General features: G+C 48.4%; 52 protein-coding genes and 3 tRNA genes (2 of these 55 running past the window's edge). 24 read left to right on the top strand and 31 right to left on the bottom strand.

Annotated features, from left to right (window positions below):
• Positions 1–1,194, bottom strand: partial view of a M1 family aminopeptidase gene (locus FIU82_RS00740; protein WP_152440100.1) — the beginning only. It extends 2,391 nt beyond the left edge of the window; only the first 1,194 of its 3,585 coding nucleotides appear in the window; the start codon lies at positions 1,192–1,194; the stop codon falls past the left edge of the window.
• Between the two features lie 8 nt (positions 1,195–1,202).
• Positions 1,203–2,087, bottom strand: a complete 885-nt coding sequence (locus FIU82_RS00735; protein ID WP_022943935.1) for an ABC transporter ATP-binding protein — start codon at positions 2,085–2,087, stop codon at positions 1,203–1,205.
• Between the two features lie 162 nt (positions 2,088–2,249).
• Here FIU82_RS00735 and FIU82_RS00730 point away from each other — a divergent pair, with 162 nt between their 5' ends.
• On the top strand, positions 2,250–2,927 hold the full coding sequence (locus tag FIU82_RS00730; RefSeq protein WP_138547912.1) for a nitroreductase family protein: 678 nt from the start codon (positions 2,250–2,252) through the stop codon (positions 2,925–2,927).
• On the opposite strand, the gene FIU82_RS00725 is transcribed toward FIU82_RS00730, so the two are convergent.
• Genes FIU82_RS00725 through FIU82_RS00715 form a run of 3 tightly spaced genes read right to left on the bottom strand, consistent with a single transcriptional unit; the run spans position 2,922 to position 7,536 of the window.
• On the bottom strand, positions 2,922–3,977 hold the full coding sequence (locus FIU82_RS00725) for an efflux RND transporter periplasmic adaptor subunit (RefSeq protein WP_152440099.1): 1,056 nt from the start codon (positions 3,975–3,977) through the stop codon (positions 2,922–2,924). The genes FIU82_RS00730 and FIU82_RS00725 overlap by 6 nt on opposite strands.
• Positions 3,967–7,236 (bottom strand): efflux RND transporter permease subunit, encoded by a 3,270-nt coding sequence (locus FIU82_RS00720; RefSeq protein WP_152440098.1) that lies wholly within the window; start codon positions 7,234–7,236, stop codon positions 3,967–3,969. The genes FIU82_RS00725 and FIU82_RS00720 overlap by 11 nt, the downstream gene beginning before the upstream one ends.
• Positions 7,237–7,239: 3 nt before the next feature.
• A complete protein-coding gene (locus tag FIU82_RS00715; protein ID WP_022943931.1) occupies positions 7,240–7,536 on the bottom strand; it encodes a helix-turn-helix transcriptional regulator in 297 nt (98 codons plus the stop codon).
• Between the two features lie 136 nt (positions 7,537–7,672).
• Here FIU82_RS00715 and FIU82_RS00710 point away from each other — a divergent pair, with 136 nt between their 5' ends.
• The 3 genes from FIU82_RS00710 to FIU82_RS00700 are packed head-to-tail and all read left to right on the top strand — an operon-like array spanning position 7,673 to position 10,044.
• On the top strand, positions 7,673–7,861 hold the full coding sequence (locus FIU82_RS00710; RefSeq protein ID WP_138510122.1) for a DUF2892 domain-containing protein: 189 nt from the start codon (positions 7,673–7,675) through the stop codon (positions 7,859–7,861).
• A gap of 1 nt (position 7,862) precedes the next feature.
• Positions 7,863–8,207, top strand: a complete 345-nt coding sequence (locus FIU82_RS00705) for a rhodanese-like domain-containing protein (protein ID WP_138510120.1) — start codon at positions 7,863–7,865, stop codon at positions 8,205–8,207.
• A 58-nt stretch (positions 8,208–8,265) separates the two neighbouring features.
• On the top strand, positions 8,266–10,044 hold the full coding sequence (locus FIU82_RS00700) for an alkaline phosphatase (RefSeq protein WP_152440097.1): 1,779 nt from the start codon (positions 8,266–8,268) through the stop codon (positions 10,042–10,044).
• Here FIU82_RS00700 and FIU82_RS00695 read toward each other — a convergent pair.
• Together FIU82_RS00695 and FIU82_RS00690 are read right to left on the bottom strand one after the other, a co-directional pair.
• Positions 10,041–10,586, bottom strand: coding sequence for a PH domain-containing protein (locus tag FIU82_RS00695; RefSeq protein ID WP_022943927.1), 546 nt, complete (start codon positions 10,584–10,586; stop codon positions 10,041–10,043). The two genes, FIU82_RS00700 and FIU82_RS00695, sit on opposite strands and share 4 nt — an antisense overlap.
• Positions 10,579–10,983 carry a DUF3224 domain-containing protein gene (locus FIU82_RS00690; protein ID WP_022943926.1) on the bottom strand — a complete coding sequence of 135 codons (405 nt, stop codon included), beginning with the start codon at positions 10,981–10,983 and terminating at the stop codon, positions 10,579–10,581. Before FIU82_RS00690 ends, FIU82_RS00695 begins: the two co-directional genes overlap by 8 nt.
• Before the next feature lie 139 nt (positions 10,984–11,122).
• Between FIU82_RS00690 and FIU82_RS00685 the strand changes: the two genes are divergently transcribed.
• On the top strand, positions 11,123–12,910 hold the full coding sequence (locus FIU82_RS00685; RefSeq protein WP_138510116.1) for an ABC transporter transmembrane domain-containing protein: 1,788 nt from the start codon (positions 11,123–11,125) through the stop codon (positions 12,908–12,910).
• Here FIU82_RS00685 and FIU82_RS00680 read toward each other — a convergent pair.
• Positions 12,900–13,532: an OmpA family protein gene (locus FIU82_RS00680; protein ID WP_045980297.1), complete on the bottom strand. Its 633-nt coding sequence runs from the start codon at positions 13,530–13,532 to the stop codon at positions 12,900–12,902. The two genes, FIU82_RS00685 and FIU82_RS00680, sit on opposite strands and share 11 nt — an antisense overlap.
• Positions 13,533–13,615: 83 nt before the next feature.
• Positions 13,616–14,314: an ABC transporter substrate-binding protein gene (locus FIU82_RS00675; protein ID WP_238319694.1), complete on the bottom strand. Its 699-nt coding sequence runs from the start codon at positions 14,312–14,314 to the stop codon at positions 13,616–13,618.
• Positions 14,315–14,473: 159 nt separating this feature from the next.
• Here FIU82_RS00675 and chrA point away from each other — a divergent pair, with 159 nt between their 5' ends.
• Positions 14,474–15,613 (top strand): chromate efflux transporter, encoded by a 1,140-nt coding sequence (gene chrA / locus FIU82_RS00670; RefSeq protein WP_138510112.1) that lies wholly within the window; start codon positions 14,474–14,476, stop codon positions 15,611–15,613.
• A gap of 7 nt (positions 15,614–15,620) precedes the next feature.
• Here the strand turns inward: chrA and FIU82_RS00665 are convergent, their stop codons facing one another.
• From FIU82_RS00665 to speA, 4 genes are all read right to left on the bottom strand, one after another.
• A complete protein-coding gene (locus tag FIU82_RS00665) occupies positions 15,621–16,814 on the bottom strand; it encodes a mechanosensitive ion channel family protein (RefSeq protein WP_022943920.1) in 1,194 nt (397 codons plus the stop codon).
• Positions 16,811–17,731, bottom strand: coding sequence for an acyltransferase (locus FIU82_RS00660; RefSeq protein ID WP_022943919.1), 921 nt, complete (start codon positions 17,729–17,731; stop codon positions 16,811–16,813). The genes FIU82_RS00665 and FIU82_RS00660 overlap by 4 nt, the downstream gene beginning before the upstream one ends.
• 2 nt (positions 17,732–17,733) lie before the next feature.
• Positions 17,734–18,627, bottom strand: coding sequence for an acyltransferase (locus FIU82_RS00655; RefSeq protein ID WP_022943918.1), 894 nt, complete (start codon positions 18,625–18,627; stop codon positions 17,734–17,736).
• Positions 18,628–18,723: 96 nt separating this feature from the next.
• Positions 18,724–20,604 carry a biosynthetic arginine decarboxylase gene (gene speA, locus FIU82_RS00650; RefSeq protein WP_138510110.1) on the bottom strand — a complete coding sequence of 627 codons (1,881 nt, stop codon included), beginning with the start codon at positions 20,602–20,604 and terminating at the stop codon, positions 18,724–18,726.
• Between the two features lie 160 nt (positions 20,605–20,764).
• Between speA and speE the strand changes: the two genes are divergently transcribed.
• Positions 20,765–21,625 carry a polyamine aminopropyltransferase gene (gene speE / locus FIU82_RS00645; RefSeq protein ID WP_022943916.1) on the top strand — a complete coding sequence of 287 codons (861 nt, stop codon included), beginning with the start codon at positions 20,765–20,767 and terminating at the stop codon, positions 21,623–21,625.
• A gap of 185 nt (positions 21,626–21,810) precedes the next feature.
• Positions 21,811–23,844 (top strand): glycoside hydrolase family 97 protein, encoded by a 2,034-nt coding sequence (locus FIU82_RS00640; protein ID WP_138510108.1) that lies wholly within the window; start codon positions 21,811–21,813, stop codon positions 23,842–23,844.
• Positions 23,845–23,923: 79 nt separating this feature from the next.
• Here the strand turns inward: FIU82_RS00640 and FIU82_RS00635 are convergent, their stop codons facing one another.
• The 4 genes from FIU82_RS00635 to FIU82_RS00620 all read right to left on the bottom strand — a co-directional run bounded on the left by FIU82_RS00635 (position 23,924) and on the right by FIU82_RS00620 (position 28,121).
• Positions 23,924–24,304: a DUF6768 family protein gene (locus FIU82_RS00635; protein WP_138510106.1), complete on the bottom strand. Its 381-nt coding sequence runs from the start codon at positions 24,302–24,304 to the stop codon at positions 23,924–23,926.
• 11 nt (positions 24,305–24,315) lie between these two features.
• Positions 24,316–24,828 carry an RNA polymerase sigma factor gene (locus tag FIU82_RS00630; protein ID WP_138510104.1) on the bottom strand — a complete coding sequence of 171 codons (513 nt, stop codon included), beginning with the start codon at positions 24,826–24,828 and terminating at the stop codon, positions 24,316–24,318.
• A gap of 404 nt (positions 24,829–25,232) precedes the next feature.
• On the bottom strand, positions 25,233–26,288 hold the full coding sequence (locus tag FIU82_RS00625; RefSeq protein WP_130145031.1) for a potassium channel family protein: 1,056 nt from the start codon (positions 26,286–26,288) through the stop codon (positions 25,233–25,235).
• A 45-nt stretch (positions 26,289–26,333) separates the two neighbouring features.
• Positions 26,334–28,121: a DUF885 family protein gene (locus FIU82_RS00620; protein WP_138510102.1), complete on the bottom strand. Its 1,788-nt coding sequence runs from the start codon at positions 28,119–28,121 to the stop codon at positions 26,334–26,336.
• A gap of 232 nt (positions 28,122–28,353) precedes the next feature.
• On the opposite strand from FIU82_RS00620, the gene FIU82_RS00615 reads away from it, so the two are divergent.
• The 12 genes from FIU82_RS00615 (at position 28,354) to FIU82_RS00560 (ending at position 40,669) form a co-directional block, all read left to right on the top strand.
• Entirely contained in the window at positions 28,354–29,304 is a 951-nt protein-coding gene (locus FIU82_RS00615; RefSeq protein WP_130145027.1) for a diguanylate cyclase, read from the top strand.
• Between the two features lie 90 nt (positions 29,305–29,394).
• Positions 29,395–30,150 carry a bifunctional demethylmenaquinone methyltransferase/2-methoxy-6-polyprenyl-1,4-benzoquinol methylase UbiE gene (ubiE, locus tag FIU82_RS00610; RefSeq protein ID WP_022943908.1) on the top strand — a complete coding sequence of 252 codons (756 nt, stop codon included), beginning with the start codon at positions 29,395–29,397 and terminating at the stop codon, positions 30,148–30,150.
• Positions 30,151–30,159: 9 nt separating this feature from the next.
• Positions 30,160–30,783 (top strand): SCP2 domain-containing protein, encoded by a 624-nt coding sequence (locus FIU82_RS00605; protein ID WP_138510100.1) that lies wholly within the window; start codon positions 30,160–30,162, stop codon positions 30,781–30,783.
• Between the two features lie 11 nt (positions 30,784–30,794).
• Complete coding sequence (ubiB, locus tag FIU82_RS00600) at positions 30,795–32,393, top strand: ubiquinone biosynthesis regulatory protein kinase UbiB (protein ID WP_138510098.1); 1,599 nt, start codon at positions 30,795–30,797, stop codon at positions 32,391–32,393.
• Between the two features lie 70 nt (positions 32,394–32,463).
• Complete coding sequence (gene tatA / locus FIU82_RS00595; RefSeq protein WP_138510096.1) at positions 32,464–32,706, top strand: Sec-independent protein translocase subunit TatA; 243 nt, start codon at positions 32,464–32,466, stop codon at positions 32,704–32,706.
• A gap of 6 nt (positions 32,707–32,712) precedes the next feature.
• A complete protein-coding gene (gene tatB, locus FIU82_RS00590) occupies positions 32,713–33,033 on the top strand; it encodes a Sec-independent protein translocase protein TatB (RefSeq protein ID WP_022943904.1) in 321 nt (106 codons plus the stop codon).
• Positions 33,026–33,766: a twin-arginine translocase subunit TatC gene (gene tatC, locus FIU82_RS00585; protein WP_022943903.1), complete on the top strand. Its 741-nt coding sequence runs from the start codon at positions 33,026–33,028 to the stop codon at positions 33,764–33,766. The genes tatB and tatC overlap by 8 nt, the downstream gene beginning before the upstream one ends.
• Positions 33,763–34,314, top strand: coding sequence for a hypothetical protein (locus tag FIU82_RS00580; protein ID WP_152440096.1), 552 nt, complete (start codon positions 33,763–33,765; stop codon positions 34,312–34,314). The genes tatC and FIU82_RS00580 overlap by 4 nt, the downstream gene beginning before the upstream one ends.
• Before the next feature lie 9 nt (positions 34,315–34,323).
• Complete coding sequence (locus tag FIU82_RS00575) at positions 34,324–35,097, top strand: TatD family hydrolase (RefSeq protein WP_152440095.1); 774 nt, start codon at positions 34,324–34,326, stop codon at positions 35,095–35,097.
• A 2-nt stretch (positions 35,098–35,099) separates the two neighbouring features.
• Positions 35,100–36,887, top strand: coding sequence for a sensor domain-containing diguanylate cyclase (locus FIU82_RS00570; RefSeq protein ID WP_152440094.1), 1,788 nt, complete (start codon positions 35,100–35,102; stop codon positions 36,885–36,887).
• Between the two features lie 9 nt (positions 36,888–36,896).
• The gene (hemB, locus tag FIU82_RS00565; RefSeq protein WP_022943899.1) at positions 36,897–37,907 is read left to right on the top strand and encodes a porphobilinogen synthase; all 1,011 of its coding nucleotides are present in this window, start codon (positions 36,897–36,899) and stop codon (positions 37,905–37,907) included.
• Between the two features lie 128 nt (positions 37,908–38,035).
• Positions 38,036–40,669 carry an ExeM/NucH family extracellular endonuclease gene (locus FIU82_RS00560; RefSeq protein WP_152440093.1) on the top strand — a complete coding sequence of 878 codons (2,634 nt, stop codon included), beginning with the start codon at positions 38,036–38,038 and terminating at the stop codon, positions 40,667–40,669.
• A gap of 6 nt (positions 40,670–40,675) precedes the next feature.
• On the opposite strand, the gene FIU82_RS00555 is transcribed toward FIU82_RS00560, so the two are convergent.
• From FIU82_RS00555 to nudE, 10 genes are all read right to left on the bottom strand, one after another.
• Entirely contained in the window at positions 40,676–41,398 is a 723-nt protein-coding gene (locus tag FIU82_RS00555) for an ABC transporter substrate-binding protein (protein WP_152440092.1), read from the bottom strand.
• Between the two features lie 82 nt (positions 41,399–41,480).
• On the bottom strand, positions 41,481–42,227 hold the full coding sequence (locus tag FIU82_RS00550; RefSeq protein ID WP_138510082.1) for a hypothetical protein: 747 nt from the start codon (positions 42,225–42,227) through the stop codon (positions 41,481–41,483).
• A 56-nt stretch (positions 42,228–42,283) separates the two neighbouring features.
• The gene (locus FIU82_RS00545; protein WP_022943895.1) at positions 42,284–44,071 is read right to left on the bottom strand and encodes an alkaline phosphatase; all 1,788 of its coding nucleotides are present in this window, start codon (positions 44,069–44,071) and stop codon (positions 42,284–42,286) included.
• Positions 44,072–44,083: 12 nt separating this feature from the next.
• The gene (locus tag FIU82_RS00540) at positions 44,084–45,682 is read right to left on the bottom strand and encodes an alkaline phosphatase (RefSeq protein WP_138589119.1); all 1,599 of its coding nucleotides are present in this window, start codon (positions 45,680–45,682) and stop codon (positions 44,084–44,086) included.
• A gap of 232 nt (positions 45,683–45,914) precedes the next feature.
• Positions 45,915–48,002, bottom strand: a complete 2,088-nt coding sequence (gene fusA / locus FIU82_RS00535; protein WP_045980256.1) for an elongation factor G — start codon at positions 48,000–48,002, stop codon at positions 45,915–45,917.
• Between the two features lie 467 nt (positions 48,003–48,469).
• Positions 48,470–48,546: transfer RNA gene (locus FIU82_RS00530), tRNA-Met, on the bottom strand.
• Positions 48,547–48,577: 31 nt separating this feature from the next.
• Positions 48,578–48,654: transfer RNA gene (locus FIU82_RS00525), tRNA-Met, on the bottom strand.
• 35 nt (positions 48,655–48,689) lie between these two features.
• Positions 48,690–48,766 (bottom strand) — tRNA-Met (locus tag FIU82_RS00520).
• Between the two features lie 125 nt (positions 48,767–48,891).
• Entirely contained in the window at positions 48,892–49,695 is an 804-nt protein-coding gene (gene cysQ / locus FIU82_RS00515; protein WP_045980294.1) for a 3'(2'),5'-bisphosphate nucleotidase CysQ, read from the bottom strand.
• A 34-nt stretch (positions 49,696–49,729) separates the two neighbouring features.
• A complete protein-coding gene (gene nudE / locus FIU82_RS00510; protein WP_152440091.1) occupies positions 49,730–50,284 on the bottom strand; it encodes an ADP compounds hydrolase NudE in 555 nt (184 codons plus the stop codon).
• A 60-nt stretch (positions 50,285–50,344) separates the two neighbouring features.
• On the opposite strand from nudE, the gene yrfG reads away from it, so the two are divergent.
• The gene (gene yrfG / locus FIU82_RS00505) at positions 50,345–50,998 is read left to right on the top strand and encodes a GMP/IMP nucleotidase (RefSeq protein WP_138510072.1); all 654 of its coding nucleotides are present in this window, start codon (positions 50,345–50,347) and stop codon (positions 50,996–50,998) included.
• On the opposite strand, the gene FIU82_RS00500 is transcribed toward yrfG, so the two are convergent.
• The gene (locus tag FIU82_RS00500) at positions 50,995–51,615 is read right to left on the bottom strand and encodes a dUTP diphosphatase (protein ID WP_045980253.1); all 621 of its coding nucleotides are present in this window, start codon (positions 51,613–51,615) and stop codon (positions 50,995–50,997) included. The genes yrfG and FIU82_RS00500 overlap by 4 nt on opposite strands.
• 112 nt (positions 51,616–51,727) lie before the next feature.
• On the opposite strand from FIU82_RS00500, the gene FIU82_RS00495 reads away from it, so the two are divergent.
• The gene (locus FIU82_RS00495) at positions 51,728–52,372 is read left to right on the top strand and encodes a peroxiredoxin-like family protein (RefSeq protein WP_022946266.1); all 645 of its coding nucleotides are present in this window, start codon (positions 51,728–51,730) and stop codon (positions 52,370–52,372) included.
• A gap of 28 nt (positions 52,373–52,400) precedes the next feature.
• On the opposite strand, the gene FIU82_RS00490 is transcribed toward FIU82_RS00495, so the two are convergent.
• The 3 genes from FIU82_RS00490 to FIU82_RS00480 all read right to left on the bottom strand — a co-directional run bounded on the left by FIU82_RS00490 (position 52,401) and on the right by FIU82_RS00480 (position 55,756).
• Complete coding sequence (locus FIU82_RS00490) at positions 52,401–52,904, bottom strand: hypothetical protein (protein WP_022946265.1); 504 nt, start codon at positions 52,902–52,904, stop codon at positions 52,401–52,403.
• A 175-nt stretch (positions 52,905–53,079) separates the two neighbouring features.
• Positions 53,080–55,410 (bottom strand): fatty acid cis/trans isomerase, encoded by a 2,331-nt coding sequence (locus FIU82_RS00485; protein WP_152440090.1) that lies wholly within the window; start codon positions 55,408–55,410, stop codon positions 53,080–53,082.
• Positions 55,403–55,756 (bottom strand): hypothetical protein, encoded by a 354-nt coding sequence (locus tag FIU82_RS00480; protein ID WP_045980250.1) that lies wholly within the window; start codon positions 55,754–55,756, stop codon positions 55,403–55,405. Before FIU82_RS00480 ends, FIU82_RS00485 begins: the two co-directional genes overlap by 8 nt.
• A gap of 122 nt (positions 55,757–55,878) precedes the next feature.
• On the opposite strand from FIU82_RS00480, the gene FIU82_RS00475 reads away from it, so the two are divergent.
• Complete coding sequence (locus tag FIU82_RS00475) at positions 55,879–56,466, top strand: LemA family protein (RefSeq protein WP_022946262.1); 588 nt, start codon at positions 55,879–55,881, stop codon at positions 56,464–56,466.
• A gap of 2 nt (positions 56,467–56,468) precedes the next feature.
• A protein-coding gene (locus FIU82_RS00470; RefSeq protein WP_152440089.1) for a M48 family metalloprotease crosses the window boundary here: on the top strand, positions 56,469–57,671 show its 5' portion. Its footprint extends 642 nt past the window's final position; 1,203 of the gene's 1,845 nt are visible here — the first part of the coding sequence; the start codon lies at positions 56,469–56,471; the stop codon falls past the right edge of the window.

Here is a 57,671-nt window from a genome sequence, read left to right as displayed (position 1 = left end):
ATGTGCTGGGTAAGAATCGATAATATCGCCAAACTTTGAGTTGCGTTCGCGCCATACCACTTCAGCAGAGTAGTACACCAACACAATGACCATCAACACGCCCATGGCCCCTTGAATAAGCGGAACCATAGTTTGTGTCAGCGGCCAGTTGGATACGCCATAGCTGACCCCTGGTGCGAGTAGCGGAGCAATCAGCATAAACAGCGTGATGGTCGCTAAAATCAAAAACGCTGGGCTCATTAATACCTGAGCAAACTCAAAACGGGTGCGCATCATAAACTGACTGCGGGTATTAATGCTCTGTACTCGCACCGAGATATTGTTGGCTAATGCTTGTTGCGCGCGCTTACGCATTGATTGCGATACACCTGGGCGCTTTTTATCTTTACCTTGGCTCTGATAACCACTTTTGAGTCCTAGCAGCGCAAACACGACTCCTGCGACAGCGAGCCATAGCACGCGGTTATACAGCAGGTAGCTGGAAAAAGGTAATAACAGTTCATTCTTCTCAACCGTGGTCCAATAACGCGTTACATCTGCAAATGCACCATAACCAAAGGGATCTAATAATGCCGCCCACACCCGTACCGACGGCTCTTCAAAATACACCGAAAGGGTCGAATAAGTGAGAAATAGAATCACGGCGGCAATATATACAGCCATCATGGTACGAAAACGCAGCGCCGCTACATGACAAAACACCGCAATCACAAACAAGGTGGGCAAAGCGAGAACCAGATAAGGCTGCAGGTAGTGAGATAAATGCTGCTCGCCCAGCAGCTCGGCTGGCGACCAACCAAGCATGACGCCAAAAGCGCTCCCCGCAAACACACCTAAAGGTACAAACAGCATTACCACCGCAGTCACCACAAAAGAGCCTAAAAAGTGACCCAAGGTGTAAGCCTGCTTATTAAAGGGCTTGGTGTACACCAGCTCTAGCATGTTTTCAGTATCGTTGCGTAAGCTGGATGAAGCGACAAAGTTCACCACCGCAAAAAGCACGAAATTCAACGCCACAACTTGCACAAACGCATTCACAAATGGGCCGTTGAGATGCACGTTAGAACCCCACAACGGGAGGTTATCGCTCATGGTCATGGCAAACGAAAGTAGGAAAAACAATAAACTACAAACGTAAAAAGATGGCTGGCGCAAAAAATAGCGCAGCTCAAAGGTGAGCATTTTAAGTAACATATGCCCTCCTACGCCTGTGCCGCTGCACGTTGCTGGTATAAAGTCGAGAAATACACGTCTTCTAAGTTACTGGGCACGGCCTCAAATCCTTCCGGCGGCGCATCGGCAAATACATGCAAAATAGTATTGCCAGCAAACAAGCGTTTAGAAATCACCGGTAGGTGCTGCTCAAGCTCTAACGCCTGCTGCTGATTGGCCACTTCTTTACGCCAAATCTGGCCATTAAGCTGATGGGTCAAATCGATAGGGTTGCCTTGCAAGAGAATTTCACCACCCGCTAGCACCGCCATGTTAGGGCATAGCTCACTGACATCATCAACGATGTGCGTTGATAAGATCACCACTTTTTGCTCACCCAAACTAACTAATAGGTTGTGAAAGCGATTCCGCTCTTCAGGGTCTAAGCCCGCAGTCGGCTCATCGACTATCAGTAGGTCAGGGTCGCCAAGCAGCGCTTGAGCAATGCCAAAGCGTTGGCGCATGCCTCCTGAAAAACCACTCACTGCTTTCAGTTTATGCTCATACAAATTGGTGTGTGCAAGTAGGCCATCGACCACTTCTTTACGCTCTTTGGCGTTGTCTAAACCTTTTAATATCGCCATATGATCGAGCAAATCTGCTGCACTAACTCGGGGATAGACGCCAAAATCTTGTGGCAGATAACCCAGGCGGCGGCGCACTTCCTGCGGCTGTTTAAATACATCCAGTCCATCAAATTCGATGGTGCCGCTATCCGCTGTTTGTAAGGTTGCAATGGTGCGCATCAATGATGATTTTCCGGCACCGTTCGGCCCAAGGAGCCCAAACATGCCTTTAGGGATTGTTAAATTCACTCCTTTGAGCGCTTGCACGCCATTGCCATATGTTTTGGTAAGGCCTTGAATCGAAAGCACGGGGTATTCCTTTTTATATTTATTATTAGTGCCTAGGGTTATACCACAGGGGAAAGCGGGTACAAAGATGAACGCGACGTTAATATGTAAGTAAATATGATGTAGACAGAAATACCATTCGGACCTAGGCTAAAATCACCACCACCATTGAGCGAGTACACTATGCAGCCCCACCAACATACCCCGTTAACCGACTTTATTGAGTACCCTGCCGCGCAAATGCTGACGCGTGCGCAGGAGTTTTTAGACACCGCCAAACGTCGCCACAGTATTCGTAGTTTTAGCGACCGTGCGGTTGATAAACGCATTATCGAAACCTGCATTCAGGCGGCAGGCACAGCGCCGAGTGGAGCTAACCACCAACCCTGGCACTTTGTCGCTATCAATTCCGAAGCCGTAAAAAAGCAAATTCGCGAGCAAGCAGAGCAGTTAGAGCGCTCGTTTTATGAGGGCCGCGCTGGGCAGCAGTGGCTAGATGCACTCAAACCTTTGGGCACCGATGCGCAAAAGCCATATTTACAACATGCGCCTTGGTTAATCGCGGTATTTAGCCAGAAAAAAGGCGGTTTACACACCGATGAGCAGCAACCCAATTATTATGTTCACGAGTCTGTTGGGCTCGCCACAGGCTTTTTAATTCAAGGCTTACATCGCGCCGGGCTAGCCACCCTCACGCACACTCCCAAGCCGATGAGCTTCCTGAGCGAAATTTGCGGCCGTAACAAAGACAATGAACGTCCCTATATGCTTATCGTGGTCGGCTACCCAAGTGACGATGCCACGGTGCCCAACCACGCTTTACAGAAAAAATCGCTGACTGAGATAGCAACATTTTTATAGCGCTGCGGGCTGCGCTTCGGTGGCTATTATCTCACCGGGGCTCAGCCCTGAAAGCACCTCGACCTGCTTATCAACAACTTGCCCCAAACGAACATAGCGGCGCTGCAATTGCCCTTGCTTTACCACCATGACCATGTCCAGCTGACCGTGTTGGTGCACCCACTCGCGGGCCACCAGCACTCCTTGGCGTGAAGACGCTGGCAGCTCCAACTGCGCATACAAGCCTGGCAGCAGCTTCGCACTTTGTGGCGCCGCAAAGCGCATCAACAGTGAGCGCGAACCACTGTCCGCTGCGGGGACCACCTCCACCAACGGCACGTCTGCGTGTAGCGCCAACGAAGCAATTGAAACTCGTCGCTGTGTGCCAATATCCAAGGTTAATGCCTGGCCTTCACGTACCGCAAACTCAAGCTGTAGTTGCTGCGGGTTGTAAATGGCCAGTAGCGCCTGCCCTGGGCTCGCGGTATCACCCGGCTCAGCGAAACGCTCGACCACGCGTCCAGCAATAGGTGCTTTAATGGTGGCGTACTGTAAGGCAATCTGCGCTTGTTGCAACGCTTGCTGGGCCTGCTCAACACTGGCTTTGAGGTTGTCATGGTTGGCGGTAGCTACATCAATATCGTTTTGCGAAATCAACCCTTGTGCAAATAGCTCGTTAGCACGGCGAAGCTGTTTACTGGCCTGCGTCAATGACGCTTGCAATGCATTTACTTGCGCTTGGGCTTGCTGCACTTGGCTTTGTAGCGCCTGTTTATCAAGCTCAATCACCACTTGTCCTTGCTTTACGGTGTCGCCTGCTCGCACTAAAAAGCGCTCAATCTGTGCTAATACCCGTGCTGAAACTTGGGTATTTTGCTTGGCAATAACCTGTCCTGGCACCACTTCTGCCACATTTATGGCACTAAGCTCAACCTGATGGGTGGCGCCTCGGTATGATTGTTCATCGGTTTTAACTCCTGGCGCAATATGCTGAGTAAGCACCCCAGAAAACCACACTATTACGGCGGCTAAAATAGCTATGACGAGCGCCGCTGTTAACTTAGTTCGCATTGTTTGCTTCCTCTTTTGCAAAGACCAGGTAATACACCAAAGGCACGACCAGCAAAGTGAATAGGGTTGAGGCGAGAATGCCGAAAATAATCGCGATTGCGAGACCGCTAAAGACGGGATCAAAAATGATCATTATATTGCCCAGCAGGGTGGTCCCAGCGGTTAACAGCACTGGTCGCATACGTACCTGCACAGCGTTAATAAGCGCCGTTTTAATGGCTTCACCTTGGCGTCGTGATTGTTCAATAAACTCCACGAGGATCAGTGAATTACGTATGACGATACCGGCCAGGGCAATCATGCCAATCATCGCCGTGGCGGTAAATAACACCGGCTCCGGCGCGCCGGCAATAGCGCGCTCACCCAATTGATTCAGTAACCAAAAGCCGGGCATAATCCCAATAATGGTAAGCGGAATGGCCGACATAATAATTAATGCCAAGCTCATGGATTTTGTTTGCACCCGCAACAACACTAAAATGGCCGCCAACGCAAAGGCAAAGGCAATGCCCATATCGCGAAACACATCAATTGTGATGCGCCACTCCCCTTCGCCGCTAAAAGATACATCAATCCCCTCGCCAAGGTGCCATGCTTGAGTGCCACCCGAATCAACAAAAGTACGCTGCTGCCAAGGGGTGTTTTGCAATTCTGCCACGCCCTTATCGGCACTGACATCGGCAATCACTTCCGCCGGGGTACGGCCATTGAGCTCAGCCATAACATAGATAACCCGTTGTAAGTCTTTGCGCACAATGGGCTGGGGTCGCGCTAATGAGTTAAACTCGCCCAACTCGGACAGCGCCACCATAGGCTGAGGAGCGCTAGATAAACCAAGCTCCGAGCTACTTTGGCTAATATTGCGCTGACCTTTCACCTGCAGGGCGCCAACATGTGTTTGCGTACGGTGGCGATATGGCAGCGTCACCTCGATAGGCAGCGGGTTGATTTCATCATCAACATAAAGTTGACCGACCTGCTGACCTTTTAATGCCACCCTTAGCGCCGTGGCGATATCGGCGCTGGCTACCGCCGACAGTGCCGCTTTGCTGGTGTTGGTAACAAAGCGCAGCTGTGTTTGCGCGGCGGCCATGGAGCTGTCAACTTCAACAACATGGGGCTCTTGGCGCAGCCGCGCCATCACTTGGCGTGCGGCCTCACGGTGCTGTTGCGCATCAATAAACGGTTTGGCATAGACCTCGGCGACCAAAGTACTCAGCACCGGAGGCCCGGGCGGCACCTCAATCATTTTAATAGTGATCCCGTCTTGATTAAATTCGGCCAGCTTATCACGCAGCCGTAACACCACGGCATGGGACTGATGCTGGCGTTGCGATTTATCGTGTAGTAATACTCGTAACTCCCCCTGATGCTCGCCAACGCGGCGGTAATAACCTCGCACCATGCCATTAAAGTCCATACTCGAGGGCTGGCCGACGTACGCGGCAATGGCCTTGACCTCATTAAGCTGCCACACCTTGTGCTGAACCTGACGAGTCAATGCCGCCGTATGCTCCAATGCCGTCCCCTCGGGCATATCGATAAGCACCTGCACCTCGCTTTTATTATCGTAGGGCAGTAACTTCAGCGGCACGGCACGCATCACCGGCAAGCTGGCGCTGAATACAAATAACGCTAAAACCGTATACAGCACCCATTTAGCTCTGCGTGGTTGGCTAAGGATATAACCCAGCAATTGCGTGTATTTCTGCATCGCTTTGCTTGGCTCCCTGAGCGCCAGACCTTGCTCTGGCTTGAGGATACGCATAGCTAGCCATGGCGTTACGAAAAATGCCACCAGCGTCGATAGCGCGACACTGATTGGCACGTTAAACGCCATGGGTGCCATATAGGGGCCCATCATTCCGGTAATAAAGGCAAGTGGAAAGAAGGCAACCATAATGGTCAATGTTGACATCAACAGCGGCGTGCGGATTTCGCTGATGGCAGCGACGATGTTATCTTTTCGATCACCAGAGCGATTAAGGTAACGACTGATATTGTCTATGCCGGTGATTGGGTCATCGACTAATAGCCCCAAGGCTAAAATAAGCGCGAACAAGGTGACGCGGTTAATGGTGTAACCAAAAGTCCAATCTAGGGTGAGGGTGAGGCCATAGCAAATAGGCAAGGCCAAGGCGATCACGATCGCTGGACGCCACCCTAGAAACACGCCGATAAAGAGCACCACGGTAATAATGGCGAAAGCCAGGCTGGCGCCGAGGTTATTGACTTTGTCATTCGCTGTTTGGCCATAATCGCGTAGCGTCACCACTTTGACTTCCGGCGGCAACAGCTGTTGTTGCAACCGCGCCATTTCACGATGCACCGCATCGGCAACCGCCACCGCATTACTACCCCCTTGCTTTGCCACGCTCAAGGTCACTAAGGGCAGCTGCTGGTGATCGCCGTGTTGTAACCACTGGTAATGACTGGGCTCACTGGGGCCGACGGTGATCTCGGCGACGCTATCTAAGCGCACTGCCTGACCATTGACAACATTAACCACTAACTCACTGAGCTGCGCTTGGTCACGTAAGGCATCACCGGCCTGAACATGCACCCGCCATGAGCCTTGAGCATCGTTGACTCGACCCACTTCATGCAGCTGATTGGAGACCTCCAGCGCATAGAGAGCATCTTGTACCGTGGTTTGATGGGCATTGAGCGCGCTGATATCGAGATAAATATAGGCGCTGCGTTTACGCCCAGCGACCACCTTTACCTCGCTCGTATCCGCCAAGCGTTGTAAATTGGTGGCTAACTCCTGCGCCATGCGGGTGAGGTCATAATCGTTATAGAGCTGCGGTGCCTCGCTGTATAAGCCCAACATCACAATGGCCACATCATCGACCGATATGGGCTTAATCTGCCACTGCTTAACCACCTGAGGCATGGTGTCTTGATAGGCATATAATTTTGCATAAGTGTCTATCAAAGCTTGCTCGCGGGAGTGGCCCACCTCGAAACGCAGTGTGGTCACTAATTGCTCATTAGCCGTGGTGGAATAGATGTGTTCAACCCCTGGAATTTGCGCCAGCAGCTTCTCTAGTTTGATGGTCACCAGCCGTTCGACTTGTGGCGCTTCAATACCGGGCACGGCCACCGTGATATCAAGCATAGGCACGGTGATCTGTGGCTCTTCCTCACGCGGGGTATAGCTTAAGGCCAAAGCGCCAAGCACCAAGGCCACAATGAAAACCACCAGCGCAAAAGGGCCGTTCAAACTCGCTTTTACTGTTTTATCCAAGGCGTTCACAGCCTACTCCTGACAAAATAGCGTGTATAAAGTCTGCAAAATGGCCTTAGCGTTATCATCACACAACTGGTAGTAAATGGTCTGACTCTCACGCCGCGTGGTCACCATGTTTTCGTTACGCAATACAGCGAGGTGCTGTGATAATGCCGACTGACTTAACGGCACTGCATCATTGAGCTGAGATACGCTGAGTTCACCCTGCTGCAAACTGCATAGGATCATTAGACGGTTTTTATTTGCCAGAATCTTCAGCAGGCTTTGTGCCTGCTCAGCGCTGTCGGCTATTTTACTGAAATCCACGTGTCGCTCTTGTTGTGAACTGAGAATGGCAGAAGTATAGAAAGGAATATTAGCCTTGTCTAATATTAATTGTTGCTAATTTAGATTTTCCTAATATACTGAATGTAGTCTCTCATCTCTAACAAGGTGTATTGCTATGAATATATCTGCTGCGCTGCGACTGATTGCTGGCGTTATGGTCCTGATATCCTTACTGATGGCACATTTCGTCGACTCTAACTGGCTATTTTTTACTGTATTTATTGCTCTTAATCTCATCCAATCAGCATTTAGCGGTTGGTGTCCTATGATGTATATATTAAAAAAGCTAGGCATGGAGGAATAATATGCTGACCCCAATCCCAGATTTACTGAAAACCATCACCCCTAATCAACGACGCATTAGCGCCGAGCAAGCGAAAGCTGAGCTAAGTGATAATCATGGCTTATTGATTGATGTGCGCGAACCCGCCGAGCATGCAACCAAAGCCGCCACTGGTGCTATTAATATTCCTCGGGGGCTACTGGAAATGAAGCTGATGGAAATTGAAAAAGACGCCAACCGCCCTATCTACTTACACTGTGCGAGCAGTGCGCGGGCGACACTAAGTGCCGAGCAGCTCACGCGCGTTGGCTACAAAAATGTCACCGTCATAACCTGTAAGGCCGATCATATTTGTCAGGTGTTTTAACCTAACAGTAACATGACTCCGATATGCTCTGTATTTTTAGGTTAATGGGTACAGAGTAATGACGTTAACGCGGAGAAGTTTTTTAAAGGCATCGGCAGCCGGGTTTGGTGCTGCCGTTTTATCGCTCGGCCTCAGTGGCTGTGTATTCGATAGTGACGATGACGATAGCGTCGATGTGAGCTTTGATCATGGTGTCGCCAGCGGCGACCCACTCAGCGATGCCCTCATTATTTGGACTCGAGTAACACCGCAACAGCCAGTTAGCAGCCTCAAAGTGCAATGGCAGGCGGCGACCGATCCCGAGTTTATCAACATCAGCCATGATGGCGAGGCGCAGGTAAGTGCCGACAGTGACTTTACACTTAAAGTGGACTTACAAGGTCTCGATGCGAACACTCAGTACTACTACCGCTTTAAGGCATATGGTAAAACCTCCCCGACGGGTAAAGGGAAAACGCTGCCAACAGGCAATATCGAGCAAGTAAAGTTCGCCGTGCTTTCATGCGCAAACTACCCTGCAGGCTATTTTCATGTATATGGCGAGGTTGCCAAACAACCCGACTTAGACGCGGTATTACATCTTGGCGATTACCTCTATGAGTACGGTAATGACGGCTATGCCACTGCCGATGCAGCGGCCCTTGGGCGCCTACTACCGCAAGATAACAGCACAGAAATGTTATCGCTTGAAGATTACCGTAAACGTTATGCACACTACCGCACAGATACCGACCTGCAAGCAGCGCATAGCCATTGTCCATTTATTGTGGTGTGGGACGACCATGAAATAACCAATGATACCTGGCGTGACGGTGCCCAAAATCATAATGAGGACGAAGGGGATTTCACTCAACGTAAGCTTTATGCCTTACAAGCTTACTTCGAATGGATGCCCATACGTAATGTGGCCGACAAAGAGCGTATTTATCGTCGTTTTGATTTTGCTAACCTAGTGTCTTTGTACATGCTGGATACCCGCGTACTGGCCCGCGATGAGCAACTTAGCTTTGCTGATTTTGACCTTACTAGCGCCCCAGGACAAGCGCAGTTTGCCAGTGCTATTAGCTCCTCATCACGGGCTCTTTTAGGTAGCGAGCAATTAACTTGGCTACAAGATGGCATTATGACCTCTGACTGCCAATGGCAAGTACTCGCACAGCAGGTACTGATGACGAAGATGCATATGCCGGTGGAAGTATTACAGCTGCTCGGGAGCCTGCAAGTAGCCTTGGCTAGTGGCGAAGATACAAGCGCCCTGCTCACCCAAGCCAATGCATTGTTCGCTGAGTTGGCGCAAATAAAAACACGCATACTAGCTGAGGATCCCACTGTCAGTGCCAACGAGCGCGCCCGGGTAGAAACCAAAGTACCCTACAACCTTGATGCCTGGGACGGTTACGCTTATGAGCGCGAGATGTTGCTCGCCAGCGCCGTAGCTGCGCAAAAGGATTTAGTTGTACTTGCTGGTGATACCCATAATGGTTGGGCAGGTCAATTGCGAACCGACGCCACTAATCCCATTGCTGCTAACCAAGCGGCTGGCGTTGAGTTTGCCACCGCTTCGGTTTCTTCCCCCGGACTTGAAAGTTATTTATCCCTGAACACTCAGGATCCGCAGGCAGTAGCACAAATAGAGCAGGTGATCACCTTGCTGATTGACGACCTTACCTATAATAACTTAGTGGATCGGGGTTATCTTACGGTGACGTTCACCGCCGAGCAGGCACAGGCGCAGTGGCATTACATCAACACGGTAAAAGACAGCAATTACCAAGTGCTTTCAACACGTTCAAAGCAGTTATCGGTGAATGCCGGTAGTCGTCAGCTGATAAGTTAATCTGAACGCTGCTCGAGATGCTTGAGTCGCGTATCAATCCGTTCTACAACTTCGACCAAGCGTGCCAACAGCGCTTGGTCGCTAGGTTGTGACATAGACTCTGATTGTGTTTGTTGGTGCTCAGCTAAACGCTCTTTTTGTGCCAAAATGGCCTCACGGAACTGCTGTGCATCCACCACTCCGATGAGTGACACTAACGCACCGGTACCCGACTGGCCCGCTGTTTCAAAGCTCAATTGATGAATACCAAACAGTCGCATCAATGGCCCTTGCGTTAACCCCACATCGGTAATTTTATCTAGGGGAATGGTTTTTTCAGTGCGCACCAAAATACCGCGTTTAACAAACAGCTTTTTTTCACTCAAGGTTGCCGACATGGCCGCCAACATACGCCCTGATACGAGCCACACAACAATGGCAATAACGGGGATAAAAACAATACCAAACAAGGTCACAGTGGCAACCAATAACCACAAGACCAACCAGTATTGTTTCACTTTGGGGTTAAATTGCGCGCTGTGTAAAATCGTTTCACTACTCATTAGTACTACCTAGCTGGTAGTCAAATACGTAATGGTGAGCGCCATTGTCCATATTGATGGTCATTTTCCCGCTCAAGCCTCGCAATTCGCCGCTACCTGAATCCGGCACCACCTCAAGGATCAATGTATCTTTGCCTTGGTTCATGGTACCGAAGTGCTGGAGTACGAAGCTGCCTTTTTTGTCAGCCAGTGTCCCAGTGACCTGCTCCAAGGCAACATAACCAGCGGAGCCTTGCACTGGCGTGCGGGCACTGAGCATTTCACCCTGACTAATACCGTGGAGCTCACCACTAAAGGTTTTATCTATCGACATTCTTCCTAAATCAATACCGTCTACCCCAGTGGCATAACTTTGTTGCGGGTTTAATTTAACGGTAAAAGTTCCTGTTGCTTGCATGGTGGCTTCCTGTTGGTTAGTCCTTGTACTCTAGTTGTATAGAAAAACCACCAACAACGCAACGTTGGTATCATAGCAACCATGGCGCCAGTGCACAGGTTTGATACACTGAGCACTTAATCCGCAGCAAAGTACGCATATGAACACAGCCGGTAACGAAAAAAGCGCTTTGCGCTACCTCCACCCTATTTTTAAATTTGTGTGGCCTTATAAGTGGGTGGTTATCGCCGCCCTCGCAGCGCTACTACTGACCGCAGGTATTAACCTCTCGTTGGGACAGGGGCTCAAGCAAGTGATTGATGACGGCTTTATTGCTGGTTCAATTACTCAGCTACGACAATCTGTGATGGTGCTTATTGTCCTAATCGCGATCATGGCGGTGGGAATTTTCTGCCGCTTTTACATGATGTCGTGGCTAGGTGAGCGCGTTAGTAACGATATTCGCAAGGCGGTGTTCGCGCGTATCGTCTCCCTGCACCCAAGTTACTTTGAAGAGAATCGCAGCGGCGAAATTATGTCGCGCCTAACCACCGATACCACCTTACTGCAAAGCATCGTCGGCTCGTCTTTATCCATGGCACTGCGCAGTGCGTTGATGCTTGTCGGCGGCATCATTATGTTGTTTATCACCAATGTGAAGCTGACGTTGATCGTACTGCTGTGTGTACCGCTGGTGCTCTTACCTATGAAGTTATTCGGCCGCCGTGTACGCACGTTAGCAAGTAGCTCCCAAGACGCTATCGCTGATATCAGCACCTATGCTGGCGAGGTCATGCAAAACATCAAAACTGTTCACAGTTTTAACCGCCAAGCGATGGAGCAAAACGCTTTCAATGGTGAAGTAGATAAAGCTTTCTCAGTCGCCAAACGACGAATACTTCAGCGCGCCATCCTGATAGCCCTCGTGATTTTTATCACCTTCTCGGGGATCAGTTTTATGCTCTACAGCGGCGGCGTGGATGTTCTCAATGGCGCTATGACAGGCGGTGAGCTGGCAGCCTTTGTTTTTTATGCTGTGGTGGTGGCGATGTCGGTAGGCACAGTGGCGGAAATATATGGCGAACTGCAACGCGCAGCAGGGGCCGCTAAGCGCCTAGTAGAACTACTGCAAGTACGCAGCGATATAATCGACCCAACTAATCCGGCCCGCTTTGACAACAAGCAAAGCGAAACGGCCATCTTAGCTTTTAATGAGGTGAGTTTTTGCTACCCCTCGCGACCAGATAAACCCGCCCTTGATGGATTTAACCTAACCATTAACGCTGGCGAGACCATTGCAATTGTCGGCCCTTCGGGGGCGGGGAAAAGCACCTTGTTTGAGTTGTTACAGCGTTTCTATGACGTGAGCAGTGGCCAAATTAAGTTGCACAACAAAGAACTTAGCACTTTGTCTTTACACGCGCTTCGTGACGAAATGGCCATGGTGGCCCAGCATCCAGTGCTGTTTAGCGCCGATGTTTATCACAATATCGCATATGCGCGCGAAGACGCCACACAAGCCCAAGTTATCGCTGCCGCGAAGCAAGCCTATGCACATGAATTTATAAACGACTTACCTGATGGCTACAGTAGTTTTTTGGGGGAGCGGGGGGTGCGCCTATCGGGAGGGCAAAAACAGCGCATTGCCATTGCTCGTGCGATTTTAAAAGACCCTAATATTTTACTTTTAGACGAAGCGACCAGCGCTTTAGACGCCGAAAGTGAGTTTCATGTGCAAGCCGCGCTGACCCGACTCATGCAATCCCGCACAACGCTAATTATTGCCCATCGTTTAAGTACGGTGATGCATGCGGATCGCATCGTGGTCATGGACCAAGGTAAAGTGGTGGCCGTTGGTGACCACCCGACATTATTGCAACAATCGGCGCTGTATCAGCGCCTATGCGAGTTGCAATTTAATCAGCCTTCGCAGTTATCTAGTTCTTAACGTTAGGCACGATTTGGATTTCTACACGACGGTTCAAGGCGCGACCGTTAGCCGTGGAATTATCCGCAACAGGGCGACTTTCGCCAAAGCCTTGAGTGCTCACACGCGCCGCTAAAATTTGCTTGTTCACCAAGTAATTTTTAACGCTCTGAGCACGCTGCTCAGATAAACGTTGGTTATAATCACTTGCGCCGGTGCTGTCGGTATGACCTTGAACGCTCAGGTAGGTTTTCTCGTACTTGTTCATAACACTGGCAATTGCGTCTAAAGTACGGTGGAAACCACTAGAGATATAAGATTGATCGGTGGCAAAGGTAATATTTGAAGGCATCACTAAACGGATGTTATCGCCCTCGCGTACCACTTCCACGCCCGAGCCCGCTAATTCATCTCGAAAAGCCTGCTCCTGCTTATCCATGTAGTCACCTACCGCAGCACCCGCTAAGGCGCCAATGGCGGCGCCGATAAAAATACGCTTGTCGTCATGGTCGCCCGTCGCTTTACCTAGTACGGCGCCAATGCCGGCACCGATACCTGCACCTTTTTGCGTATTGGTTGCTTGGCAACCTGACAACACCACTGTTACCGCTACTGCTGTAGCCACTGTAGAAAAACGAGTCATACGTTTAACCATTGTGAATTCCTAAATAGTTGAGTATGCGGGTGATACTAGCAAAGATTAATGAACTAGAGGTTAAAACCGTGCTAATTAATTCCGTTTTGAGGCATCACTGGAGGTAGCGCATAAGGTTTGACCAACGCACTTAACTCGCCACTGTTAAGCATTTTCTGGTACTGCTGATTAATTTTCTCAGCCAGTGTGCTACCAGCAAAACGCGATGCAAACGCCATATGACCATAAATGGCGTCTTGGTACCTATATGGGTGCTTCATAAGTTGATGTGCCGGACGTTGCAGTACGCCCATGGCATGTTCTGCCGTCGCTTCAACGCCAATAAACAGGTCTACGCGGTCTTTAAGTAACATATCTAAAGCGATTTGCTCTGACGTCACTGGTACTTTTATCAGCTTTTCATCATTGTCAAAGCGCGCAAAGTGCGCCGCTCCGCGCATCACCGCAATACGTTTCCCATACAAGTCGTTGTAGTGCTCGATGTTAAAGTTGGGTGTCTTTAGCGAATAAAAGCTAAATGATGAGTGCAATGCCATGTAAGCTGGCGTGACAAACTGCAGTTGTTGTTCACGGGCTGGGGTGCGTATTAGCCCGCCCATTATATCGACTTCATTATGAGTGAGTAAGTAAACACAGCGAGAAAACGGGCATGCAATTACGTTGATATCGAAGTTTAGCTCTTGTGCTATCGGACGCAGGATATCAATAATCAGCCCTTTAGGTGCGCTCGATTCGGTATTGCTATACGGCGGCGCATGATCGACGGCCACACTAACAACCGTGCGAGCACCGGCACAAAGCGAATATACCAACGTAACTATCAGCAAAAAAAAGACGCGTGCTCTTACTACCACCTGTGCCCCTTGCAACTAACACCGCTGTGCCTGTACTGTCATATTAATGACAACTAATCGAAGTATAGTTTAGCGATGAAACTTTTATCGTTATTTTACCAGTTTTTCCTCCTCGGCTGCACTAGCTTTGGTGGCCCAGCAGCACATTTAGGTTACTTTCAACGCCACTTCGTTGAAAACAAGCAATGGTTATCACAGCAGCAGTACGGGCACTTGATCTCGCTCAGCCAGCTATTACCAGGTCCCGGCAGCTCGCAGGTAGGCTTCGCAATTGGCTTACAACATGCGGGCGTGCTTGGTGGCATCGTTGCTTTTGTTGGCTTCACCTTGCCCTCAATGTTGATTATGGTGTTATTGGCTGTTGGCGCGCAGCAATTAGGCTGGGGGCTGTCTGGGTTGATCATTGGCCTAAAGCTTTTCGCTGTCGTCATTGTTACTGATGCACTGATAACGATGACTAAAAGCTTTTGCCCTAACTGGCAAACAAAAGCGTTAGCATTGCTCAGTGCCTTGGCACTTATTTTTCTTCCTTCCCTTTACACGCAACTGGCCATTTTAGCCGTAGCAAGCGTAACCGGTGCTTGGTTATTAAAACCGATGGAGTGCGCCGAGTCGGAGTCGCCTACACGACTTAACTGGCCGGCTTTACTGCTCTTTTCAGTGCTGTTTTTACTTACCTTTAGCGCGGCTTCTGGCTATTGGCAACTGGCTGGGCAGTTTTATCAAGCGGGATCTTTGGTATTTGGCGGCGGCCATGTGGTGTTACCGCTGTTAGACACTATTCTAACGGATGTTGACAGCGATGCATTTTTATCCGGCTATGCAGCCGCTCAGGCTATTCCTGGGCCGATGTTTACCTTTGCTACGTACCTTGGTGCTATCATGACACCGCATGCGCCTTTGCTAGGTGCTACCTTAGCCACCTTAGCCATTTTTACGCCCGGTTTTTTGTTGGTTATCGGCTTTCATCGCCACTGGCAGTCGTTATTGAGCAACCCACTCGTTGCTGGGGTAAGCAAAGCCATTAATGCTGCAGTGGTGGGCTTTATTGCTGCCGCTTTATACAACCCGATCATCCCCGCAGGCTTAAGCCAATGGTGGTATGGCCTTTTTGCCATTATCGGGTTATGGGTGTTGCGCCAGTATAAGCCGCCAATACTTATAGTAATCGCCAGTTTTGCAGCGCTGGGGCTATTGCTGGCAAAGCTGCCATAATCACCGATTAGTTAGGGCTACTCATTTGCCCAGTAATACTCTGATATGGGCGTAATTCGAACACAGGCAGCATCGCGAGCAGATGATCCATAATCTCAGCCTGCAAGTGCTCATAAGAGATCCAGCGTTTATCGGCACTAAAGCAGTAAAATTCAATAGGCAGACCGTGGTTTAGTGGCTGCATCTCGCGCACCATTAAGGTCAGCTCATTGTTGATGCGCTCATGCTGCTTCAAGTAGCCCTCGGCATAGCGGCGAAATAATCCCAGGTTAGTGACCTGCTCCGGCAAGTTACTGGCTTTGACATAATCATCAATATTAATGCTGTCGCTGATACGTTGCTGCAATGCCTCGTCGGCGAGGCGAATACTGTTCATATCGATATTCAGCGAGCGCTTTATTCGGCGACCACCAGACTCTTGCATACCGCGCCAGTTCTTAAATGAGCCGGCCACCAGCATATAAGTTGGAATTGTGGTGATAGTGTTATCCCAATTGCGCACTTTAACGGTGTTCAGGCCAAGATCGATAACTTCACCGTCAGCGCCGTAGTTATCAACCTGAATCCAATCTCCGTAGGTAACCAAGCGATTAGCGGCAATTTGAATACTGGCAACGAAACCCAAAATCGTGTCTTTAAACACCAACATGGTGACCGCTGCGATAGCACCAAAGCCAGAGATAATGTAGGTGGGAGACTTCTCCAGCAGTAATGAGAAGATTAAGATGGCGCAGATTATAAAAGTCACCAGCTTTACCAGCTGGATAAGACCTTGAATCGGAACTTCTCGGGCAAACTCAAACTGATTATAAATAGCACCACCAACACTGACGACACTACTGACGATAAAACCGCCATAAACAATAAGCGCTATCTGCGCTAAAGTCCGTACAACGCCACCCACCAGCTCGGTGCTTGGAAAAACGTTCTGGAAAAAGGCTAAAAACACCACACAGCAAATAATACCGGCGACGCGACGATTCAGCTTTTGTAGCAACGGCGCCAGCATGGTAATGCGCTCTGGTGATAACTTGGCGGCCAGCGACTGCACACCTGGCAACATCAAACTGCGCAGGAAAAAATACAGCAACAGAATCGCCAGCATCCCCAAGCCTGTGGCGGTAATCGCACTGAATAAACTGGCTTGCTCCATGCCCTCAAACCAAGGCTCGATCAGGGTTTGTAACTGGCTCTCATTCATAGCTCACCTGTTGAGTTCGCAACGTCAGGACACACCTCAGTGACAGGTGCATGATTGTGAGCAATCAACGCATCTTTCTGATGCCACATAACATTGAGGTGTTTTTGAAACTCAACGCGAAAGGCTTTGTCTTGCTGATAATCCCCCACTAGTTGTGGCGCAATTTCTCGCACCTCTACTGAGAGTTCAATATGAGTAAGGCGGCCAGTTAAAAAATCGCGACAGATATGGCTGCCCTGTGATTGGTAGTGCAACGTTGCATCTAACAGACCGTCAAATTGCTCCCCTAGCACTTGCAATGCAAAGGCGATACCGCCAGCCTTGGGCTTGAGCAAATGGCGAAATGGACTCTCTTGGCGTTGATGTTTACTCGCAGTGAAACGTGAACCCTCGACAAAATTAACGATACACGATGGATACTGTTTAAAGTTATGGCAACTGCGTTTGGTTCGCTCCACATCCATACCTTTGAGCTTTGGGTTCTTGGCTATTTGCTCTTTGCTCGCACGCTTCATAAAGGGCATACCCATAGCCCATGCACCGCTGCCAATCAGTGGCACATATTTTAACTCATCTTTGAGGAAGAACTTCGGTGCGGGTAGCTCATTCACCGCACTAAGTACAACGATATCAAGCCAGCTAAGGTGATTAGATATCAGTAAATACCAAGCGCCTTTTTGCACTTCACCGTTGAACGACACATCAAAGTTCTCACAGCCGATCTTTAACCCTAAACGATTGCCACCACGCCAGCCATTGTAGGCGCTATGTAATAATACGGTCACTACATGCAGTGGCAACACTAACTTCACTAAGCCTAAGAGGAATACGATTACTCCCCACACCAGTGTATTCACTAGCAACACACAGCCAGCTAAAATCCCTGCTAACCAATTGGGTAGAAATCGCTTGAGCATAGTTAACTCCTGTTATGCTTTGCTAAATCGTCAAATACACGGTCTTTGTCATGCCACATATCATTAAGATGCTGCTGAAAAGATACCCGAAATTCATTGTCATTGCTGTAGTCACCCACCAACTTTTTATCAAGCGGGAGTACCTCAACATGCACAGCAACCTCTTTCACTTTGCCTGCAGCCAAGTCCAAAAATGTGGGGATGCCGCCGGGGTAATGAATGGTCACATTCACTATCTTACTGATCTGCTCTCCCATCGCTTGCAGCACAAACGCGACACCACCCGCTTTAGGCTTCAGTAAATGCTTAAACGGACTGCGTTGGCGCTGATGCTTGTCCTCGGTATAGCGCGTTCCCTCTACGAAGTTGACAATAGACACCGGCATTTCTTTAAACTTTTCACAGGCTTTGCGTGTGGTTTCGATGTCTTTGCCACGCAGTTTAGGGTTCTTCTTAAGCTGCGATTTACTGGTGCGTTTCATAAAGGGAAAATCTAACGCCCACCAGGCTAGGCCTAAAAAAGGCACGTACAGTAGCTCTTTTTTCAAAAAGAAATTCAAAAATGGTATGCGGCCTCGGAAGATACGCTGCATCACCAAAATATCGACCCAACTTTGATGGTTGGCAATCACGAGATACCAATCTTTTTTGCGTAGCTTATCAAGGCCACTCACTGTCATCTTATAGGGAGTGAGCAATTTTTGATTCAATGAGTTACCACCCACCCATAACCCTGCCATGGCTTTTGCCGCCGCACTCATTAACTTTTGCCAAGGCTTGACCGGCAATAATTTCAGTAACCCGCAAAGCACGATGGGGAAAAACCAAAACAGGGTGTTAATCGTGTACAAACTAACACTTAAAACTTGCCTAACTACAGCTACTACAGCGCGCAAAACGACTTTCCTATATAGGTATAAAAAACAAGCGCTAATAATAGCGCTTTTTATCGACAACAGAAAACCGATCTGTTGGTGTTACTAACAACAAAGTTAATCTTCGAAATAGGTGTATCCGCTCAAACCTTGTTGTAGCTGTTCAATATACGCCTTTTTGATGTCACTATCGATATCAAGCGCGTTGATACGCTGGTGATAGACTGCTGCTAAGTGATCGCTATCGTAATGCACAAATTTTAATACGTCCTGAACACTGTCGCCCTTGAGTTTATGACTTAATTTAAACTCGCCATTATCACTGTGCACATGCACCGAGTCGGTATCACCGAAAAGGTTATGGAGATCGCCAAGAATCTCTTGATACGCACCCACCATAAACATAGCGACATGATACTGTTGGCCGAATTCATAACGCGGTATCGGCAGGCTCGTTTCAATCCCCGCACCGTCAACATAATCGCGAATTTGACCATCGGAATCACAAGTGATGTCTTGGATAATCACACGCTGCTCCAATGGCTTATCTAAGTTTTCTATGGGTAGTACCGGGAATAATTGGCCAATACCCCAGACATCGGGCAGTGATTGGAACAGCGAGAAATTCACAAACAGCTTATCAGCGAGCTTTTCGTTAAGGTCGTCCAATACCTCGCGATGGGCACGCACCGAATCCCGCAAACAATCACGTACCTTATGTAAGGTGCGGAAATAAAGCTGCTCTACCAACGACCACTGCATAATGCCCAACATGCCATGAACATACTGGCTATGAGCCTCACTAAATAAGTGCATGGCATCATGGTAGCTCTCCAACGCCATACGACTGCTCACCGCTTCACAGGTGTGCTGCATTTCTATCACTACAGAAGGCAAATTTTGGTACTGGTCGATGGCTACATCGTTATTTGGAATGCGCTCCACATCCACCACATCGGTAATCAGCACGGCATGATGAGCCGTCAGCGCTCGTCCTGACTCGGTAATGATATGTGGATGTGCTAAATCATGGCTGTCGCTTACCTCACTAAATGCGGCCACCACATTGCGCGCGTATTCTTCCACGGTGTAGTTCATAGAGCAGCTGCTGCGCGACCCTGAGCCCTCATAATCCACCCCTAAGCCACCGCCAACATCAACCGTTTGTAGCGGTACGCCCATTTGCGATAGTTGCGCGTAGTGGCGTGCACACTCTTTGAGCGCGCGTTGAATGTCGCGAATATTGGCAACCTGTGAGCCAATATGAAAATGCACGAGTTCCAGCAAATGTAACTTGCTTTGTTGACGCAGCAGTTCGACCGCTTGCAGTACCTGCGAGGCGGTCAGGCCAAACTTGCCTTTTTCGCCGCCGGTATTTTGCCACTTGCCCTTACCCACAGAGTTGAGGCGAATACGTATACCTATTGCTGCTTCAAGGTTCATGGCCGCCATTTCTTTGAGTAAGGCATCCAATTCAGAGAGCTTTTCGATAACAATATTAACCTTGTGGCCCATGGCTTGACCAATTAATGCGAGACGCAAAAACTCACTATCTTTATAGCCGTTACACACTATGGTGATATTTTTTTGTGCCAGTCCCAATATCGCCATTAACTCCGGCTTGGAGCCCGCCTCTAAACCGACTTGGTTGCTATCATGGGCCAATAGCTTATGCACCACCGAGCGCTGTTGATTCACTTTAATTGGGTAAACACAGGTATAGCCGCCTTGATACTGCTTCGCCTCATTCGCCTTAGCAAAGGCACCAATAAGCCGTGAGGCTCGGTGCTGCAGAATATCGGTGAAGCGCACTAATACCGGTAACGTCAGACCTTGCTCTTTAAAGCTTTCCACCAACTTATTTAAAGGCAAACCTGGGCGACTATGATCGCCATCGGGGTACGCTACGAGCTCGCCCTGCGGATTAATATCAAAGTAACCGTCGCTCCAGTGACTTACGTTATATACGGCCTGAGCAGCCTGGTAACCCCATTGCATAAAGCACTCTCAATATTGACCTGTGAATTTGCCGCTAGTGTAATACCTTAAAGTGTTCCTAGCGAATAGAAAATCGTACGGATTGGGCTAAAATTTCATTGAGCATTATGACGCTCACTGGCAAAATTGTCCCTCCACTTTACTGGCGATTATTGAGCACATGACAAGTTTAGATAAAAACCACTGGTTTACCGAGGTAAGCGACCGTGACGGTAGCGCATTCTCACTGCGTATTAATAAGTTGCTTGAACAGCAACAGTCTCCGTTTCAACACGTGGCAATGTATGAAACCACCGATTTTGGTAACCTGATGGTGATCGACGGCTGCACTATGGTCAGTAGCCGAGAAAACTTCTTTTATCATGAAATGATCGCCCACCCAGCGCTATTTAGCCACCCGAACCCAAAAAACGTAGTGATTATCGGCGGTGGCGACTGCGGAACCCTGCGCGAAGTGCTAAAACACGACAGTGTTGAAACTGTCACGCAAATCGACATTGACCAAGTTGTCACTGAGATGTCGCTGAAATATTTCCCTGAGTTGTGCAGTGCCAATGATGACCCCCGTGCCACCTTGCTCTTTGATGATGGCATCAAATACATGCGCGATGCGCAAGCCGAGTCGATTGATGTCATTATTGTCGATGGCACTGATCCTGTAGGCCCCGGCGAAGGCTTGTTTAATCATGCTTTTTATCAAAGTTGCCTCGCAGCATTACGTCCAGGCGGTGTGCTGGTGCAACAAAGTGAAAGCCCGCTTATGCATATGCCATTGCTGCTGGAAATGCGAGCGGCCATCAAGCAGGTTGGTTTTGGCGCGTTGCAAACCTTGCCTTTTCCACAGCCGATTTACCCATCGGGGCTGTGGTCAGTCACCTTAGCACGCAAAGGCCTGGGTTTTGACGGCTTTAGAGCCTGTGACCCTGACGCCCTCAACACCTTATATTACACGCCGGGCGTACACCAAGGTGCGCTCGCGGAGCCACCTTTTATGACCAAGGCCTTCAATCAGCAAGGCTAATCAGATGGGCGACTATTCGCCCTGACTCTCGCTATGTAACATGTGAATACGTATGCAGAGTCGTGTATTTCATCGCTAACCCCCTTACTCTTAATGCTTCTAATACAAGTACCTGTAGGCCTGCGTTTGCCAGCACACGTGACAGCCATCGCTTTAGCCTCGGGTATAACAAGCAGGATAGGTTGATGCGATTATTACTTCCCTTACTACTGGCCTCACCTTTGGCGTTGGCAAAAACAGTCGATGTTAGCTCTCCCGATGGCAAAATCACGCTTACATTAAGCGACGAAGGGGCGCCACATTATCATGTGAGTTACGCTGGCAAAGCGGTGATTAACCCATCTAAACTGGGTTTTTATTTTGCCCATGCCGCCCCGCTAAGTGATGACTTAACTATTAGCCACAGCGAACGCCACAGTGCCGACACCACCTGGCAACAACCCTGGGGTGAGCAACGTTTAATTCGCGATAACCATAATGAGTTGGCGGTTACTTTTAGCGACCCAGAAGCAGCTGAGCAGTCTTATACCGTGCGCGTAAAAGTGTTTAATGACGGCCTTGGATTTCGCTATGAGCTTACCGGTAAAGAGCGCCCCGATTACCGTATTACCGATGAGCTCACCGAATTTGCCCTTGCTGGCCAAGACAATGAAGCGCTGTGGATCCCAGCTCGAGGCTGGAATCGCTATGAATACGTTTACAACCGCACTAACACTGCTGAAGCCGCCCATGTACACACCCCCTTCACCGTAAAAATGAAAAACGGTATTCACCTCAGTATTCACGAGGCAGCACTGGTCGACTACGCGGGCATGACTTTGAACCAACGCCGACCAGGCACGTTCAAGGCCGATTTAACTCCCTGGTCTGATGGCATCGCAGTGAAAACAAAAAATGGTTTCACCACTCCTTGGCGGACCATCCAAATTGCTGATAAAGCCACTGGACTACTCAACTCACACCTGATTTTAAACCTCAATGAGCCCAATAAACTCGGTGATGTGTCTTGGGTTAAACCCGGTAAATATGTCGGTATTTGGTGGGGCATGCACATCAATGAAAACACCTGGGGCAGTGGCGACAAGCACGGAGCCACCACCGAAAACACCCGCAAATATATGGACTTCGCCAGTGAGTATGGCTTTGACGGAGTGTTGGTTGAGGGCTGGAACCAAGGCTGGGATGGTGATTGGTTCTATAACGGTGACTTATTTAGCTTTACTGAGAGCTACGATGATTTTGACATTGAGGCCATTGCCAAATACGGCGAAAAGCGTGGCGTAAAATTGATTGGTCACCATGAAACCTCCGGCAATGTCAGTAACTATCGCCAACAAATGGACGCCGCCTTCGCCCTCTATCAGCGCCATGGTGTTAGCCAGATCAAAACCGGTTATGTTGCCGATGGTGGCAATATAAAGCGCCTTGATGAACAAGGCATTGCTCGCTATGAGTGGCATGACGGCCAGTTTATGGTCAATGAATATCTCCACAATATTAAACTTGCCGCCAAGTATCAGCTCAGTATCAATACCCATGAACCAATTAAAGCAACCGGCTTGCGCCGTACCTACCCAAACTGGATCACTCGCGAAGGAGCCCGAGGCCAGGAGTTTAATGCCTGGGGAACGCCGCCCAACCCGCCCGCGCACACGCCGATGCTGGCTTATACGCGTATGCTCGCCGGGCCTATGGATTTTACGCCGGGCATTTTCGACATGGGTTTCAACGGCTTAGGTGCTGACACTAATCGCCCGCAAACAACGCTGGCAAAGCAGTTAGCACTGTATGTGGTGTTATACAGCCCGATTCAAATGGCCGCCGATTTGCCGCGGAACTATCTCGCCAAACCAGCAGCGTTTCAATTTATTCAAGATGTACCGACCGACTGGGAAAAGAGCCAAGCCATTGCTGGCGAAATGGGTGAATATGTGGTTTTTGCTCGTAAAGAGCGTCAACGCGACAACTACTCTGGCAAGGATTGGTACCTCGGTGCTATCACCGATGAGCAAGCTCGAGACATCACCATTAAACTTGACTTCCTCGAGCCAGGAAAGCGTTTTGAAGCGCAGATATATGCCGATGGTGAAGATGCCGAGTGGGTAAACAACCCCTACAGCATGGACATTCACACCGAAAACGTGAGCAGCCAAGATAGCTTAACCCTGCGCTTGGCGCCAAGCGGCGGCACCGCCATTCGCTTTAAAGCACTAGACTAACCGCACTCACAGGCCGACGCTCAGTCGGCCTGCATTACCTAAACCGTTCACACATGCCCTGCCAACACATGTATAGTGATTAGCTTGATTGTTGCGACGCCGCGCCCGCGCTCTGCAAGTTTAATTCGCTGCGCTTTATTTCACGTAATATTGAAGTGCGGTTCATTTCCATAAATAGCCACAATTTGATGGCTATTTGTACCAACAGCCCAGCGATAAACCACACTCCCCAAAAAACCTGCTCGTTGATAACAGTGGCCATGTAGAATCGGTAACCAGCATAAATAAAAGCCGCCGTCGCGAGTAGTGCAAGCAGCGTCGAAAGCCAAACCCAGCGGCGCATAGAGCCACTATAGATGTGCCCAAGGCGATTAAATAAGCCCTGTTCACGAGATAAAATCTGATCTAACTGCGCTTGCTCACTGTGTAAACTCGCTTTAATTTGTTGCTCAATACTCATAATGCGCTCTCCTATTGCTGTGCCCATTGGCTTAATCTTCTTCTGGCCTTGTGCAAGCGTGACTTCACTGTGCCTTGAGGAATATCCAACACCACTGCAATGTCGCTAATGGCTAGCTCTTCAAGGTAAAACAAATACACTGTATGACGCTCCCCCCAAGGCAGTCTGGCTATCAGACTCAACATATCTAGGCTTTGCTCCAAACTTATAGGTTGCGCCGCCACTAACGGTGCTTCGGCTATACCCTGCTCTTTGTACTGACGCCGTATTACATCAATAAAGCGCCGGTAAATAGCACGAAATAACCAAGCTTTGAATGCTCCGGGCTCCAGCAACGAACGTATATCTTTGGCTACCTTACTCCATACTTCCTGAGTAATATCACCAGCATCTTGGGGAGATTGGCACAGCTTATAAGCAAAACGATAACTCGCTTGATAGTGTAGCTCGCATAATTGGTTAAACGCCTGCTTATCACCGCTCTGCGCCGCTAAGACCAGCAATGCCGTATAAGATTGTTTCATAGCCTTTCCAGGTGTTTATTAGCAAGACGCGCTATGGCTTACAAAGGTTCACGTATATTGAAAATAAATAACGCTTGATTGCCGCTATCGCTCATATAAACGTGTAGCGCAAAAGCCAATAGGAAGCACGCACATCAGCCATGTCGGCCCACTCAGCTAACAAAGCATGGGGTGCAGGGCTAATATCCTTCTCCGTAGACGTCATTTTATTTAGCGAAAGTGCGAGTTGCAGTGAGCTTTATTACCGCGATGAAAATACATCCCTTCTCACAGCAAGCGATACAGCTCAGCGCATTAGGGGAAAGAGCGTCAACCGCGAGCCCATGGGGCTGGGCCCGCAGTCCAAATACTGGCAAGCTATTTACTTGTACAACAGCGAGAACTGCTATGAGTACAAGCAATCGTTAAGGCCATTTAACCTCGGATGCCAACACCCGTTCAGGGGCAATGTAGTGAATGATATCGCCACCTTGGATGGCATAATCCAACGGCGGATTTAAATCCATATCTAAGGCGCTGCGATTATGAGCAATCCCTAAAATAGTGGCGTCGTATTGGTGTTTGAATAGCGTAAAAATATCGTTGTAGGTAAACTGGCCGACATCGTTGGGGATCATCATAGAAAAATGGGTATCCCCATGCAGGCTAGACATAATTTCCTGTTGCACCCGACTCGCCCCTGGGTCTTCCATAGAGCGCACTAAAACTTCCGCTGTGCGGTTAGAGCTGCACTCCACATTAGCACAATGCTCACCTAGCATCTGTGCCTTGCTTTCATCGTCAAAATAAGCACAAATATGGGCACTTTCCTTTACCAGCTTGCTAATCTTTAGCGCCGTAGTGAAGCTTTGGTTATCATCGGCTCCCTCAACAATTATTTTATCTGCTGTGGCAATGCCTACGCGTTTAAGTTGCTCTTCATCGGTGTAACTACTGAGCTTAACAAAGCTGACATCGGGCTCGGAGAAAAACGGATGCTCCATATCATCGGTTACCGCGAGTACAATTTCACGCTTTACCCGCTTTTCATCAGCAAGAATATAGCGCACCATTTTTCTGGTGCGCACTGGGTGCCAACCAAAAATAATGATGTGATTAGCAAAATGAGTCACGTCTTTTTCACCTGTCATAGCGCGCCTTATTAAATGTGTGATGGACTGCCCTGCTTTACCCAGCAACATGCCGAACAAGGCCAAACCGAAGGGGATCTGAACCAAAGCCACCAATAAGCGGCCCATCTCTGTAGTCGGACTAAAGTCGCCGTAACCCACCGTTGAGGTAGTCACGACATAATAATAAAAAAAGGTATTCGCAGAGGTAAGCGCATGCTCCCCAGCAATTGACAATAGCACCCAAGTGAGTGCCATATGTGCCAAGGTGACAAACACCACAACCTGCCAACTAAGTTGGTCAATATGATTGCGTATCGTCAGTAGCACACGCTTTAAAATAATCGGCATAGCTCGCCTTATTAGTATACTTATGGGCGCAGTTGCGCCCTTCCCTTACTTCGCTTTGGCACCGTTTTGGTTGTTAGCAAGTGCCTCGTCGATATAGTTATCTATTTGTTGTTCCAGTACATTAAGAGGAATTGAGCCATGGCGCAAGACCTGATAGTGGAACTCGCGCACGTCAAAATCATGGCCTAAAGCGTTTTCCGCTTTAGCGCGCAAGCGCTTAATGGTGAGCTCACCAATTTTGTATGACAGCGCCTGGGCCGGCCATGAGATATAGCGATCAGTCTCGGTTTTCACATTATGCAGCGACAGCGCGGTATTATCACGCATAAAGTTCAGCGCTTTATCACGGCTCCAACCGAACATGTGCATGCCTGTGTCAACCACTAAACGCGCTGCGCGCCACATTTCATAAGTGAGACGACCAAAATTACTGTATGGATCTTGATAGAAGCCCGCTTCTAAGCCTAAATACTCACTGTACAGCCCCCAACCTTCGCCAAAGGCCGATAAATAGGCGTCGCGTCGATAGCTAGGTAGGTAATCAAGCTCAGCATTGAGGGCAATTTGTAGATGGTGACCCGGTACGGCTTCGTGTAGGGTCAAAGCTTCTAAAACATATAATGGCCGCTTATCCAGTGCATAGGTATTAACCCAATAGTAACCAGGCTCATCCTCTTTGCTTGCCCCCACATAACGACCTGTGGTGTATTTTGGCGCAATACTCGCTGGCACCGGAGCGACACCGTAAGGTTTGCGTGGTAACTGCTTGAATAGTTTAGGCAGCTGCGCATCCATCTTTTTGGCGATGAATGAGGCTTCTTTCAATAGCTCTTCCGGTGTCTTAGCGTAAAATTGTGGGTCGGTACGTAAAAATTCAATAAACTCAGCAAAACTGCCTTCGAATCCTAAATCATCAATAATCGCCTGCATTTCGCCGCGAATACGAGCCACCTCTTGCAGACCGAGCTCATGAATTTCTTTCGCAGTCATCTGCGTGGTGGTGTAATGACGCGCTCGATTAGCATAATAAGCTTTGCCATTTGGCACTTCAGAAATCCCTATCGATTCACGTGCACCTGGCTGATAGGTTTGCGTAAAGAAATCGTAATAGCCTTGGTATGCTGGCAATACCTGTTCACCGATAACGCGCTTAGCTTGCGCTTGCAGCTCAGCAAAGGCCTCATCACTCACCCCTGCGGTGTTACGCTTGAAAGGGGCATAAAATGCAGACTCGGTGACATCATCGACCAAGTACGCGCTTATCGACTCCTCATAGCCGGCAAGCACGGCTTTAGGTTGCGTTAACCCTGTTTCGAGCCCTTTTTTCATCCAATAGATGTTTTGCTCAAAGAACCGAGGCACTTGGCGCAGGCGCGCTAAGTAGGTTTCAAACCCTTGAGCAGAACTGTAATCTCCACGCTGCACCATAAATGACAAGGATGAGTGAAAACCATATTCGGAGGTAAGGGGCATATAGTGCGTATTGAACACATACTCATCGACACTGTTTTGCACCTGCGCAGTCAAAATTTGCAGATTGATCTGATTCTCTTCACTGAGCGTGCTTTTATCGATAGCTTTAAGCTTATTCAATAATGCTGTTTTATCTTGGTATTGCTGCTCTAAGAATTCAGGCGATAAATTGGGGAGCAAATACCCGTCAACCTCTTGCTTATACGGGTTGACGTTTTCTCGATAACTGACAACCTGCTCAGCCAATGTGGTGAACTGGTTATTGGTATTGGTCTTGTGTGCTGAGCTTGCGCAGCCACCCAAAGCAAGGGGAATCGCACAGGCCAATGCCAGTTGCTTAATATGTGTTCCTAGGTTCATGCTTTATTCTCATTGATTGTGCATTTCGCCATACTCTAGCCTACCACAGCGCGCGAGCCAACCGCTTGCGACCAGCGTCCAAATGTCGGTTCTGCGCATAAAGTGGGCGCTTGGTCGCAATTATGTAACCAGAGTATTCCAAAAGAGAACAATTTGCTTTTTAATACCGCCAAGGGATGTATAAGCAAGCTAGGATTGGCTGCACCTCTATTTCAACCTGGTGATTGTGATTATGATGTTCCATGACTCCATGGCCAACGCGCAAGAGAAAATGACCCAAGTCTGTCATTTGCTGGAACTGCATGCGCTGCCGCCAACACCTTTAAATTACCATGTGCTATACCAGCATGTGAGTGAAGGCGAAAGTGCACTGAGTGAGGCCTTACAAGCTGCTGTAACCGAAGGCCGCATCATTGACTCAGTGTTAATGGAAGAGTTGTATATACAACATCTCACACCGGATCATCAAAAGCAGACCGCTATGGTTGAACGTATTAGCGAATTGATAGGTAATCTAGAGCGCAATAGCAAAAGCAATCAAAAACACATCGACCATTACCACCTCGAAATTGATCGTTGTGCTCGCGCTTTAGATGAACATGATGTTGATAAAAGCCGACACCAGCTGCGTAAGTTAGCCGAGCATACCCTAGTGTTAAAAGGGCAAATGCAAAAGTTTAAGCAACTACTGGAACAAATAAAACAGCAATACCTTAGTACTAAATCGCAACTAAAACGCCTTAAAGACAAACACCATCTCGACCCACTCACCGGCCTTTATCACCGTCATTACCTCGATAAAAAATTTCAGTATTGGGCCAAGAAGCAGCATCAAATCTCTTTGATCCGTATTGATGTCGAAAACTATCAACAGTTTTGTCATGACTACGGCGACAGCATTGGTAATTTAATGCTCGAAAAAGTGGCCACCAAAATAGACAAATATGTCAAAGAAAGTGGTTTTTGCGGGCGCACCCAAAATGAGCAATTTACCATTATGATGGCCGACGTCGAGGCACAAACCGTGGACCTCATTGCCGAAAAAGTACAAGCCGGTATCAGTAAGCTTCGCTTTGTAAGTTCACGCAGTGGTAAACAGCTCCCTGGTGTGGCGTTTCAATGCCAAACCATACATCGCCAGCAAGAACCTAACTTTAGCGCCCTCGTCTCATCCACTCATTAGCTTCTGCGCTTGCTAAAAACGGCTTAATCCTTGAGCTGTTACAGGGCCTCAAGTACACTATGACAAACTCTCCCTCTGGGCTTAAATTAGATGAAAGAAGCTGAGCAAAAAACCACCCACTTTGGCTATAAAACGGTTGCTACAAGCGACAAAGTTAACCACGTAGCGGATGTTTTCCACTCTGTTGCTGCCAAATACGATTTAATGAATGACTTGCTCTCTTTTGGCATCCACCGCTTGTGGAAACGGGTTACCATTGCCAGTTCAGGAGCCCGCAAAGGGCAAACCATACTAGATTTGGCCGGTGGTACGGGCGATTTAACCGCTAAGTTTAGCCAACTAGTGGGAGAGACTGGCAAGGTGATTCTCGGCGACATCAATGACTCGATGCTTAAAGTGGGTCGCGATAAACTGCGCGACCGAGGCCTAGTCAGCAATATTGAATATGTACAAATGAACGCCGAAGCGCTGCCATTTCCCGATAACAGCATAGATGTGATCACCATTGCGTTTGGTTTACGTAATGTGACTGATCAGAGCAAAGCCCTCGCTTCGATGTTTCGCGTATTAAAACCCGGTGGACGATTGCTGATTCTTGAGTTTTCCAAGCCTGAACATGAAGTGCTTACTAAGCTGTATGATATGTACTCATTCAACATTTTACCGCAGGTCGGTAAAGCGGTACTCAATGACAGTGAGTCATACAAGTATCTAGCAGAATCAATCCGTATGCACCCGGACCAAGACACCTTGGAAGCCATGATGAAAGAAGTGGGCTTTGAGCAAACCAGTTATCAAAATATGACCGGGGGCATTGTTGCCCTCCACCGTGGCTTTAAATTTTAAGAGGCAAATATGCTCTCTCACTTTGCTGTAGCCAGCGCTGAAAAGCTGGCTAACCGACTGATACTGCTTGATCCGCAGTTGCAGCAAAGGCTGCAACAGATAAACACTCAAGTGCTGGTACTGCACATTCGTGACTGGCAGCAGTATGTAAGTGTTCACTATGGTGATGCAGGGCTAATGCTGCAAGCCCATAATGAAGCACCCGAGCAACACCAATGCTTTATTAGCGCTGATACTGATACATTAATGAAGCTAAAGGATCCCTCTTTGCTCACCCAGCTTATCCGCCAAGATAAGCTCGACCTTGAAGGCGATATTCATCTGGCCCAAGCCTACAGCCAAGCCTTTAATGATTTGGATATTGATTGGCCCGAGCACTGGTCTAAATATATCGGTGATGCTCCAGCACAGTTGCTATGGCAAACTCTCAGTAGAGGTAAAGCGCAAGCTCAGCAGAGCCTCACTAAACTCGACCATATCGTGCTCACGCTCTTGCAGGATGAGCTTAAAGTGAGTATTCACCCGCTAGAATTAGAACAATTCACGCGCCAGAGTCGCCAGCTAAAATCCGACGTCCAGCATCTTGAACAACGTATAGATGCGTTGTTGACGCACGTTCAGCAAACACAGTAAAGAGGTGCCCTTTGTCTGCGGCAAGACTGTATTTCATCACTAAAACCTTATTGCAGTATGGCATCGATGAACTGCTGCCACAGCAGATGCTTCCTTGGTTTGCCAAATTGGCTCGACGCAGTATTTTTTGGTTACGTAATCGCCATAAGGATAAACCCGCAGGCGTGCGTTTACGTTTAGCGCTACAAACATTAGGGCCGGTGTGGATTAAGTTTGGGCAAATGCTCTCTACCCGTCGCGACTTGCTACCACCGGAAATCGCCAGTGAGCTGGCTCTGCTACAAGACCAAGTTCCTCCTTTTGCAGGTGATCAGGCCAAAGCCATTATCGAGCAAGCACTGGAAGTTAATGATATCAGCGACGTGTTCAGTGAGTTTGATGTGACTCCCTTGGCTTCCGCATCAATTGCGCAGGTGCATACGGCCACTCTCATTGACAACGACGGTGACCACCAAGATGTGGTCGTTAAAGTCATTCGTCCTAACATCAAAAAGCAAATAGATGCCGATTTAGCGCTGATGCAGCAATGCGCCCGAGTTGTCGCCAAACTGCTTAAAGAAGGCCGCCGTTTACGTCCGGTGGAGGTTGTTAAGGAGTATAAGAAAACCCTTCTCGATGAACTCGACCTGATGCGCGAAGGCGCCAATGCGATTCAGCTACGACGTAATTTTGAAGACTCGGAATCACTTTATATCCCCTTTGTGTATAGCGACTTTAGCCGCACCAATGTGCTGGTTATGGAACGTATATATGGCATTCCCGTATCCGACACCGATGCCTTATTAAAGCAAGGTACCAATATGAAGTTATTGGCAGAACGTGGCGTTGAGGTCTTTTTTACGCAAGTTTTTCGCGATAGCTTCTTCCATGCGGATATGCACCCTGGCAATATTTTTGTTTCCTTTGATAACCCTCACAACCCGCAATATATCGGCATCGACTGTGGCATTGTTGGTACCTTAAATAAAGAAGATAAACGCTATTTAGCGGAAAACTTTATCGCCTTTTTCAATCGTGATTATCGTAAGGTTGCTGAGCTGCATGTGGATTCTGGCTGGGTCCCTGCCGATACCAGTATTGAAGAGTTTGAATTCGCTATTCGCACTGTTTGCGAGCCCATATTTAACAAGCCGCTAGCGGAAATTTCGTTTGGTCATGTATTGGTTAATTTATTCAATACCGCTCGACGTTTTAATATGGAAGTGCAGCCACAGCTCGTACTACTGCAAAAAACACTGCTTTATGTCGAAGGATTAGGGCGGCAGCTTTACCCTCAGCTAGATCTGTGGAAAACCGCCAAACCCTTCTTAGAAGACTGGGTTAAACAACAAGTAGGGCCTTGGGCGGTCGCCAAACAAATGTACGCCAACTTACCATTTTGGGCAGAGAAGTTTCCTGAGCTACCGGATCTGATCTACCATAATTTGAGGCGTCAACAGCATCCTCCTGCGCCACCAGCAACCAATCACAAAGCGATTATTTTAGCGTTAGCTGGCTGCACAGGACTGATCGTTGCTTGTTTAGTCGCGCTGGCGCAACATCCTGTATTTTCAGCAGTCAGTGCCGTCGCCGGGTTTGCAGCGCTGTTTGCTGCTTGGCGTAAAGGCTAACAGCACTATGACATCATCTTTGTGCGCGGTATACTTCGCCACAGTTTAGTAGGACATTTCGGAGACAGTTATGGGTTTTGGCGGTATTAGTATTTGGCAGTTGTTGATCGTATTGGCGATCATCGTGCTACTTTTTGGCACTAAAAAGCTGCGTAATATAGGCGGTGACTTGGGTAATGCTGTAAAAGGCTTTAAAAAAGCGGTATCGGATGACGATAATAAGCCCGATGCAAAATCAGATGACGCTAAAATTTCTGAATCGAAACAACAGGCTGAAGAAAACCCTAGTCAAAAAGACAAAGATAAGGTGTAGCCACCCATGGGCATGTGGGAATTATTGGTGGTGTTCGTAGTAGGTCTTATTGTCCTTGGCCCCGAACGCTTACCTGTGGCCATTCGAACGGTAAGCCGCTGGGTAAAAACAGCCAAAGGCATGGCCAACAATATTTCTGCACAGGTCAACGAGGAACTGCGTGTACATGAGCTACATCAGAACCTTAAAAAGGCTGAGCAGCAAAATATGGAAAACCTTCCTGACGATGTAAAAGACTCGGTGGCAGAGCTGCATAAAGCGGCGCAATCAGTCACTCGCAGTTATGACAACGCACCAAAAAAAGACAGCAGTAACAAAGATGAGTGAACCCCAACAGAGCGGCTTTATTGCCCACCTGGTCGAATTACGTAATCGCTTGATGCGCTCATTGCTTTGCGTATTGTTGGTGTTTGTTGCGCTCGTGTATTTTGCTAACGACATTTACGCCTTTGTTGCAGCGCCTCTGCTTGCACATTTGCCAGCAAACAGTCAGATGATCGCCACCGATGTTACCGCACCGTTTTTTACGCCTTTTAAGCTTACACTTTTTGTTGCCATATTTGCTGCCATCCCCTTTATCTTGCATCAAGTATGGTCTTTTATTGCGCCGGGACTGTATCAACACGAAAAGCGCATGCTGATCCCTATCTTGCTTTCAAGCGTCTTACTTTTTTACGGTGGTATCGCTTTTTGTTACTTCGTTGTCCTCCCCATCGTACTCAGCTTCTTTACCGGTATTGGCCCTGAGGTTATGACGCTGACGCCAGACATCAGCAGCTATTTAGGGTTTGCATTAAAGCTATTTTTCGCCTTTGGTATTGCCTTTGAAATCCCGGTAGCCATCATGCTGCTTTGTTGGAGTGGGGCAACGACCACCGCAAGTTTAAAGCAAAAGCGCCCTTATATCGTGGTTGGGGCTTTTGTGGTCGCGATGTTTCTAACGCCCCCCGACGTGTTATCACAGACCTTGCTCGCCTTACCGATGCTGTTATTATTTGAGCTCGGCCTGATTTTGGCCGCCTTTTATAGCGCTAAATCACCACAGGAAGAAAAACAATGAAAAAATATTTAGTATCAGCCGTGCTCACCGCTTGGGTGGGAACACTTTCTCCCGCAGCCATAGCCAATGACGGCGTGAATATTCAAGCGCTAAAGGCCTGTAGCTTTATTGAAAATGATTTTCGTCGCCTGCTGTGCTACGACAACATCATGGCCGGCAAACCTATTGACACCATGCCTAAAGGCGAAGTGAAAAACACCAACGCTGCACCGCAAAGTAATAAAAAAGCGCAAGCCGCAAGTGTTGCCGGTGCGCCAGCAAAACATAGCAAAGCCAATAAAGCAGATTTTGGCCTAGAGCATAAAAAAGAAAAAGAACAAAAAGACGATAATAACGAGCTTCGCGCGCGTGTAAGCCAAGTTGATGAAGCCCCTTATGGCGAGCTTATCCTGACTCTCGACAACGGCCAAAAATGGCGCCAAATTGGCACCGAACATTTTCGTTTGAATAGCAATGATACAGTGATTATTAGCCGTGGCATGTTCAACTCTTTCCTACTGAAAAAACAAGGTGCAAATAAGTCTATCCGTGTTAAACGCATTAATTAAGTAGCTGCCATGATAGATATCGGAGTTAATCTCACAAGCAGCCAATTTGCAGCAGATACTGACGCTGTGGTTGCTCGTGCGCGCGACGCAGGTATCACCAATATGGTAGTGATTGGTTGTGACGAGCGCGATAGCCAGCATGCAGTTGAGCTGGCACGTCGCCATCAGTTGTTTTGCACCGCCGGTATTCATCCCCACAATGCAAAAGATGCAAGCGCCGAGTTCGAGCAAGTTATCGCCCAGCTAGCCAGTCAAAGTGAAGTACTGGCTATTGGTGAATGCGGCCTCGACTACAACCGCGACTTTTCACCGCGACCTGTACAGCGCGAGATTTTTGCTCGCCAGCTAGCTTTGGCAAATGAATTAGCGCTGCCCGTGTATTTACATGAACGTGATGCCAGTGCGGATATGCTAGCACTGCTGCGAGAGTACCAACCGCGTGGAATTGTGCACTGCTTTACCGGCAATACTGAACAGGCTCAGCACTATCTTGAGTTGGGCCTGTATTTAGGGATCACAGGCTGGGTATGTGATGAACGTCGCTCGCAAGCGCTCAATGAAGCCTTGGCGCATATTCCTAGGGAGCGATTACTAGTTGAGACTGACGCTCCTTACCTCTTGCCTCGGACAATACGGCCAAAACCAAAGTCACGGCGCTGTGAACCCCATCACCTTGGCTACGTAGTCACCCACTTAGCTCAACGCTACGCATGCACTGAGGCAGAAATCATCGCGCAGACCAAACATAATTTTAGCCAATTGTTTAATGTGGAGCTGCGTTAGTTATGCGTGTGCTTGCTTGGGCGATGATGCTGCTGTGGTCGTGCTCAGCGCTCGCCTCAAGCATGAGTATCAATACCGAAGTAGACTCCTTAGCAACAGCGCAAAATTCACCCCATTGGCAACCCCTTAATAAGCCATTTATCAACTTGGGCAACAAAGTGCGTTATGGCTGGCTGCGGGTGAATTTAAGCTCTCACCAACACCCACCCAGCGTGTATATTATTGCCATTGATAACCCATTAATAGACAGCCTCAAAGCGTTTCATTTACGTGATAATAAGCTAATCAATACGCGTACTATAGGTAGTCAAGTTGATAGTGCAGATCGACTTTTTAAAGATGAATCACTGTCCTTTTATATTGATACCCGTAGCCCTGGGGAGCACTGGGTCTACATCGAGGTGATCGCCAGTGACGGCTTTAGAATGCCGGTTCAGGTGCATACTCTGAAGAGCTACTTTGAATACAAAAGCAGCTTCAATAGCCTATTCGGGGCGGTGATGGGCCTCGCGGCAACGCTGATATTGACCACCTTATTCTTTTTTATTCTGTCACGACAAGCCCGCTTTTTATTGGCCTCGGCATACATTAGTGCTTTGGCACTGATAGGTATTTACATATTTGGCTATGGCTATCGCTATTTGCACCCTGATACACCTTGGCTACAAACGGCGGTGCTGCCCCTACTACTGATGGCTGCACCAAGCCTCTTAGTTGCTTTGAATCAAACACTGATAGCGCCAGTCAAACGTAAAACGGTGATTACAGTCATGCTCATTACTGTGGCTATCGCCCTACTTCCAAACCTATTACCTGCCGCTATTGCCGACCCTATCGTAGTTGTTGCGAGTACCTTATTTTGTTTATTCGGCACGGCCTATAGTGCTTGGCAGGGGTATCGTAAGCAACAAAAACAGTTATGGGTACTCAGTATTGCCAATCTGATGTTACTCGCGCTGATGGGCTATTTTTGTCTCAACTATTTTGGTTTCGCATTGCCGATTAACAAAACCAGTTGGTGGCTTTTCTTGCCCCCTGCGAGCAGTGCCTTACTTGTCTGTTTTGTAGTTATTCGCAACTTGTTAAGCCAGCACAGTGAACGCATGCGCGCGCAGCAACAAGCACTGGCGGAGCAGCAAACACGAGACCAATTACTGGCTCAGCAGCTGGCACTAGAGGAACAAACTAAAGAAGAACTAGAAAATAAAGTAGAAGAGCGCACCATAGAGCTACAAATTACCCTACGGGAATTAGAAGAAAAGAACACAGAGCTAGAGCGCATTAATAACGAGGACCCATTAACGGGTGTCAAAAATCGCCGCTTTTTCGATAAGCGTTTAGAGCATGAGTTACGGCGCTCACAACGGGATGACGCTCCATTGAGCCTGCTAATGATAGACATAGATCACTTTAAAAAGGTCAACGATAGCTATGGTCATCCCGCTGGCGATGCAGCTATTAAATTGGTGTCACAAACTATCAAAGCCTGTTTACGCCGCCCATTTGACCATGTGTGCCGCTACGGCGGTGAAGAGTTTGCCGTTATTTTACCCAATACCACGCACGAGGGCGCCCTCAAGCTGGGCGAAGAAGTATGCACTGAGGTAGGTCAACAACAGGTTGAATTCTCAGAGCACCAATTTTCATTAACTGTTAGTATTGGCGTGCATACCGCTTACGGGGAAACCACCGCTCACGCTGGCGACATCACCCATATGGCGGATGAGGCGCTATACCATGCTAAAGCGCATGGTCGTAATCAAGTAATTAGCTCACAATCTTTGCCTTAGGAGAGCATTATGGCCCAATCAGGACTCGACCTGTTTCCTTATACGCGTATGCGTCGTTTACGTAAAAATGACTTCTCTAGACGCTTAACTCAAGAACATGAGCTCAGCGTTAATGACTTAATTTATCCAGTGTTTGTCTTGGAAGGCAAAAACCGCCGCGAACAGGTTGAATCTATGCCTGGCGTTGAGCGCTTGTCCATCGACTTATTGATTGAAGAAGCCAAAGAGTTGGTCGCTTTAGGTGTACCCGCTATTGCCCTATTTCCAGTCACACCCAGTGAAAAGAAATCGCTGCATGCCGAAGAAGCCTATAACCCAGAGGGGTTAGCACAACGCACGGTGCGCGCTTTGAAGAGCGAACTGCCTGAGCTCGGGGTGATCACCGATGTTGCCTTGGACCCCTTCACCGTGCATGGTCAGGACGGCATCATTGACGAGCAAGGCTATGTTATCAATGACATCACCACCGAGGTGTTGGTGAAACAAGCGCTGTCACACGCCCAAGCGGGTGCCGATGTCGTTGCCCCCTCAGATATGATGGATGGTCGTATCGGCGCTATTCGTGAGGCGCTAGAAGAGCAAGGCCTGATCAATACCCAAATTATGGCTTATTCTGCCAAGTATGCGTCAAGCTATTATGGCCCATTTCGCGATGCGGTCGGCTCAGCGGGTAACCTCAAAGGGGCTGATAAAAAGACCTATCAAATGAATCCTGGAAACTCCGATGAGGCTCTCAGAGAAGTCGCGCTGGATTTACAAGAAGGCGCTGATATGGTCATGGTGAAACCAGGCATGCCCTACCTAGATATTGTTCGACGCGTTAAAGATGAGTTTTCCGTGCCTACCTTCGCCTATCAAGTCAGTGGTGAATACGCCATGCACATGGCTGCTATTGAAAACGGCTGGTTAGAAGAAAGAGCCATTGTTATGGAGTCTTTACTTGCCTTCAAACGTGCAGGAGCTGACGGTATTCTCACTTATTTTGCTAAACGCGCGGCGCAGTGGCTTAACGAATCTTAAGCTTAACACCCAACTTTTTTCTGATAAAAAGCGCTAACAAGTTAACAACTTGAAATTTTCGTGTAACTTATTGGGGGCATAATATGTCCCCCTTTAGGGATAAATAACAATACACGGGAAGCTATCTAATGAAAAACACAGTCACACCTATCGCTCTAGCGGTGGCGGCCTCATTGGCATCGCTCAGCGCTCAAGCAGATATCTTAATATCAGAATATGTCGAAGGCAGTAGCAATAATAAAGCCATCGAGCTTTATAACCCCAATTCAGAGTCAGTCGATTTAAGCCAATATAGTATTGAGTTTTACTTTAACGGCAGCACTACGGCTGGTTATACTCTCGATCTCTCAGGCTCACTGGCAGCTGAAGGCGTTTTTGTTGCCGCACATGAATCAGCAGATTCTGCAATTCTAGCAGTCGCTGATCAAATTGCAGGCGGTGGTTGGTTCAACGGCGATGATGCCATTGTGCTTCGTAAACAGGGTGACGTCATTGATAGCCTTGGTCAGGTTGGCCTCGATCCAGGTTCGCAATGGGGTGAAGGGCTCACCTCTACGCAAAATAATACCCTGCGCCGTATTGATGGCACCGGTGCTCGCACCACCCTAGACACCGCCTATATCCCTAGCGACTTCTTTACTGGCTATGAGCAAGACGATTTCAGTGATCTGGGCACCTACCAAGGAGGTTCCGGCCCAGTCGACCCTGATCCAGAGCCAACCCCCGAGCTCACATGTGCTGATCCAGCCACTACCATTAGCGAAATCCAAGGGCCAGGCATGGCCAGTCCCCTGCAAGGCGAACAAGTTATTGTCGAAGCGGTGGTCAGTGCTGATTACCAACAAAGTGACGCCCTTAATGGCTTTTTCTTAGCATCACTCAACGCTGATAATGATCCCCTCACCTCTGAAGGTATTTTTGTTTATCACAGTGATGATGACGTTAATGTCGGCGACCGTGTACGACTTCAAGCCACCGTTGATGAATACTACGGCGCCACACAATTAAAGAATGTGACGGCGCTGAAGAGTTGTGGTACTGCACAAGCTGATATCACTGAAATCACGCTACCGGTTGACAATATCGACGAGCTTGAAGCCTATGAAGGCATGCTCATCAGTGTCGCCCAGCCAATGTACGTAATAGATAGCTATAATTTGGCACGCTATGGAGAGCTTGGCCTAGCAACAGAGCGCTTATATCAAGGCACCCAAGTGGCGCTACCAGGTGATGCCGCCAATGCGCTAGAAGCGCAAAACCAGCTAAAACAGTTATTACTTGATGATGGCTCAACACAGCAAAACCCTGAAGTGATTCCTTATCCTGGAGCTGGACTGGACGCCTACAATACCGTGCGCTTAGGCGATAGTATAGAAGGCCTCACTGGGGTACTAGGTTATGGTTTTGATCGCTACCGCTTACATCCAACCACGGCTGTACAATTCACTGCCAGCAACCCTCGCACTGAAGCACCCGTACTCAATGAGCAGGGCGATATTAAAATCGCTAGCTTTAATGTCTTAAACTACTTCAATGGTGATGGCCAGCAAGGCGGCTTTCCTACCTCTCGCGGCGCCGATGATTTGCAAGAATTTATTCGCCAAGAGCAAAAGCTCGTTACCGCCATCACCGCCATGGATGCCGACATTGTTGGCTTAATGGAAATTGAAAACGATGGCTTTGGCGAGTTCAGTGCTCTAAGTTCGTTAGTCACTGCACTGAACGATGCAACCGATAACGGCGAATATGCCTTCGTTGATTTTGCCGTAGCCGAGGTTGGCACCGACGCCATTACCACCGCGCTCATTTACCGTAGCGACCGCGTACAAGAAGTTGGCACAGCCAGCATCAATGATGAAGACGCCTTATCCTATGGTAACCGCGCGGCGATCGCACAGAGCTTCCGTGATATTGAAAGTGATGAAGTGTTAACCGTTGCTGTCGCTCACTTAAAATCCAAAGGTGGCTGTAGCCGTGCCGAAGGGCTCGATCAAGACCAAAATGATGGTCAAGCCTGCTATAACGCAACGCGCGTAGCCGGTGCCGAGCAGTTCGCTTCATGGTTAGCGAGCCAACCCACTGGTGTGGCTGATGACGATGTGATCATTGTCGGTGATATGAATGCTTATGCGCAGGAAGACCCCATACAAACCTTTGCCGACGCCGGATTTGCCAATGTCATTCCTACGCTGGAAGGCAATACGTTGGGTTACTCATATAACTTCCAAGGCCGCTTAGGCAGCTTAGACCACGCTTTGGCATCACCCAGCCTTATGAACAAAGTGGTCGCTGCTACCGATTGGCATATTAATGCTGATGAGCCTCGGGTGTTAGACTACAACTTAGAGTACAAAACCCAGGCACAGCAGGCCAGCTTGTATGCCGAGCATGCATACCGCGCCTCAGATCATGACCCTGTCATCGTCGCCATTGCTGCCGAGCAATCTGAGCCCGAAGAGCTTGTGGGCGAGTTTACTGGCCTTAGTGGATGGTTTTGGCCTCGCAACTTTACTATCGACTTACCAGAGGGTTACCAAACGCTAGATATCGAGCTCGTGGGTGGCTGGGGTCAAGTTGACCTGTACGTTAGCCACCAACGTCGCCCGTCTATTTTCCGTGCCGATTGTGCCTCACGTAACTGGGGGACTGCAGAGCAATGTCACTTTGATAACCCTGCTGCTGGAAAGTGGAAAGCCCGTATTCTTGGCCCTCTGCCCTACGGTAATGTCACGTTACGCTACCGTGCGGTTAAAGCCGACTAATAGGGTTTAATACCGAGCGAGAATGGCGTCACGAGCGCCATTCTCGATTATCTTTTTTAGCCCCTGTTCAAATAACTTTTGCAGCCGCTCGCCATCTGGGTGATGGGGAGAAAAAGCAAGAAAGATATCGGTTCCTTCATTAATAAATGCCACTTGAATATTATCGCTAATCCCTTGGGTACGACGTAGATAATTTGCTGATTTAATGAAAATAAGCGCACTGTCTAAGCGCCCTAACATCAGCCTTCGCATGTTAGGTAAATCGGAGTTGGCATACGCCGCCACCACTTTATGTTCGGCCACCAAAGCAAGAAACTGGTCGCCATAGCCATACCCTCTGACAACACCTACTAACTCGCCATTAAACTGCGCACGATTAGTAATTTTCAGAGCCCGTTGGGTATTGTGATAATACGCAGAATAAGCCTTATAAAGAGGTGTACTACCGAGTAAGTACTTTTCTTTACTGATAGCATCGATAGGCACATTGAACCCCGCTACATAGGCACCGGTATCGAGGTAATGCAGCACCCGCGCATAAGGGTAAATATGGTAGTCGACTGACACGTCTACCGCTGCAAAAGCGGCCGTGATTATATCATTCGCCATGCCCGTACCATCGGCATTAGCATACGGAGTCCATGCGTCTTCAGCAGCAATAACCACCCGCTCGGCTTGGCAAGGTGAAATTAGAAACAACAAGGCAAGAAATAGGCAGCCGCGACTCATGCTCTCTCCAGCACACCACAAATCATTTTATTATAGGCACTGCTTGGTTGGTCGCGACAAATTATCCTAAATATCTACATGATCAATGGTGGTGGCCGCCTGACATAGCTTGGCCATCACTGTGATAAAACCCTGATGCACCGTGCTCAATAAAGCCCTGGTTTATCATTTTCGCCAAAAATGGATCATGTTCATTATCGCCCACATCGGCATAGTCCGTAGTTTGATAACGGTCCCAATGAGCAAATTGTTGCTGCACTTGTTGCGGGTTAAGCTGGTAACTTTGCAACGTTAGTCTGCTTATTTGTTGCCACCTGTCTTGATGGTCAGCGTCTTCACGTGCCACCACAAGCTGCTTGACCAGCTGCAATGCTGGCAGCCACACCAGGGTCATTTTATAGCCATTTTGCTGGCGTTCGAAGTGCTGCTCTTGGCCGCAGCCCTCACCTTGCGTACGTGATGGCGATTGTGAAAGTAGGTCACTGTGCACTAACTGATACTTTTGTGACCAACTGACTGGTTGCCCGCCTTCTTTTAGCTCACCAGGTTGGTACTCAATGCCTCTTTGGTAGTGCTCAAAATAACGAATAGGCCGCACTTGCTGATTAGATAGGCGTTGCCAGAGCTCAACGACCCCCTGGCTGTTAGCCTGATGCGCTACCTGATCATGCAGCCGCCAAAGCGAAAATAGCTGCTCTTCTTGAACGCCTTGCTGCTGTATATAATTGGCTTTTAACACCTGCGCATTCGCTTGGCATTGCTGTTGCGCATACACACTGGCACTACACATGGCGACTGCCAACGTGGCTAATTTGACATACTTCATCATTTTATCCTCCACTTAGGGCCAAGGACATAGCAACCTATGCCCTCGACCTTAGGTGATTAATTACCTAGCTTGGCTTCTGCTTTACTCACTAAATCTGCAGCGTGATTAATCACGTGGAAGATATAGTTTTGCTCATTAGTTCCGGTCACTAGGTGGGCTCCAGGACCCTGGGCATACACACCCACATCTTCACCCGCATGAGTTTCTGAGCTAAGTGGCACCAGCGCTTCTTGGTGGAATCCAGCTGTGGTGGTGTCAATGGTGCTCAAATCCACACGACCAGTGACAATCTCACCGTTGTAGCCAGCATCAGCGTTGGTCTGTGCGCCAAGGTTCTTAAAGCCGTTGCCATTGGTGTAGCCCAAAGTGGTGTAAGGCATACCATCGGCTGCCAAGGTAGGCTCGTCGCTGCCAACGGCAACCACTTTACCTAAAATGGGGTTACCTCGTTTAGGGTAGCCAGCAATGGTAAATACATGGCTATGATCTGCGGTTACGATGATCAGGGTCTCATCCGTGTTGGTCTTTTCCATCGCGGCTTGCACCGCCTCGGCCAACTCCACCGTGTCGTGAAGCGCATTATAGGCATTACCTGCATGGTGAGCATGATCGATACGACCCGCCTCTACAGTCAGAAAGAAGCCCTCGTCGTTATTATCAAGAACATCAATGGCTTTTTCCGTCATCGCCGCCAGCGACGGCTCACCGGCGATATCATTGCTTCGGTCTTGCTCATACTGCATATGCGATTCGTTAAATAGCGCAAAGATGCGTTCAGTGCTGGCAGGATCGATAGCATCAAAGCCCGCTTGATCCATCACATAGGTGCCATTGGGGTAAGCCGCTTGCCATTGCGCCGTTAAGTCACGACCATCGGTGCGGTCACCCTCGGTGCTGCTTTGCGCATCATTGCTATTAAATGCGGCATCTTTTGGCAGGAAGTGACGACGACCACCGCCCATTACCACTTCAATACCATCAATATCGACGTCGAATCGCGCTTCCAGATTGGGCTCAAAGTTAACTAATTGCGAGGCAATGTCTTCGCACCCAGCAGCGACCGCATCAGCAGGCATATCGGAGATGTCTTCCCAGTTACGGTCGGCCGACTTGGCATAGGTGGCAGCCGGTGTGGCGTGAGTGATCCGCGCGGTTGACACAATTCCTGTTGATTTACCTGCGATTTCTGCCAGCTCTAAGGCGGTTACTAACTCATTGCCGGACACCGATGCACAATCACCACGGGCAATCCCTTCAGCCACGCCAATCACACCCACATCGGTTTTAACGCCTGTCGCCATCGCGGTCATCGTGCCAGCTGAGTCAGGAGTTTGCGCATCAACATTATAGGTTTTAGCAAAGCCAGAATAGGGCATGGTTTCAAAGCTCAGCTGGTGCTCCTCACCCATTTTTCCTTGTAGTTGCCCAGCTAAAATACGTGCAGCTGTGACCGTGGAGATGCCCATCCCATCACCTACGAACAGAATCACGTTTTTCGCTTTTTGATTACTGCTGCTTAGCTGCTCGGCACGTTGTTGTGCCTGCGCGACTTTATCCTGAGCATCGCTAAACCAAGCGTTGCCCGTTAGGTTAGCCAACTCATCGTCGTCTAATGTGGTTTTAATCGGGTTACAATTGGTCGTTTGCGCTGCAACTTCATCGCCATCAAGCTCGCCATTGCCATTGTCATCGGCACCCACTTGAGTGTAGACACCACCATTAATACATTGACTATCACCCACAGCTATGTCGGTGTTAACAGTTAGAGTCGGCGCGCCATCATCGTCAGAGCAACCCGCCAGTGCCGCAACCACGGCAAGAGAAAGAATATTTAGCTTGTTCATTGTTATACCTGCTTACTTAGTGAGCTCAAGGGCTGAGTCGATAATGTGGAACACCATGCTTTGTTCAATCACTCCCTGCGCTAGATGCGCGCTGGGACCCATAGCATGAAGGGAAATATCTTCGCCTGCGTGTGTCTCTGAGCTAAGTGGAATGGTTGCTTCTTGGTGAAAACCTGGGGTGGTGGTATCGATACCCGCCAGATTTTGACGCCCGGTTTGCGGCGCATCGCTGTAGCTGGCATCAGCGTTAGTTTCCATGCCTAAGTCGCGAAAGCCCAAGCCATTGGCATAGCCGAGCGTGGTGTAAGGCTTACCATCTGCTGCAAGCGTCGGCTGCTGCTGCCCTACCGCCACTACCTGACCTAGAATAGGGTTACCACGTTTAGGGTAACCGGCAATGGTAAAGACGTGGCTGTGATCCGCCGTCACCAAAATCAATGTTTCTTCGGGGTTTGTGTTCTCGATGGCATACTGCACGGCATTAGCCAGTTCGATTGTATCGTTCAGCGCATTGTATGCATTACCCGCGTGGTGAGCGTGGTCAATACGCCCGGACTCAACCGTGAGGAAAAAGCCTGTATCGTTATTATCAAGCACAGATATTGCTTTAGCGGTCATTTCCGATAGGGAAGGCTCACCAGCAAGATCATTGCCTCGGTCTGCTTCATATTGCATATGAGATTCATTGAACAGTCCAAACACCCGCTGAGCGTCATCGGCTATAGCATCAAAGCCAGCACGGTCCCATACGTAGACACCATCGGCATACTTTTGTTGCCATTCCTGAGTCAGGTCACGACCATCGGTGCGGTCTCCTTCGATAGCGCTGCGGGCATCAAGAGTGTTATACGTTTCGTCTTTCGGTAGGAAGTGACGACGGCCACCGCCCATAACCACTTCTATACCATCCACGTCAGTACCAGCAAAGCGCGCTTCAAGGTTTTGTTCAAAGTTAACCAATTGCGTAGCGATATCCTCACACCCTTGCGCAACTGCCTGCGCAGGCATGTCTGACACGTCTTCCCAGTTACGATCTGCTGATTTGGCATAGGTTGCTGCAGGAGTGGCGTGGGTAATACGGGCGGTGCTGACGATACCAGTACTTAAACCTCGAATTTCTGCAAGCTCCAGAGCAGTAATCAGTTCATTACCAGCTACCGTGGCACAATTTCCGCGCTCGATATCTTCATCTACACCAATCACACCCACATCAGTTTTAACCCCTGACGCCATGGCGGTCATGGTGCCTGCTGAGTCTGGGGTTTGTGCATCAACATTATAGGTTTTTACCTGAGCCGAGTAAGGAAACTTCTCGAAGCTAAGGTAACCTTCTTCACCCATTTTGCCGTTATTTTGGCCCTGTAGAATACGAGCTGCTGTGAGTGTTGACACCCCCATACCATCGCCAACAAACAGAATCACATTTTTGGCCTTAGTCAGTTTTTGCTGATTGGCCAATTGCTGCTTCTCGTTGAGCTTATTCTTATCTGTTTGATACCACTGACTATTGGTCTGAACGTCAGGCAAGACTCCGGCCTGCACTGGTGTGCACACCAGCGAGGAGATGGCCGAGGCTGCCGCCATCGCCAAGGCTAACTTTGATACTTTCATTTTTTGTTCCCGTGAGTTTTATTATTTAGCGCTGTTAAGAAGCTGTTCTTAACCACAAATATGTACCAGCAAGGGTTGTACTGGCGTCGTTACTGTAGGGAACGAATGTTTCTAAAATATAACCATTTATTGACGGACAGATGATGAATATATGACAGCGAATACGGGAGCAGAGGAATAGGCATAAAAAAACCCAGGCACTAGCCTGGGTTTTTCTTAGAAGAGGCGACTATTACTTCGCTTCTTTTTTCGCTTTTTCTGCAGCGATTACTTCGTCAGCAACGTTTTGCGGACAAGGTGCGTAGTGTGAGAACTCCATAGAGAACTGACCACGACCAGAAGTAATAGTACGTAGGTGGCCGATATAACCGAACATCTCAGATAGTGGTACTTCACCCTTGATGCGTACGCCCATGCCGCCCGCTTCTTGGTCTTTGATCATACCACGACGACGGTTAAGGTCACCGATTACGTCACCCACGTTGTCTTCAGGAGTGAATACGTCAACTTTCATGATTGGCTCAAGAAGTTGTGCACCCGCTTTAGGGATAGACTGACGGAATGCGCCTTTTGCAGCGATTTCGAACGCGATAGCTGATGAGTCAACTGCGTGGAAAGCACCGTCAAATAGTTCAACTTCAACGTCTAGTACTGGGAAGCCGGCAAGAACACCTTCTTCCATCATAGATGCGAAGCCTTTCTCAACTGCTGGCCAGAATTCCTTAGGAACGTTACCACCAACAACGCTTGAGCTGAACTTGTAGCCTGAACCTACTTCACCTGGCTTGATACGGTAATCGATCTTACCGAATTGACCAGAACCACCTGATTGCTTCTTATGCGTGTAGCTATCTTCGATTTCTTTGGTGATAGTTTCACGGTAAGCAACCTGAGGCTGACCAACAATAAGGTCTACGCCGTAAGTACGCTTAAGGATATCAACTTTGATATCAAGGTGTAGTTCACCCATACCTTTAAGGATGGTTTCACCTGAATCTTCATCAGTCTCAACTTGGAAAGATGGATCTTCTGCAACCATTTTACCGATTGCGATACCCATTTTCTCTGTACCACCTTTATCTTTAGGTGCAACAGCGATTGAGATTACTGGATCAGGGAAGATCATCGCTTCAAGCGTACATTCGTGCTTAGGATCACATAATGTGTGACCAGTTTGCACGTTCTTCATACCAACAACAGCGATGATGTCACCCGCCTGCGCTTCGGTAAGTTCGTTACGCTCGTCAGCTTGCATCTCAACCATACGGCCGATACGCTCAGTTTTACCTGTTGCTGAGTTAAGTACTGTGTCACCTTTTTTCATGCGACCCGAGTAGATACGGATGAAGGTAAGTGCACCAAAACGGTCGTCCATGATTTTGAACGCAAGCGCTTTAAGTGGCTCATCTGCAGATACAGTTGCAACTTCACCAGTAGGCTCACCAGTGTCTTTGTCAGTTAGTGGCTGCGGATCTACTTCTGTTGGTGAAGGTAGGTAATCAACTACAGCGTCTAGCACTAGCTGCATACCTTTGTTCTTGAACGCTGAACCACAGTAAGTTGGGAAGAACGCAAGATCACGAGTACCTTTACGGATACACGCTTTGATTTGCTCTAAAGAAGGCTCTTCACCTTCCATGTATGCTTCCATTAGATCGTCGTCTTGCTCAACGGCAGTTTCAACAAGCATCTCGTGATACTCATTTACTTTGTCTACCATGTCAGCTGGAACGTCTTGTACTTCGTAGTTTTCAGGAAGACCTGTGTCATCCCAAACGTATGCTTTCTTCTCAAGTACATCAACAACACCAGAGAACTGGTCTTCGATACCGATAGGAAGAGTCATCACTAGTGGGTTTGCGCCAAGTACTTTTTTCACTTGCTCTACAACGCGGTAGAAGTCGGCACCCATACGGTCTAGTTTGTTTACGAAGATACAACGTGCTACTTCTGATTCGTTCGCATAACGCCAGTTAGTTTCTGACTGCGGCTCAACACCACCAGAACCACAGAATACACCGATACCACCGTCAAGTACTTTAAGTGAACGATATACTTCTACTGTGAAGTCAACGTGTCCAGGAGTATCGATTACGTTTAAACGGTGACCTTTCCACTCACATGTTACAGCTGCTGATTGGATTGTAATACCACGCTCAGCTTCTTGGTCCATGAAGTCGGTCGTTGATTCGCCGTCATGTACTTCACCGGTCTTGTGAATTTTACCGGTGAGCTTCAGAATACGCTCTGTCGTGGTCGTTTTACCCGCATCTACGTGCGCGAAAATACCAATATTTCTGTATTTTGATAAATCTGCCATTGCTTTACTCTATTGGTCGAAAAATTATTCGGCGGGAGTATATCACCTCTTGTGGCGAACATCATCATAGAAACCGCTTAAAATGCAATCAAATTAGGAAAATCTTGGGGTCGCCAATAAAATCGTTTGAGCCAAGGTAGGATGCGGCTTTGCCGGAGCTAAAAAGACATGATTTCACGCTGATAAAACGCCACAGTAGCAAGACAACAGAGTGTCAAAAGGGGTATAGCGTTTTATTTAAAACAACGCAGGGTAATTCATTGAAAGGCTTGAGTATGAACGCGACACGCCGTGGTGGCGACCGTAAGTCGAGTGAATTTTTAACTTAAAAATAGAATATAACAAGAGATTTTTCTAAGAATTGGTTGCGGGAGCCGGATGTGAGCGCGACACGCCGTGGCGACGACCGCAGGTCGAATGGATTTTGAACTTAAAAATAGAATATAACTAGAGATTTCTCTAAGAATTGGTTGCGGGAGCCGGATTTGAACCGACGACCTTCGGGTTATGAGCCCGACGAGCTACCAGACTGCTCCATCCCGCGTCAATATAAGGTGATAACTGGCGATAAAAGTTGGTTGCGGGAGCCGGATTTGAACCGACGACCTTCGGGTTATGAGCCCGACGAGCTACCAGACTGCTCCATCCCGCGCCAATTATCTATGGACGCTCGCAACTTTTAGAAGTTGGTTGCGGGAGCCGGATTTGAACCGACGACCTTCGGGTTATGAGCCCGACGAGCTACCAGACTGCTCCATCCCGCGTCCACATTGTTGGGTCTAGGGAAGCCCCTTCGCCAACGAGAGCGCCATAATATAGCAACAAAATTTAAATGCAAGTTTAATTACACTGAAACCATATCAGCTGCTGGTTTTTCCACCATCGAAGACTAATTATGATGAGAGCGCTGATGAGGGCTAATCATTTTTTGCCACTCCCAATCGGGATGCCCCATTACAATAAAGTCGGGATTTTCTGTTGATTCACGCTGGTTATAAGTGAGTGGATTAAATTCCGCATCGGTAATACACCCGCCCGCTTCTTCGACAATCACCTGCGAAGCGCCGGTGTCCCATTCACCGGTTGGACCTATACGCATAAAGCAATCGGCTTTCCCCTCAGCGATAATACAGGCCTTGAGTGAGCATGACCCTAACGGCACAGTGTCGAAGGTGGCATTTAAGTACTGACTAACGGCCTCTAGCTTTTGCCTGCGGCTAACCGCTAAAGTAAGGTTTGCCGGTTGGGCGACACTGATGCGCTCAACCCCTTGGGGCGTTTTCTTATACGCCCCTTGTTGATAAGTTGCGAAGTAGGTGGTGTTTTTCGCCGGCCAATGAATCACGCCGAGCACCGGTCGATTGTTTTCAATTAGTGCAATGTTGACGGCAAAGTCACCGCTTTCGAGAATAAACTCTCCGGTGCCATCCATTGGGTCCAGCAGCCAATAGCGCTGCCAGTGCTGCCGTTTTTCTAAACTGGGAATGGGCGTCTCTTCAGACATAATCGGGATGTCAGGCGCCATTTTCTCGAGCCCAGCCATAAGCACATCATTCGCTGCAATGTCTGCTTTGGTCACTGGGGTGTGATCTTGTTTTACCTGCTCTCCAATATCATTCTGGCGATAAATAGCCATAATGGCCAAACCTGCTTGCTCGGCCAACTCAATGCATGGAGCTAGAAAATCTTGCAACACGACCCCCTTTTTTACTGCTGAACCTCGTGGCTTAATTAGATGCCTGTATTAATAATAGCAAAGCTGCCACACTTCGTGCTTCGGTAAAGTCCGGCTCGCCAAGCAAAGCTTGCCATTGCGCCATTGGCCAATACACTACCTCTAATGGCTCTGGTTCATCACCAGCCAACGTTTGGTGGTAAAGGTCACGGGCGGTGATAATGTGCATATGAGCATTAAAGTAGCTAGGCGCGAGCGACACTTTTTTCATCTCGTTAAGCTCATGAGCGCCTAAACCCACTTCCTCTTGCAGCTCTCGGTTAGCAGCTTGAAACGGCGTTTCCCCCGGATCGATCAAGCCTTTTGGGAACCCCAGCTGATAATCATTGGTGCCGGCACAGTACTCACGCACCAATATAAGTTCATCGTGTTCGTTAACCGGAACGATCATGACCGCACCACGGCCTCCGCCTCGAATACGTTCATACTGACGTTGCTCGCCATTGGAGAAGCGCAGCTCTAGGGCTTCAACAGTAAATAATCTACTTTTTGCCACCACGTTATTATCAAGTATTTCTGGAGGCGTTGGATGCTTTTTCTGTGTCATAGCCGCGACTTTGTTATTATCAACATAAATCCATGATAATTGTTTTAGTAGGAAAAGCCCATGCCAAATTGGTCCAATATCGACACCGTATTACTCGACATGGATGGCACTTTATTAGACTTGCATTTTGACAACCATTTTTGGCTCGAAGTCATCCCCCACCAACTCGCTAAACAGCAACAAATTCCGCTGCAACAAGCCAGAGAGCAAATGGCGGCCCGCTATGAAGCAGTACAAGGACAAATACAATGGTATTGCTTAGATTATTGGCAACAACAATTACAGTTGCCCATTATGACGTTAAAGCGTGAAATTCAGCACCTGATTAGTATTCGTGACGATGCCAAGGTGTTTTTACAGGCATTAAAAAACTCAGGCAAAGAGCTTATTTTGCTCACCAATGCGCATAGAGATAGTTTGAGCTTAAAAGTAGAACGCACTGAGCTGGACCGCTATCTTGATAAGCTCGTTTCTACCCATGATTACGGCGTTAGTAAAGAGCACCAATCGCTGTGGCAGCAAGTGCAAAACGACTTAGGCTTTGATAAAAAGCGGACGTTGTTCGTCGACGATAGCGCAGCGGTACTCGATGCGGCGAAGCGTTTTGGGATCAATCATTTGCTAGCAGTGGCTAACCCCGACAGCAAGCAGCCACACAAGCCGCTTGCCGGATATGAAAATGTCACCGATTATCGTGACATTTTGCCTGCCTAACTGGGGTAGCGCTGCTGCAAGCCTTGATAAACGAGCTTGGCAAAGTCTGGGTTATCAGTGTCCAGACTTTTTACCACGGCGACCAAATGCTCATTGTCCTCTTGGCCATGCCACACCTTAATATAGGTTCCATCTTTATACCCATGGTCTTGGCGGAAGAAGTTTAAGGTGTTCTTGCCAACGTAACCACGATAAAGATCATCGATATTCATTCCAATTTGCTGCATACAGCCGGCAAAAGCAGCAGCATTAAAAGCTTTATCAGCTACCGCGCTGGCTGCTAACGTCTCCAACGAGACTTTAAAATCAGCTCCTTGAATAGGGCTTTGCATTTCCTGCTCAATTTGCGCCGCCAACTCAGCAAACGAGGTATGGCCGTCAATGCGCAGACTCAAGCCGAAGTGGAAGATATCCACCAGCTCCAAAATCACTTGCTCTGTATCCGGAGTTTGTTTTTTCCACCATTTCCAGCCATAGTGGTCCAGCATTTCCGCACACTCGACCCAAATAGCCCGATACCACTCAAACCCTTGCTCAAACCATTGCTCGTGAACTTTGGTATTCATGGCATGCTGCATTTCTAACATGATGGCAATTTTATTTGCTGCGCTAGACATTCTTTAATCTCTCATTGTCTGTGTATTTGCCTATCATACCTATAGCGTGAAAGATTATCACCCTAGGGCCGTTCTAGTTGCATTGCTGTCACAGTTTTAATAAAGGAATTTTATGTTATCTAAAACACTTGCGGGCTCTGTTGTAGGAGCCATCTTATTGTTATTCAGTGGTGTCGCCAGTGCAGCGGTCATTACCAATATCAGCGATTCGGCTGAGGGCGTAAGTCCGCTCCTGCCTGGCTTGAGCGTGCCCGATGTCACGTTAAAAGACACCCAGGGCCAACCGGTTGCGTTAAAACAGCTATTAGCAAATAAGCCTACGGTGTTGGTTGTTTATCGTGGTGGCTGGTGTCCTTACTGTTCAAAGCAATTAAAGAATATCCAAAATATCGAGCAACAAATCGCCGAGATGGGTTTGCAAATCATCGCCGTCTCACCAGATAGTCCTGCAAAGCTTGCGCAAAGTACCATTAGCTCACCGACCTACCAACTGCTCTCTGACGATCAGCTGGCATTGGCACAAGCAATGGGGTTAGCTTTTTTCTTAGATGATAAAACGGCTAAAGTTTATCGTAATAAGTTGGGCGTAAACTTTGTTGGCTTGGATGGTGAGCAAAAAGTGGCGCTGCCAGTGCCTGCCGTGTTTGTGCTCGATACGCAAGGGATGGTGCATTTCCAATACGCCAACCCAAATTATCGTGTTCGTTTATCAGAGCCGTTATTACTGGCCGCTGCAAAACAAGTTATGAACCATTAAAAAAGGAGCCCTAGGCTCCTTTTTGTTATTAACGTAGGCGGTAATCACATTTGCCTTGCGTCACGTAACGGGTATCAAATGAAGAGCCCGTGGTAAACTCAAAGCGCATATCTCTGAGCTCAAAGATAGGGTGTGGGTGTTCACTGATCCACTTTTGTGTCGCTCGACAAATACCTTCAAGCTTATGCAAACGGAAGGTATCAACTACCACTACAGCGTTGTATTGTTCCAAATAGCTACGCTGAATGTTTTCTACCCAGTTAGTACCGCCGTAGTTAGAGCGCAAGTAATAAGTCAGGTCACTTTCGTCAGCTTCTTTAGGGCCCACATCCGGTGTTTTGCGCGCTTTTTCAGCAAACTGAATAAGCGATAACTGCTCACGCATAACCTCTTCACGATGCCCTGCAGGACAGCGTTTAGTGGTGTAGGTTACTTTACCTGCGGGGCTAATACATTTACTGAGCTTTTTTTCATTGCCCTGCGCTGCGAATGTTGCGCTCAGGGCGAGCAATAATACAAACCAATAGTGCATTGTTGTTCTCTAATTTTAGGCACAGCGGCAATTTTGCCAAAACCGCCACAGGTAAACAAGTCTTTGCAAATTGTTACATTTTCATTTCTGTACCAATTTGCTAAAAAAGACTGCTATAAAATCATTAGAAGCTAATTATTTATCTATATTTAACAAACAATTAGATCTAAAAAGCTTACCGATTTTCGAGTCGGTTATAATCTAATAAGCCATACTCTATTCCCCGATATTTTTTCACCTGCTGGTGCAAAATATCGCTAAAGCGCCAAAATTGCGGGTCAGTGCGACGTACGGCAAAACGACTTTTTAAGGTTCGGTAATCAGCCTCGCTGGTCATTTTTTGCATATGTGCAGCAAAATCTTCCAGCTGCTGTGGTTGTAACAACCATAGCGCTTCAGGGTAATCGCCAATAAAGCCGGGGATGACAAGTGCTTTATCTTCATCGTAGGCGCGCTGATCTTCCTCGTCTAATAAGCTGCTGATGTTGTAGTGGGCATTGTGATGCAGCAAAGTATAAGCCTGATAATCATCCTCACCATTGGCCACCAAGATATAGCTCACTTGTGGTAATAAGTTCACCGCCGTGCTCGGCATGGCATTCAGTTGGCGCAGCACATCAGGTACTTTTTGATAATCATAACGCTGACTCAATACCGCCGAGAGCTTTGTGGCTAAGCGCTGGTAAAGCTCTTGTTGTGGCTGTGACGTTTTGTAGTCAATGCCTGTCGGTTGCTCAAAGCGCACATTAGTATCTTTCATAAACTCGACAAGACTGGTGGGTGATTTTCTATACCAATGAGCCCGTAGTGCCTTGCGCTGCTCTTTCGGTAGTAAGGCAAGAAAGTTGTCTTCGCCTTCCATGCGCAGGAAGTCCATGTACAGACGAGTGATCAGTTGATGGCCAACATTGCCGTATACATCAAACCCAGCCACCAGCAGATAATGAATTCGTTCAAATAATGAGTAATCTAAAATCCAAGCGGTTTTGGGTTGCTCGCCGACCCAGCCTTTGACCACCGTTGCCGAGTTGAAGTGCCGGAAAATCGTTAATGCGGCATTGTCATTATGCCCTTCCCCTTGCCAAATAAGGTTTTCGGTGAGGTGTTGGCCATTGGCAAAAACTTCATTGGCAAGCTTCGACTTGGCCTCCAAATACGTACTTTGTTTCGCGGCGTATTTGACCCAGCTAGAAATAGGCAAAGCGTTCGAATCTTCCTGGGCAGGCATATCGAGCATATCTTCGTGGCGCATTAAGAATTCATCAATTTTGGGCTGACTCACGAATTTAGGGTCAACAAAGGCGACCCAAAACTGATCATTAATCACATTCAAAGCAATCTGACCTCGACAGACAGGCCCTTGAATAAAACCACGAATAATAAGCTCAGCCTCATCGAGCATAAATTGATATCGAGAGCCTACGGGAATAGCTGCAAAGACTTTAAACGGGTTTGAAGCGACTTTTATGTCATACCCAGGCAGTGACGGCACGGCATATTCCGGCGCAATAAATTGTGATCGCAAGCGAGCTAGCTTGTCATTATTCAACGCCAGTGGAATATTGGTTTTGGCCAGTACGGTACTTTTTCGAGGCAGCAGGCGGTAATAAACGCGCGCTACCTTAGGGTCTTCATAAGGGCGGCGAGTGGCAATAACATCGATGGCTTCACCGGGAGGCGTGCGCGAACGAACTAAGGTGAAAAACTCCGAGGTGCTGATTTGATCAAAATAGATATTGGCCAGGTACCAGTGCTCATAAATATAACGAGCGCTTAAGCGGTGTTTGTTATCATCTTGATTAAGAAAACGTTCCCACTTGTTCACTTCAGTTTGCAGCTCAGCGCTAATGGGGCCGTGCTTGGGCATTTTCGCGCCATCTTGCAACCACTGTGTGAGCACCGACATTTCTTTACTGGTCAGTGCTGGCAAACCATAGGGCATGCCCGCGTGAGGTTTATCTTGCGCGTATTGTTGAAACTCGCCAATAGTGGGACAGGTTTGGTCTCTATCCAGAGCAAAATCAAATTCCTCACCTAGAATAGCTTGATCTGGCAGCGGGTGCTGCTGTTTCAATGCCAGAGCTTGATACATCACGCTGCCCACTAAATTAGCATGGGCGCTTTGCTCGCGCTCGTTAAGCACCGGTGAGAAGCCACGCTCACGCCACTGTTGCGTGGTGTGGGCATCAACGAATAAGCGGCTGGGCTTACTTGCAAGTAGCCGCGTGCCATCATAGACCAAGTCTGTAGAGGTACCACGTTCAATGCCCTCAGGAGATGACATTTTCAACTGACAAGGGGCATCATAGCACCCGTGGCAGACGACACAGCGGTTATCTATCACGGGTTTGACTTGCTCGGTAAAAAAGTCGCTTTGTGCAGGACTTACATCGTTACTGCGGTTTTGAACCTGCTCAGGGCCAAAGAGGCTATCATACTTCTGCGCACCTAATACGGCGCAGCCCGTACATAGCAGCAACAGCAAACCCCACGTCAGTTTATTCATCATCATCCCCTAGATCAAAGGTCGGCATCATTTCCAGCTGGGGTGATACGTAACTAACGCCATTATCGCGCTCTAAAGTGGCTGCTAAAAGTGGCCCATGAGTGAGCATTAACATGGCACTGTGGGATTCACTTGGAACAGACTCGGTATGCGCCAACAATTGATAATCGGCCAATTGTAAGCTGACGCTCTGATCTTGCGCTGGATTTTGGCACAGGTGAGCAAGTAACTGCTCGTCAAGAACCACTTCTAAGTATAAATCTGGGTGGTCTAAATCACGATTTGGTAATTCATCGTTGAATTGAAAAAGCGGTAGGCTGAGTACAGCGCCTTGCGATAACTCCATGGCAAGCCCCAATAAGGTAAGACTAAAACAGTTTTCATGATAGCAAAAAATGTCTACATGTTGGCTGATTTTGTGCACAATTCAGGTATAGTTAACCCAATTTTTTGCGCGAGACCTTTATTATGGAACTATTTTTAATCATCACGGCAGTGGTAGTCGTCATTGCCATAGTGATTTACAACTCGCTGGTACGCTATAAAAACGAATACCAAAATGCCTTTGCGCAAATAGATGTGCAGCTGCATCGCCGCCATGATCTTGTCCCTAACTTAGTCGCCACCGCTCAGGCTTATTTAGACCATGAAAGTGAGACCTTAAAAGCGGTTACCCAAGCAAGAAATCAAGCTGTAAGTGCTCTACAAAGCCTCTCGGGTGGTGAATTATCTTCGGCTAAACTTGCCCATTTAGCGCAAACAGAGGGAGCCTTGAGCAGTGCCCTAGGCGCCTTACAAGTGAGCATAGAAGACTACCCCGAATTGAAGGCCGACGCGACAATGGCCAATCTAAGTGAAGAGTTATCAAGCACCGAAAACCGTATCGCTTTCGCACGCCAGGCATACAATGACTCAGTACTTGCCTATAACAGTTACCGACAAAGTTTCCCGCCGGTATTGATTGCCAACATGACGGGTCATAACCAAGATGCCAAGCTGCTAGAACTGGATGACCCACAAAGACAACGCCAAGCCCCTAGCGTGTCATTTAAGTAGCCGTGAGCGGTTTCTTTTCTCAGCAGCGCCAAGCAAGGCGTAAGACTTGGCTACTGCTGGTATTATTTGTGCTCGCTGTGGGTGCTCTCATCGCCCTCGCACATTGGCCATTTTTATGGCTGATGAGCATTTTTTCAACTGACCCATACACCCTGTTTAACTATGGTATCGCGCACCGAACTGACGCTTCAATCCACCTAGGGCTCACCCTTTCCATCACTGCAATTATCAGTACAGCCATACTTTATAAGTACTGGCAATTGCGCCGTGGTGGTAGTGTTATTGCTGAGCAACTAGGGGGGCAGCTGGTGCAAACAAACACCTACCATGAACAACAGCGGGTGCTACTGAATGTTGTTGAAGAGGTCGCTATTGCCGCCAGGATGCCCGTTCCGAGCACCTATTTACTTGCCAACCAGCCCAGTATTAATGCGTTTGCAGCGGGCTACCATCGTCGCGATAGTGTCATTGCCATCACTCAAGGCGCGCTCGAGCAGCTCAGCCGAGCACAACTACAAGCGGTCGTCGCCCATGAATTCAGCCACATAGTCAATGGTGATGTACGCCTTAATGTGCGTATGTCTGCCTTACTTTATGGCATCACCTTTATAGGCCAAGCCGGTGAAAACTTAATTTATAGCGCCATGAATGCGTCTCGTCGCCACAACGCGCAACGCACAGATGGCGCAGGGTTTACCACAGTAATCGGCGTTATTCTGACGCTGTTTGGATGGCTGGGGACACAACTTGGCGACATTATCAAAGCGCTGGTATGTCGCCAGCGGGAATATCTTGCTGACGCTGGTGCAGCGCAGTTTACCCGTAACCCACAAGCACTAGCCGGGGCTTTACTGGCTATTGCCGAAAACCCTCGCAAAAACACCTTAAGGCAAAATAATGCGCACCTATTCAGTCATTATTTTTTTAGTGATGCATTGAGCCCGTGGTTAACCTGGTTAAGCACTCACCCGCCGCTAACGAAACGTATTCGCAGGCTTGATCCACATTGGCATGGACAATTAAAAGAGCGTCCACGCACGGCGCCAAGCCAAGCAAATACCATGGCTTTTAGTGCTAGCCAAGGGCGCAACCCGCAGCCACAAGTAGTGTATGGCGACTTTCGAGAAAAGCTCATAGGGATAGAGGACTCTCTAAGTTATTTAGCTCATGAGCCCAGCGATGCGCGATGGTTAGTTATGTTACTG

Source organism: Pseudoalteromonas sp. THAF3 (genome assembly GCF_009363775.1).
GTDB lineage: Bacteria > Pseudomonadota > Gammaproteobacteria > Enterobacterales > Alteromonadaceae > Pseudoalteromonas > Pseudoalteromonas ruthenica.
The sequence above is the reverse complement of the archived record's forward strand: the minus strand, read 5'-3'. Positions and strand labels throughout refer to the sequence as shown.

Coding starts and splice junctions, on each gene's coding strand:
- FIU82_RS00730 (WP_138547912.1), top strand. CDS start 2,250: ATGCAGCCCCACCAACATACCCCGTTAACCGACTTTATTGAGTACCCT.
- FIU82_RS00725 (WP_152440099.1), bottom strand. CDS start 3,977: ATGCGAACTAAGTTAACAGCGGCGCTCGTCATAGCTATTTTAGCCGCC.
- FIU82_RS00710 (WP_138510122.1), top strand. CDS start 7,673: ATGAATATATCTGCTGCGCTGCGACTGATTGCTGGCGTTATGGTCCTG.
- FIU82_RS00705 (WP_138510120.1), top strand. CDS start 7,863: ATGCTGACCCCAATCCCAGATTTACTGAAAACCATCACCCCTAATCAA.
- FIU82_RS00700 (WP_152440097.1), top strand. CDS start 8,266: ATGACGTTAACGCGGAGAAGTTTTTTAAAGGCATCGGCAGCCGGGTTT.
- FIU82_RS00695 (WP_022943927.1), bottom strand. CDS start 10,586: ATGAGTAGTGAAACGATTTTACACAGCGCGCAATTTAACCCCAAAGTG.
- FIU82_RS00690 (WP_022943926.1), bottom strand. CDS start 10,983: ATGCAAGCAACAGGAACTTTTACCGTTAAATTAAACCCGCAACAAAGT.
- FIU82_RS00685 (WP_138510116.1), top strand. CDS start 11,123: ATGAACACAGCCGGTAACGAAAAAAGCGCTTTGCGCTACCTCCACCCT.
- FIU82_RS00680 (WP_045980297.1), bottom strand. CDS start 13,532: ATGACTCGTTTTTCTACAGTGGCTACAGCAGTAGCGGTAACAGTGGTG.
- chrA (WP_138510112.1), top strand. CDS start 14,474: ATGAAACTTTTATCGTTATTTTACCAGTTTTTCCTCCTCGGCTGCACT.
- FIU82_RS00665 (WP_022943920.1), bottom strand. CDS start 16,814: ATGAATGAGAGCCAGTTACAAACCCTGATCGAGCCTTGGTTTGAGGGC.
- FIU82_RS00660 (WP_022943919.1), bottom strand. CDS start 17,731: ATGCTCAAGCGATTTCTACCCAATTGGTTAGCAGGGATTTTAGCTGGC.
- speA (WP_138510110.1), bottom strand. CDS start 20,604: ATGCAATGGGGTTACCAGGCTGCTCAGGCCGTATATAACGTAAGTCAC.
- speE (WP_022943916.1), top strand. CDS start 20,765: ATGACAAGTTTAGATAAAAACCACTGGTTTACCGAGGTAAGCGACCGT.
- FIU82_RS00640 (WP_138510108.1), top strand. CDS start 21,811: ATGCGATTATTACTTCCCTTACTACTGGCCTCACCTTTGGCGTTGGCA.
- FIU82_RS00635 (WP_138510106.1), bottom strand. CDS start 24,304: ATGAGTATTGAGCAACAAATTAAAGCGAGTTTACACAGTGAGCAAGCG.
- FIU82_RS00630 (WP_138510104.1), bottom strand. CDS start 24,828: ATGAAACAATCTTATACGGCATTGCTGGTCTTAGCGGCGCAGAGCGGT.
- FIU82_RS00625 (WP_130145031.1), bottom strand. CDS start 26,288: ATGCCGATTATTTTAAAGCGTGTGCTACTGACGATACGCAATCATATT.
- FIU82_RS00620 (WP_138510102.1), bottom strand. CDS start 28,121: ATGAACCTAGGAACACATATTAAGCAACTGGCATTGGCCTGTGCGATT.
- FIU82_RS00615 (WP_130145027.1), top strand. CDS start 28,354: ATGATGTTCCATGACTCCATGGCCAACGCGCAAGAGAAAATGACCCAA.
- ubiE (WP_022943908.1), top strand. CDS start 29,395: ATGAAAGAAGCTGAGCAAAAAACCACCCACTTTGGCTATAAAACGGTT.
- FIU82_RS00605 (WP_138510100.1), top strand. CDS start 30,160: ATGCTCTCTCACTTTGCTGTAGCCAGCGCTGAAAAGCTGGCTAACCGA.
- tatA (WP_138510096.1), top strand. CDS start 32,464: ATGGGTTTTGGCGGTATTAGTATTTGGCAGTTGTTGATCGTATTGGCG.
- tatB (WP_022943904.1), top strand. CDS start 32,713: ATGGGCATGTGGGAATTATTGGTGGTGTTCGTAGTAGGTCTTATTGTC.
- tatC (WP_022943903.1), top strand. CDS start 33,026: ATGAGTGAACCCCAACAGAGCGGCTTTATTGCCCACCTGGTCGAATTA.
- FIU82_RS00580 (WP_152440096.1), top strand. CDS start 33,763: ATGAAAAAATATTTAGTATCAGCCGTGCTCACCGCTTGGGTGGGAACA.
- FIU82_RS00575 (WP_152440095.1), top strand. CDS start 34,324: ATGATAGATATCGGAGTTAATCTCACAAGCAGCCAATTTGCAGCAGAT.
- FIU82_RS00570 (WP_152440094.1), top strand. CDS start 35,100: ATGCGTGTGCTTGCTTGGGCGATGATGCTGCTGTGGTCGTGCTCAGCG.
- hemB (WP_022943899.1), top strand. CDS start 36,897: ATGGCCCAATCAGGACTCGACCTGTTTCCTTATACGCGTATGCGTCGT.
- FIU82_RS00560 (WP_152440093.1), top strand. CDS start 38,036: ATGAAAAACACAGTCACACCTATCGCTCTAGCGGTGGCGGCCTCATTG.
- FIU82_RS00555 (WP_152440092.1), bottom strand. CDS start 41,398: ATGAGTCGCGGCTGCCTATTTCTTGCCTTGTTGTTTCTAATTTCACCT.
- FIU82_RS00550 (WP_138510082.1), bottom strand. CDS start 42,227: ATGATGAAGTATGTCAAATTAGCCACGTTGGCAGTCGCCATGTGTAGT.
- FIU82_RS00545 (WP_022943895.1), bottom strand. CDS start 44,071: ATGAACAAGCTAAATATTCTTTCTCTTGCCGTGGTTGCGGCACTGGCG.
- FIU82_RS00540 (WP_138589119.1), bottom strand. CDS start 45,682: ATGAAAGTATCAAAGTTAGCCTTGGCGATGGCGGCAGCCTCGGCCATC.
- fusA (WP_045980256.1), bottom strand. CDS start 48,002: ATGGCAGATTTATCAAAATACAGAAATATTGGTATTTTCGCGCACGTA.
- nudE (WP_152440091.1), bottom strand. CDS start 50,284: ATGACACAGAAAAAGCATCCAACGCCTCCAGAAATACTTGATAATAAC.
- yrfG (WP_138510072.1), top strand. CDS start 50,345: ATGCCAAATTGGTCCAATATCGACACCGTATTACTCGACATGGATGGC.
- FIU82_RS00500 (WP_045980253.1), bottom strand. CDS start 51,615: ATGTCTAGCGCAGCAAATAAAATTGCCATCATGTTAGAAATGCAGCAT.
- FIU82_RS00495 (WP_022946266.1), top strand. CDS start 51,728: ATGTTATCTAAAACACTTGCGGGCTCTGTTGTAGGAGCCATCTTATTG.
- FIU82_RS00490 (WP_022946265.1), bottom strand. CDS start 52,904: ATGCACTATTGGTTTGTATTATTGCTCGCCCTGAGCGCAACATTCGCA.
- FIU82_RS00485 (WP_152440090.1), bottom strand. CDS start 55,410: ATGAATAAACTGACGTGGGGTTTGCTGTTGCTGCTATGTACGGGCTGC.
- FIU82_RS00480 (WP_045980250.1), bottom strand. CDS start 55,756: ATGGAGTTATCGCAAGGCGCTGTACTCAGCCTACCGCTTTTTCAATTC.
- FIU82_RS00475 (WP_022946262.1), top strand. CDS start 55,879: ATGGAACTATTTTTAATCATCACGGCAGTGGTAGTCGTCATTGCCATA.